The organism is Brevibacterium metallidurans (assembly GCF_037101285.1).
In the GTDB taxonomy this organism is placed as follows: domain Bacteria; phylum Actinomycetota; class Actinomycetes; order Actinomycetales; family Brevibacteriaceae; genus Brevibacterium; species Brevibacterium metallidurans.
This window is the reverse complement of sequence record NZ_BAAAAF010000015.1, coordinates 1-53,897: the sequence shown is the minus strand read 5'-3', so window position 1 is coordinate 53,897 and position 53,897 is coordinate 1. Positions and strand designations below refer to the sequence as shown.

Annotated in this window: 62 protein-coding genes, 2 pseudogenes and 1 riboswitch; of the genes and pseudogenes, 43 read left to right on the top strand and 21 right to left on the bottom strand. The window is 67.2% G+C overall.

From position 1 onward, the window contains the following. The first annotated feature begins 146 nt into the window (after window positions 1–146). The 5 genes and pseudogenes from AACX88_RS15130 to AACX88_RS15110 all read left to right on the top strand — a co-directional run bounded on the left by AACX88_RS15130 (window position 147) and on the right by AACX88_RS15110 (window position 2,669). Window positions 147–401 (top strand): annotated as a pseudogene (locus AACX88_RS15130) (HigA family addiction module antitoxin). A 114-nt stretch (window positions 402–515) separates the two neighbouring features. Then, on the top strand, window positions 516–893 hold the full coding sequence (locus tag AACX88_RS15125; RefSeq protein WP_339393709.1) for a zinc ribbon domain-containing protein YjdM: 378 nt from the start codon (window positions 516–518) through the stop codon (window positions 891–893). Between the two features lie 195 nt (window positions 894–1,088). Then, window positions 1,089–1,370, top strand: a complete 282-nt coding sequence (locus AACX88_RS15120; protein WP_339393708.1) for a type II toxin-antitoxin system RelE/ParE family toxin — start codon at window positions 1,089–1,091, stop codon at window positions 1,368–1,370. Window positions 1,371–1,379: 9 nt separating this feature from the next. After that, entirely contained in the window at window positions 1,380–1,679 is a 300-nt protein-coding gene (locus AACX88_RS15115; protein ID WP_339393707.1) for a HigA family addiction module antitoxin, read from the top strand. A gap of 612 nt (window positions 1,680–2,291) precedes the next feature. After that, complete coding sequence (locus AACX88_RS15110; RefSeq protein ID WP_339393706.1) at window positions 2,292–2,669, top strand: hypothetical protein; 378 nt, start codon at window positions 2,292–2,294, stop codon at window positions 2,667–2,669. Between the two features lie 29 nt (window positions 2,670–2,698). Here AACX88_RS15110 and AACX88_RS15105 read toward each other — a convergent pair whose 3' ends face one another. Together AACX88_RS15105 and AACX88_RS15100 are read right to left on the bottom strand one after the other, a co-directional pair. Beyond that, window positions 2,699–2,968 carry a DUF3263 domain-containing protein gene (locus AACX88_RS15105; protein WP_339393705.1) on the bottom strand — a complete coding sequence of 90 codons (270 nt, stop codon included), beginning with the start codon at window positions 2,966–2,968 and terminating at the stop codon, window positions 2,699–2,701. A gap of 138 nt (window positions 2,969–3,106) precedes the next feature. Beyond that, window positions 3,107–3,334, bottom strand: a complete 228-nt coding sequence (locus tag AACX88_RS15100) for a hypothetical protein (RefSeq protein ID WP_339393704.1) — start codon at window positions 3,332–3,334, stop codon at window positions 3,107–3,109. Here AACX88_RS15100 and AACX88_RS15090 point away from each other — a divergent pair. Then, window positions 3,297–4,354: pseudogene (locus AACX88_RS15090) on the top strand (low temperature requirement protein A). The gene AACX88_RS15100 and the pseudogene AACX88_RS15090 overlap by 38 nt on opposite strands. Window positions 4,355–4,410: 56 nt before the next feature. On the opposite strand, the gene AACX88_RS15085 reads toward AACX88_RS15090, so the two are convergent. Continuing rightward, on the bottom strand, window positions 4,411–5,352 hold the full coding sequence (locus AACX88_RS15085; RefSeq protein WP_339393703.1) for a LysR family transcriptional regulator: 942 nt from the start codon (window positions 5,350–5,352) through the stop codon (window positions 4,411–4,413). A 95-nt stretch (window positions 5,353–5,447) separates the two neighbouring features. On the opposite strand from AACX88_RS15085, the gene AACX88_RS15080 reads away from it, so the two are divergent. Beyond that, window positions 5,448–6,656: an MFS transporter gene (locus AACX88_RS15080; RefSeq protein WP_339393702.1), complete on the top strand. Its 1,209-nt coding sequence runs from the start codon at window positions 5,448–5,450 to the stop codon at window positions 6,654–6,656. 58 nt (window positions 6,657–6,714) lie between these two features. On the opposite strand, the gene hchA is transcribed toward AACX88_RS15080, so the two are convergent. Continuing rightward, complete coding sequence (gene hchA / locus AACX88_RS15075) at window positions 6,715–7,584, bottom strand: glyoxalase III HchA (RefSeq protein ID WP_339393701.1); 870 nt, start codon at window positions 7,582–7,584, stop codon at window positions 6,715–6,717. A gap of 209 nt (window positions 7,585–7,793) precedes the next feature. Here hchA and AACX88_RS15070 point away from each other — a divergent pair, with 209 nt between their 5' ends. From AACX88_RS15070 to AACX88_RS15060, 3 genes are all read left to right on the top strand, one after another. Further along, complete coding sequence (locus AACX88_RS15070) at window positions 7,794–8,342, top strand: GNAT family N-acetyltransferase (RefSeq protein ID WP_339393700.1); 549 nt, start codon at window positions 7,794–7,796, stop codon at window positions 8,340–8,342. 111 nt (window positions 8,343–8,453) lie between these two features. After that, the gene (locus tag AACX88_RS15065) at window positions 8,454–10,427 is read left to right on the top strand and encodes a potassium transporter Kup (RefSeq protein ID WP_339393699.1); all 1,974 of its coding nucleotides are present in this window, start codon (window positions 8,454–8,456) and stop codon (window positions 10,425–10,427) included. A 145-nt stretch (window positions 10,428–10,572) separates the two neighbouring features. Beyond that, a complete protein-coding gene (locus AACX88_RS15060) occupies window positions 10,573–10,971 on the top strand; it encodes a DoxX family protein (protein ID WP_339393698.1) in 399 nt (132 codons plus the stop codon). 49 nt (window positions 10,972–11,020) lie between these two features. Here the strand turns inward: AACX88_RS15060 and AACX88_RS15055 are convergent, their stop codons facing one another. Next, window positions 11,021–11,515 carry a mycothiol transferase gene (locus tag AACX88_RS15055; RefSeq protein WP_339393697.1) on the bottom strand — a complete coding sequence of 165 codons (495 nt, stop codon included), beginning with the start codon at window positions 11,513–11,515 and terminating at the stop codon, window positions 11,021–11,023. A gap of 153 nt (window positions 11,516–11,668) precedes the next feature. On the opposite strand from AACX88_RS15055, the gene AACX88_RS15050 reads away from it, so the two are divergent. Beyond that, window positions 11,669–12,346 (top strand): NAD(P)H-binding protein, encoded by a 678-nt coding sequence (locus tag AACX88_RS15050; RefSeq protein WP_339393696.1) that lies wholly within the window; start codon window positions 11,669–11,671, stop codon window positions 12,344–12,346. Between the two features lie 60 nt (window positions 12,347–12,406). Here AACX88_RS15050 and AACX88_RS15045 read toward each other — a convergent pair whose 3' ends face one another. Then, window positions 12,407–13,048 carry a dihydrofolate reductase family protein gene (locus AACX88_RS15045; protein ID WP_339393695.1) on the bottom strand — a complete coding sequence of 214 codons (642 nt, stop codon included), beginning with the start codon at window positions 13,046–13,048 and terminating at the stop codon, window positions 12,407–12,409. Between the two features lie 84 nt (window positions 13,049–13,132). On the opposite strand from AACX88_RS15045, the gene AACX88_RS15040 reads away from it, so the two are divergent. From AACX88_RS15040 to AACX88_RS15030, 3 genes are all read left to right on the top strand, one after another. Continuing rightward, on the top strand, window positions 13,133–13,624 hold the full coding sequence (locus AACX88_RS15040) for a winged helix-turn-helix transcriptional regulator (protein ID WP_339393694.1): 492 nt from the start codon (window positions 13,133–13,135) through the stop codon (window positions 13,622–13,624). Window positions 13,625–13,788: 164 nt separating this feature from the next. Further along, complete coding sequence (locus AACX88_RS15035) at window positions 13,789–13,923, top strand: hypothetical protein (RefSeq protein WP_339393693.1); 135 nt, start codon at window positions 13,789–13,791, stop codon at window positions 13,921–13,923. Continuing rightward, the gene (locus AACX88_RS15030) at window positions 13,916–14,386 is read left to right on the top strand and encodes an SRPBCC domain-containing protein (protein WP_339393692.1); all 471 of its coding nucleotides are present in this window, start codon (window positions 13,916–13,918) and stop codon (window positions 14,384–14,386) included. The genes AACX88_RS15035 and AACX88_RS15030 overlap by 8 nt, the downstream gene beginning before the upstream one ends. On the opposite strand, the gene AACX88_RS15025 is transcribed toward AACX88_RS15030, so the two are convergent. Beyond that, complete coding sequence (locus tag AACX88_RS15025; RefSeq protein WP_339393691.1) at window positions 14,376–15,263, bottom strand: carbohydrate kinase family protein; 888 nt, start codon at window positions 15,261–15,263, stop codon at window positions 14,376–14,378. The two genes, AACX88_RS15030 and AACX88_RS15025, sit on opposite strands and share 11 nt — an antisense overlap. Before the next feature lie 117 nt (window positions 15,264–15,380). Between AACX88_RS15025 and AACX88_RS15020 the strand changes: the two genes are divergently transcribed. Genes AACX88_RS15020 through AACX88_RS14995 form a run of 6 tightly spaced genes read left to right on the top strand, consistent with a single transcriptional unit; the run spans window position 15,381 to window position 21,079 of the window. Then, window positions 15,381–16,301: a DUF2695 domain-containing protein gene (locus tag AACX88_RS15020; protein WP_339393690.1), complete on the top strand. Its 921-nt coding sequence runs from the start codon at window positions 15,381–15,383 to the stop codon at window positions 16,299–16,301. Window positions 16,302–16,338: 37 nt separating this feature from the next. Continuing rightward, window positions 16,339–17,418: a nucleoside hydrolase gene (locus AACX88_RS15015; RefSeq protein WP_339393689.1), complete on the top strand. Its 1,080-nt coding sequence runs from the start codon at window positions 16,339–16,341 to the stop codon at window positions 17,416–17,418. Then, complete coding sequence (locus AACX88_RS15010) at window positions 17,393–18,244, top strand: histidine kinase (protein WP_339393688.1); 852 nt, start codon at window positions 17,393–17,395, stop codon at window positions 18,242–18,244. Before AACX88_RS15015 ends, AACX88_RS15010 begins: the two co-directional genes overlap by 26 nt. Then, a complete protein-coding gene (locus tag AACX88_RS15005) occupies window positions 18,245–19,057 on the top strand; it encodes an energy-coupling factor transporter transmembrane component T family protein (protein WP_339393687.1) in 813 nt (270 codons plus the stop codon). Further along, window positions 19,054–20,589: an ATP-binding cassette domain-containing protein gene (locus AACX88_RS15000; protein WP_339393686.1), complete on the top strand. Its 1,536-nt coding sequence runs from the start codon at window positions 19,054–19,056 to the stop codon at window positions 20,587–20,589. The genes AACX88_RS15005 and AACX88_RS15000 overlap by 4 nt, the downstream gene beginning before the upstream one ends. A 34-nt stretch (window positions 20,590–20,623) precedes the next feature. Beyond that, on the top strand, window positions 20,624–21,079 hold the full coding sequence (locus tag AACX88_RS14995) for an HXXEE domain-containing protein (protein WP_339393685.1): 456 nt from the start codon (window positions 20,624–20,626) through the stop codon (window positions 21,077–21,079). Window positions 21,080–21,159: 80 nt separating this feature from the next. Here AACX88_RS14995 and AACX88_RS14990 read toward each other — a convergent pair whose 3' ends face one another. Continuing rightward, the gene (locus AACX88_RS14990; RefSeq protein WP_339393684.1) at window positions 21,160–21,450 is read right to left on the bottom strand and encodes a YrhK family protein; all 291 of its coding nucleotides are present in this window, start codon (window positions 21,448–21,450) and stop codon (window positions 21,160–21,162) included. Between the two features lie 182 nt (window positions 21,451–21,632). Here AACX88_RS14990 and AACX88_RS14985 point away from each other — a divergent pair, with 182 nt between their 5' ends. The 4 genes from AACX88_RS14985 (at window position 21,633) to AACX88_RS14970 (ending at window position 24,093) form a co-directional block, all read left to right on the top strand. Next, complete coding sequence (locus tag AACX88_RS14985) at window positions 21,633–22,205, top strand: P-loop NTPase family protein (RefSeq protein WP_339393683.1); 573 nt, start codon at window positions 21,633–21,635, stop codon at window positions 22,203–22,205. A 90-nt stretch (window positions 22,206–22,295) separates the two neighbouring features. After that, window positions 22,296–22,757 (top strand): VOC family protein, encoded by a 462-nt coding sequence (locus tag AACX88_RS14980; RefSeq protein ID WP_339393682.1) that lies wholly within the window; start codon window positions 22,296–22,298, stop codon window positions 22,755–22,757. 89 nt (window positions 22,758–22,846) lie between these two features. After that, window positions 22,847–23,482, top strand: a complete 636-nt coding sequence (locus AACX88_RS14975; protein ID WP_339393681.1) for a PepSY domain-containing protein — start codon at window positions 22,847–22,849, stop codon at window positions 23,480–23,482. A 26-nt stretch (window positions 23,483–23,508) separates the two neighbouring features. Further along, window positions 23,509–24,093 carry a thymidine kinase gene (locus AACX88_RS14970; protein WP_339393680.1) on the top strand — a complete coding sequence of 195 codons (585 nt, stop codon included), beginning with the start codon at window positions 23,509–23,511 and terminating at the stop codon, window positions 24,091–24,093. A 16-nt stretch (window positions 24,094–24,109) separates the two neighbouring features. Here the strand turns inward: AACX88_RS14970 and AACX88_RS14965 are convergent, their stop codons facing one another. Then, window positions 24,110–24,757: a mismatch-specific DNA-glycosylase gene (locus AACX88_RS14965; protein ID WP_339393679.1), complete on the bottom strand. Its 648-nt coding sequence runs from the start codon at window positions 24,755–24,757 to the stop codon at window positions 24,110–24,112. A 47-nt stretch (window positions 24,758–24,804) separates the two neighbouring features. Between AACX88_RS14965 and AACX88_RS14960 the strand changes: the two genes are divergently transcribed. Continuing rightward, on the top strand, window positions 24,805–25,284 hold the full coding sequence (locus AACX88_RS14960; RefSeq protein WP_339393678.1) for an SRPBCC family protein: 480 nt from the start codon (window positions 24,805–24,807) through the stop codon (window positions 25,282–25,284). 104 nt (window positions 25,285–25,388) lie between these two features. On the opposite strand, the gene AACX88_RS14955 is transcribed toward AACX88_RS14960, so the two are convergent. From AACX88_RS14955 to thiO, 5 genes are all read right to left on the bottom strand, one after another. Next, entirely contained in the window at window positions 25,389–25,976 is a 588-nt protein-coding gene (locus AACX88_RS14955; protein WP_339393677.1) for a TetR/AcrR family transcriptional regulator, read from the bottom strand. Window positions 25,977–26,094: 118 nt separating this feature from the next. Then, window positions 26,095–27,255, bottom strand: coding sequence for a molybdopterin-synthase adenylyltransferase MoeB (moeB, locus tag AACX88_RS14950; RefSeq protein WP_339393676.1), 1,161 nt, complete (start codon window positions 27,253–27,255; stop codon window positions 26,095–26,097). 5 nt (window positions 27,256–27,260) lie between these two features. Beyond that, complete coding sequence (locus AACX88_RS14945; protein WP_339393675.1) at window positions 27,261–28,049, bottom strand: thiazole synthase; 789 nt, start codon at window positions 28,047–28,049, stop codon at window positions 27,261–27,263. Window position 28,050: 1 nt separating this feature from the next. Then, entirely contained in the window at window positions 28,051–28,287 is a 237-nt protein-coding gene (gene thiS / locus AACX88_RS14940) for a sulfur carrier protein ThiS (protein ID WP_339393674.1), read from the bottom strand. Between the two features lie 54 nt (window positions 28,288–28,341). Next, window positions 28,342–29,472 carry a glycine oxidase ThiO gene (gene thiO / locus AACX88_RS14935; protein WP_339393673.1) on the bottom strand — a complete coding sequence of 377 codons (1,131 nt, stop codon included), beginning with the start codon at window positions 29,470–29,472 and terminating at the stop codon, window positions 28,342–28,344. Continuing rightward, window positions 29,463–29,566: riboswitch (TPP riboswitch) on the bottom strand. It overlaps the preceding gene by 10 nt. Window positions 29,567–29,589: 23 nt before the next feature. Between thiO and thiE the strand changes: the two genes are divergently transcribed. Further along, window positions 29,590–30,282, top strand: a complete 693-nt coding sequence (gene thiE / locus AACX88_RS14930; RefSeq protein WP_339393672.1) for a thiamine phosphate synthase — start codon at window positions 29,590–29,592, stop codon at window positions 30,280–30,282. Further along, complete coding sequence (locus tag AACX88_RS14925) at window positions 30,279–31,193, top strand: ketopantoate reductase family protein (RefSeq protein WP_339393671.1); 915 nt, start codon at window positions 30,279–30,281, stop codon at window positions 31,191–31,193. The genes thiE and AACX88_RS14925 overlap by 4 nt, the downstream gene beginning before the upstream one ends. On the opposite strand, the gene AACX88_RS14920 is transcribed toward AACX88_RS14925, so the two are convergent. Beyond that, window positions 31,147–31,857, bottom strand: coding sequence for a DedA family protein (locus AACX88_RS14920; RefSeq protein WP_339393670.1), 711 nt, complete (start codon window positions 31,855–31,857; stop codon window positions 31,147–31,149). The two genes, AACX88_RS14925 and AACX88_RS14920, sit on opposite strands and share 47 nt — an antisense overlap. Before the next feature lie 152 nt (window positions 31,858–32,009). On the opposite strand from AACX88_RS14920, the gene AACX88_RS14915 reads away from it, so the two are divergent. Further along, entirely contained in the window at window positions 32,010–33,146 is a 1,137-nt protein-coding gene (locus AACX88_RS14915; RefSeq protein ID WP_339393669.1) for a sensor histidine kinase, read from the top strand. Beyond that, on the top strand, window positions 33,139–33,831 hold the full coding sequence (locus AACX88_RS14910; protein WP_425286490.1) for a response regulator: 693 nt from the start codon (window positions 33,139–33,141) through the stop codon (window positions 33,829–33,831). Before AACX88_RS14915 ends, AACX88_RS14910 begins: the two co-directional genes overlap by 8 nt. Window positions 33,832–33,865: 34 nt before the next feature. Here the strand turns inward: AACX88_RS14910 and AACX88_RS14905 are convergent, their stop codons facing one another. After that, window positions 33,866–34,561, bottom strand: coding sequence for a TetR/AcrR family transcriptional regulator (locus tag AACX88_RS14905; RefSeq protein ID WP_339393668.1), 696 nt, complete (start codon window positions 34,559–34,561; stop codon window positions 33,866–33,868). 123 nt (window positions 34,562–34,684) lie between these two features. Between AACX88_RS14905 and AACX88_RS14900 the strand changes: the two genes are divergently transcribed. From AACX88_RS14900 to AACX88_RS14890, 3 genes are all read left to right on the top strand, one after another. Beyond that, window positions 34,685–35,932, top strand: coding sequence for an FAD-dependent oxidoreductase (locus AACX88_RS14900; RefSeq protein ID WP_339393667.1), 1,248 nt, complete (start codon window positions 34,685–34,687; stop codon window positions 35,930–35,932). 58 nt (window positions 35,933–35,990) lie between these two features. Then, window positions 35,991–37,472, top strand: a complete 1,482-nt coding sequence (locus AACX88_RS14895; protein ID WP_339393666.1) for an amino acid permease — start codon at window positions 35,991–35,993, stop codon at window positions 37,470–37,472. Window positions 37,473–37,597: 125 nt separating this feature from the next. Beyond that, window positions 37,598–38,554, top strand: a complete 957-nt coding sequence (locus AACX88_RS14890) for an iron-siderophore ABC transporter substrate-binding protein (RefSeq protein WP_339393665.1) — start codon at window positions 37,598–37,600, stop codon at window positions 38,552–38,554. Window positions 38,555–38,611: 57 nt separating this feature from the next. Here the strand turns inward: AACX88_RS14890 and AACX88_RS14885 are convergent, their stop codons facing one another. Then, window positions 38,612–39,067: an NUDIX hydrolase gene (locus AACX88_RS14885; protein ID WP_339393664.1), complete on the bottom strand. Its 456-nt coding sequence runs from the start codon at window positions 39,065–39,067 to the stop codon at window positions 38,612–38,614. A 61-nt stretch (window positions 39,068–39,128) separates the two neighbouring features. Here AACX88_RS14885 and AACX88_RS14880 point away from each other — a divergent pair, with 61 nt between their 5' ends. The 7 genes from AACX88_RS14880 to AACX88_RS14850 all read left to right on the top strand — a co-directional run bounded on the left by AACX88_RS14880 (window position 39,129) and on the right by AACX88_RS14850 (window position 45,068). Continuing rightward, window positions 39,129–39,635 carry an SRPBCC family protein gene (locus AACX88_RS14880; protein ID WP_339393663.1) on the top strand — a complete coding sequence of 169 codons (507 nt, stop codon included), beginning with the start codon at window positions 39,129–39,131 and terminating at the stop codon, window positions 39,633–39,635. Between the two features lie 16 nt (window positions 39,636–39,651). Further along, complete coding sequence (locus tag AACX88_RS14875) at window positions 39,652–40,476, top strand: alpha/beta fold hydrolase (protein ID WP_339393662.1); 825 nt, start codon at window positions 39,652–39,654, stop codon at window positions 40,474–40,476. Window positions 40,477–40,526: 50 nt separating this feature from the next. Then, window positions 40,527–41,429, top strand: a complete 903-nt coding sequence (locus AACX88_RS14870; protein WP_339393661.1) for a sulfurtransferase — start codon at window positions 40,527–40,529, stop codon at window positions 41,427–41,429. Continuing rightward, window positions 41,429–41,908: a SufE family protein gene (locus AACX88_RS14865; protein WP_339393660.1), complete on the top strand. Its 480-nt coding sequence runs from the start codon at window positions 41,429–41,431 to the stop codon at window positions 41,906–41,908. The genes AACX88_RS14870 and AACX88_RS14865 overlap by 1 nt, the downstream gene beginning before the upstream one ends. Before the next feature lie 81 nt (window positions 41,909–41,989). After that, a complete protein-coding gene (locus AACX88_RS14860) occupies window positions 41,990–43,048 on the top strand; it encodes an iron chelate uptake ABC transporter family permease subunit (RefSeq protein WP_339393659.1) in 1,059 nt (352 codons plus the stop codon). Next, entirely contained in the window at window positions 43,045–44,193 is a 1,149-nt protein-coding gene (locus AACX88_RS14855) for a FecCD family ABC transporter permease (protein ID WP_339393657.1), read from the top strand. Before AACX88_RS14860 ends, AACX88_RS14855 begins: the two co-directional genes overlap by 4 nt. After that, window positions 44,190–45,068, top strand: a complete 879-nt coding sequence (locus AACX88_RS14850) for an ABC transporter ATP-binding protein (protein WP_339393656.1) — start codon at window positions 44,190–44,192, stop codon at window positions 45,066–45,068. Before AACX88_RS14855 ends, AACX88_RS14850 begins: the two co-directional genes overlap by 4 nt. Here AACX88_RS14850 and AACX88_RS14845 read toward each other — a convergent pair whose 3' ends face one another. Genes AACX88_RS14845 through AACX88_RS14835 form a run of 3 tightly spaced genes read right to left on the bottom strand, consistent with a single transcriptional unit; the run spans window position 45,069 to window position 46,897 of the window. Then, a complete protein-coding gene (locus AACX88_RS14845) occupies window positions 45,069–46,127 on the bottom strand; it encodes a DUF808 domain-containing protein (RefSeq protein ID WP_339393655.1) in 1,059 nt (352 codons plus the stop codon). Beyond that, window positions 46,128–46,430, bottom strand: a complete 303-nt coding sequence (locus tag AACX88_RS14840; RefSeq protein ID WP_339393654.1) for an META domain-containing protein — start codon at window positions 46,428–46,430, stop codon at window positions 46,128–46,130. Then, window positions 46,427–46,897, bottom strand: a complete 471-nt coding sequence (locus tag AACX88_RS14835) for an META domain-containing protein (protein ID WP_339393653.1) — start codon at window positions 46,895–46,897, stop codon at window positions 46,427–46,429. Before AACX88_RS14835 ends, AACX88_RS14840 begins: the two co-directional genes overlap by 4 nt. A 244-nt stretch (window positions 46,898–47,141) precedes the next feature. Between AACX88_RS14835 and AACX88_RS14830 the strand changes: the two genes are divergently transcribed. Both AACX88_RS14830 and AACX88_RS14825 read left to right on the top strand, forming a co-directional pair. Continuing rightward, complete coding sequence (locus AACX88_RS14830; protein WP_339393652.1) at window positions 47,142–49,037, top strand: S1 family peptidase; 1,896 nt, start codon at window positions 47,142–47,144, stop codon at window positions 49,035–49,037. A 299-nt stretch (window positions 49,038–49,336) separates the two neighbouring features. Further along, entirely contained in the window at window positions 49,337–51,700 is a 2,364-nt protein-coding gene (locus AACX88_RS14825) for a S1 family peptidase (RefSeq protein ID WP_339393651.1), read from the top strand. A 172-nt stretch (window positions 51,701–51,872) separates the two neighbouring features. Here the strand turns inward: AACX88_RS14825 and AACX88_RS14820 are convergent, their stop codons facing one another. Further along, window positions 51,873–52,412, bottom strand: coding sequence for a GNAT family N-acetyltransferase (locus tag AACX88_RS14820; protein ID WP_339393650.1), 540 nt, complete (start codon window positions 52,410–52,412; stop codon window positions 51,873–51,875). Between the two features lie 144 nt (window positions 52,413–52,556). Here AACX88_RS14820 and AACX88_RS14815 point away from each other — a divergent pair, with 144 nt between their 5' ends. Together AACX88_RS14815 and AACX88_RS14810 are read left to right on the top strand one after the other, a co-directional pair. Further along, on the top strand, window positions 52,557–52,796 hold the full coding sequence (locus AACX88_RS14815; RefSeq protein WP_339393649.1) for a hypothetical protein: 240 nt from the start codon (window positions 52,557–52,559) through the stop codon (window positions 52,794–52,796). Window positions 52,797–52,916: 120 nt separating this feature from the next. After that, window positions 52,917–53,732 carry a thioesterase family protein gene (locus tag AACX88_RS14810; protein ID WP_339393648.1) on the top strand — a complete coding sequence of 272 codons (816 nt, stop codon included), beginning with the start codon at window positions 52,917–52,919 and terminating at the stop codon, window positions 53,730–53,732. The last annotated feature ends 165 nt before the right edge of the window (window positions 53,733–53,897 follow it).

Here is a 53,897-nt window from a genome sequence, read left to right as displayed (position 1 = left end):
GATTGACTGCCGACGAGTGGGATGTGGCCGATCCGTCGCCGTTCGTCGCGACACTCGGGTCGAGGCCGATTGACGACGTGCTGACGGGCGAGGTCCGTGCTTGAGGCCAGCGACGCATCGGGCCGATCACTCCCGGAGAGTTCCTGATGCAGGACTTCATCGAGAGGTACGGCATTACGCAGAACGAGCGCTCCGTGTCGATCGGAGCTCCGCTTGGCGGATCAACGAGATCGTGCGCGGAAAGCGAGGCATCACCGCCGACACCGCGATCCGTCTGGCGCGATACTTCGGTACGTCCGAGGAGTTCTGGATGAACCTGCAGTCGAGCTTGCGAGCTGCGAATGGAACGCAGTGTGCTGCGCGAAAAGGATGCAACGATCACGCCGTTGAAGGTTGCGTGAGCGAGGGCGCCCGTACCCAGGTACTGTAATCCAGGTGAAGATGGAGGCATCCGTCGAGATCGTCCCCCGCGATGACAATCCTGCTGGTACGAAACAAGGTGGAGTTGAAGTTCAATGACTGATGACAGTGTGATCGACGAGGCGGCTCTGCCTCCGTGCCCGGAATGCTCCGAGGCGTACACCTACGAGCAGGGCGCGCTGCTCGTGTGCCCGATGTGCGGGCACGAATGGTCCCCAGATGAGGGCGACGAATCAGCCTCCGATGACGGAGTCATGCGCGATGCCGTCGGCAATGTGCTCGCCGATGGCGATGCTGTCACCGTCGTCAAGGGACTCAAGGTCGCAGGCAGCGGCGGAAGCACCATCAAGGTCGGCACCAAGGTCAAGAGCATCCGTCTGCTCGACGAACCGGTCAACGGCCACGACATCGATGCCTCGGTGCCCGGTATCGGGCGGATCTACCTGAAGTCCTCGGTCGTCAAGAAGGTCTGACGCCTCGATGCGGAGCTCCCCAGTCGGGGAGCCCGGAATGCCGGCACCACAGTCCGGTTCGTGATCGACATCGCGTATCGACGTACACTCGACTGCCCAGGCCTGGCTCCGCGGTGAGCTGCTTCGTTCCGAATCTCGGCGGAATATTGACATAACGCCTAGCGTTATTGACGCGGTGCGTTATATCATTCTTCTGTGATCAGATCGTTCGCCGACCGTGATACCGAGCGTATCTGGCGTCGCGAGTCGGCGAAGAGATTCGATCCGCGCATACACCGGACGGCGAATCGGAAATTGCATCTTCTCGATGCTGCGCCCTCGCTCGACGCTTTGCGGGTACCTCCCGGCAACCGTTTGGAGGCGCTCAAGGGCGATCGGGTCGGTCAGCACAGCATCAGGGTCAACGATCAGTGGCGAATCTGCTTCCGGTGGACCGATGCAGGACCCGAAGACGTCGAGATCGTCGACTACCACTGAGGAGGGGCCATGTCCGAAAAACTCTATCCGCCGATCCACCCGGGCGAGGTCCTGATGGAGGACTTCATCAAAGGGTTCGGCATCACGCAGAACAAGCTCGCCGTGTCGATCGGTGTGCCACCTCGGCGCATCAACGAGATCGTCCACGGCAAACGGGGGATCACAGCCGATACGGCGTTGAGGCTGGGGCGTTACTTCGGAGTGTCACCGCAGTTCTGGCTCAACCTGCAGACTCAGTATGAACTGGAACTTGCTCGGGATCGGCTGTCTGATCAGGTCGAGTCGATCGTTCCCCTGCGCATTGCCTGACCGAGTAGGGAATCGGCTCGATGACCGGGGTTCGGGCTCGCCTGATGATGAGGAACTCGGCTAGGAATCTCAGCCCATCAACTGCGGAGTATCCCGCGAGCACGGCCCGATCGTCTGATGGCGAACGAATACACGAGCGCCCACACGACTCCGATCGGAGCAGTGACCGCGAGAGCGATCCCAGAGACGACCACGACGGGGAAGGGCCACGTGGGTCCGTTTCCGTCCAGACTCGAAACGTTGAACCCGAGCAGCGTGCCGAAGACGAAGAGATACGCATAGGTTCCGAAGAACACAATCGACGCCAGTCCTGCCGCCATCAGAGGGCCGAACGTGGTGAGGACTTCGCGTCTGCTCAACTGGTGCCTTTCGTCGTCATGGAGTGGGCCGGCAATTCCACCTCGAGCAAAGGAATCCGGCTTGGTATTCATCAAAGCCGGTGCCTTCCCGTGTTGCGCCCATCGACACACGAAAGTTGCCGATTCGAAATCTCAGACCTGTTCGCCCCCTTTCGAAGAGCAGCTCGCCAGACGCAGCACGTCATGTCGAACGCACTGCCGCTGTGTGGAAGACTGATCCCGTCCCCGCTGATCTTCCGCAAGGAGCACCCGCATGACCGACAGTGCCGCTGGCCTCATCCGCACCCTGATCGAGAACCTCAAGGAGGCCCCTGACGAGTGGACATCGCTGTCGATGGTCCTCGGTTTCGACCATGAGAAGGTCAACAGCGTCGGCGGCTTCGTCTACGGCGCCGAGGATGTGGTCACGTCGGTGACCGCCTCCCCGTACGATATTCGGCCCGCAGTGAAGGCCTTCACCGACGAACGGTACCCGGACGGGACGCCATTGCCGGTCAGCATGCTCGTCCAGTTCGATTCCCCCACAGGGAACTACGAAGTGACGTTCGAAGACACCGACAGCTCGCGGTGGCAGGTGACACCGGCGAACTTCAAGACCATTCGCGAGGTCTTGCGTCCGAACTTCGCGTGACGCTGCTCGCCTCCGCGCGAGCCGTCCCGCTACGGCATGAACGAACGCCACCGCCGCTTCCGCCGCTCGAACGCGAACCGCTCCGAACGCAGCCGCCGGATCCGATCGACGACGTCCGGGGCATAGCCGAACGCCGCATCCGTGTCGACGAGCCCGTCGAGCACCGCAGCATACCGTTCGACGGGAAGATCGATGCTCCGGCACAGCATCACACGTGCCACCTCGGTGGAGGCCGACTTCTCGAGATCGAGGATCATCCGATCGTGCGCGGAGAGCTCGGTGACGGTTCCAGGGACCACGCGCCCCAGTCTGGCACGCCGGTGCGAGCACCCGCCAAACCCCGAGGTCAGCACCGTCCTCGCCCCCACCCCGGTCACGCCTGCGCCGAGGTGTTTGCGGTCGACGCCGCAGACCACCGCCGCTCACAGGTGACATTGTCACCGCATTTCGATCCGCGAGTCCGCACTCGGGGTTATGATCGTCGCCATGACAGCGACCCCGACGCCCCTGACCCGCTCTCGGCTCGTCCCCATGCGCCCGCGCGACCCCAACGAACCCGGCCGCTCCGCCTCGACGCTCGAACTCTTCTTCGACCTCGTCTTCGTCGTCGCCGTCTCGATCGCCTCGGTGCGCCTCGCCGAGGCGATGACCGAAGGCCACGTCACCGACGGCGTCATCGACTACCTCATCGTCTTCTTCGGCATCTGGTGGGCGTGGATGAACTTCACGTGGTTCGCCACCTCCTTCGACACCGATGACTGGCTCTACCGCCTGCTGACGATCATCCAGATGGGCGGCGTCCTCGTCCTCGCCGCCGGTATCGGCCTCGTCTTCGAAGAGCACAACTTCACCGTCGTCATCATCGCCTACGTCGTCATGCGCTTCGCACTCGTCGCCCAATGGGTCCGCGCCTCGTGGTCATCGCCGTCGGCCCGCAGCACGTGCCGCCTCTACGCGATCGGGGTGAGCATCGTCCAGCTCCTCTGGCTGCTCACCCTCCTCCTGCCCGGCAGCGGCTTCTTCATCGCCCTGCCGATCCTCATCCTCGCCGAGGTGGCCGTCCCCGTCATCGCCGAACGTGCCGGACTCACCCCTGGCACCCGCACCACATCACCGAACGCTACGGACTCTTCACCCTCATCCTGCTCGGTGAGAGCCTGCTCGCGTCGGCCAACGCCATCATCGAAGCCATCCAGGACTCCGATGCCCTCGGCCCGCTCATCGCCATGGCCGTCCTCACGCTCATCGCCACAGCAGCACTGTGGTGGATCTACTTCTGGCCGCCCCACCACCGGTCGATCCGCGGCCTGCGCAACTCGCTCGCCTACGGTTACGGCCACTACTTCATCTTCGCCGCCGCCGGTGCGTTCTCCGCCGGCATCGAAGCCGAGATCGCCGTCATCACCGACCACAGCAAGCTCGAACCGCCCTTCGCCTCGTTCGCGTACACGATCCCCATCGCCGTGTTCATCCTCGGCGTGTGGGCGATCGCGATCCGCCCGAACGCCGACCGGGTCGTCAACATCGTCGTTCCCCTCGGTGGTCTCCGCGTCCTCATCGACCCGCTCATCCCGGTGCCCTTCGCCCTGACCTCGGTCATCCTCATCGGCATCGTCGTCGTCCTCGTCTGGCGCCCGCCCCTGCCTGACCCCGATGACGAACCCGCCGAGGTGCTCGTCGACTGAACGCTCGACCCTCACCCTTGGGGTCGCCTCAGACACTGAGACTCAACCACCGAGACTCAGTCCGCGGATTCCTCCGGTCGGACGAGACCGGGGTCCTCATCGATGAGGGTGAGCAGCGCAGTGAGCGCCGGAGGCTGCCAGCGGCGGCGCGGCCAGGTCAGGGAGATCCGCCACAGCGGAGCAGGCTCCGGCAGATCGATGACCCGGATGCCGGTGCGCCCGAGCACGGTCGAGCGCGGCAGCAACGCGATGCCGAGCCCGTGCCGGACGAAGGCGATGATGAGCGCTGCCGTCGACGATTCGGTGCTCACCTGCCGCTGCAGCCCCTGAGCACTGAAGGCCTCGTCGGTGACGGTGCGCTGTCCGAAGCCGGTGGGGAAGTCGATGAACTCCTCGTCGGCGATCTCGGGCAGAGTCACCTCGGCGGACCCTGCCAGGCGGTGATTCTCACCGACGATGACGACGACAGGGGAGCGGGAGATCTCCCGGGAGATCAGGGACGGATGGGCGGCGACGTCGGTGGAGAACGTCGCGTCGAGACGGTTGTCCGTCGTCTCCTGCCGCAGACCGGCCGAACCGGCAGGGGAGGAGATGAGCTGGAGTTCGACGGCAGGATGGAGCTGCCGGTAGCGGCCGATGAGCCGCGGCAGGTCGAAGGGCAGCTCCGAGGTGGGCGTGCCCAGCCGCAGCCGTCCGCTGACGACGCCCTCGGCCTGCCTGACCGCGGCCAGCGCCGCCTGCTCATCGGCGAGCAGCGCCCGAGACCGCACGAGCAGCTCCTCCCCGGCAGGGGAGAGCTGGAAGCTGCGGGTGGTGCGGATGATGAGCGGCACCCGGGCCTCGCGCTCGAGCGTTTTCACCGCAGCGGACACCGTCGACTGGGCGACATGCAGAGCCTCGGCGGCACGCGTGAAGCTGCGCGCCTCGGCGACGGCGACGAAGTACTCGAGCTGACGCAGATCCATCGACCAATCATCGCACAGAACGATTTCTGTCATCCGAATCATTCGTTGGACACGATGAGTGCTGCGGGTGGAAGGTGGAAGCATCCCCTGACGAGTCCCGCAGCATCCCCGTGAGAACAGGAGCGAGCATGAAAGCGACGATGAGCAGTCCGGCGACATCGGTCAGCCGCCGGCATGGCCGCGGATTCTGGTTCGTCGCCTTTGCCTTCCTCGTCGGCATGGCCTATTCGACCCTGCCGACCCCGCTCTACGCGATCTACGCCGAACGCGATTCGTTCTCCACCTTCGTCATCACGATCGTCTTCGCGATGTACGCCGTCGGCGTCGCCGTCAGCCTCCTGCTCGCCGGGCACGTCTCCGACTGGGTCGGCCGCAAACGCATCATCATCGCGGCTCTGGGACTCGAGATCGCCTCGGCGCTCATCTTCCTCCTCTGGCCCGACCTCCCCGGTCTCCTCGCCGCCCGGTTCATCTCCGGCTTCGGCATCGGCATGCTCACCGCCACGGCCACCGCCCACCTCCACGAACTCCACGGCAGGCACCGTCCGGAGGCGAGTTCGGCCCGGTCGGAGACCGTGTCGATCGCGGCGAACATCGGCGGCCTCGGGCTCGGCCCGCTCATCGGCGGGTTCCTCGCCCAATACGTCGCCGGGCCGCTCGTCGTGCCCTATCTTGTCTTCCTCGTCCTCCTCGTCCTCGCCGTCGTCGGCGTGGCTGCGACCCCCGAGACCGTCGAGGTGCTGCCCTCGCGGCCGCGGTACCGTCCGCAGCGTCCCGGCGGTGCCGGATCCGGGCGGGGCTTCTGGTTGGCGGGGATGGCCGCGTTCACGGCGTTCTCCGTCTTCGGCGTCTTCACCTCGGTGGCCCCCGGATTCGTCGCCGGCGCCCTCCACCAGCCCAATCGGCTCGCGGCCGGGGCGATCACCTTCGTCGTCTTCGCCGCAGCCGCCCTCGCCCAGACGGCCACCCGAAACCTGGGGGCGCAGGTCAGGCTCTCCCTCGGCTCACTCGCCGAGGCGGTCGGCCTGCTCGTCCTCGTGTGGGCGATGCTTGCCAACAGTGCGCCGCTGTTCCTGCTCGGCGGAGCGCTCGCCGGTGCTGGTGCGGGCTTCCTCTTCAAGGGCGCGATCGGCACGGTCCTCGCCTCGACCCCGGCCCGCAGCCGGGGAACGGCGCTGGCCGGTCTCTTCCTCGTCGCCTACATCGGGCTCATCGTGCCCGTTCTCGGACTGGGTCTCGCGGTGACCGTGGTGTCATCGACGGCGGCGATGATCGGACTGAGCATCATCCTCATCGTCATCCTCGCCGCCCTCCAGGTCAGCGCACGCCGCAAGTGAGCGCGCACGCTGGTGAGAGCGCGCGGCCGGTCAGCGCGCGACGCCGGTGAGCGAAACTTCAGTCTCCGTACTTCTCGAGCAGTGCCGCCACCGAATCCTTGCCGAGCTGATTCGCCGCCAGCGGGCTGTCGCCGGTGAGGAGGTTCCGGTCGCGCATGGTCGCCCCGGTCATCTCCGTGTTCTCGACGACGATGCCCGCCTTCTCCAGGGCTTCCCCGAGCGCCCAGGGCATCTTGCCGGGCAGGTACCCGATGTCGATGTTCGCGCCCTGATCGAGCGCATCGGGGAAGGCGACGATGCGGTATCCGGAGAACGGGTTCTCATCCCTCCCGACTCCGGAGGCGAGCAGCCCGGCCGGTCCGTGGCAGAGAGTGATGACGAGGCGGTCGTTGTCGAGGAAGAAGTCGAGCGCCTCCCTGAGGACGGCGCTGTCGGGGATGCCGTTCATCGCCCCGTGGCCGCCGGGGATGAAGATCGCGGCATATTCGTCAAGCCCCTGCTCGATGACCTCGGCGAGCCTCTTCGGGTCTTTGAACTGCTCCTTCGTCGCCTCCCACGCTGAGCCCACTGCTTCGTCGTCCTTCGGGTAGGCCCACCATTCGAACTTGCCGGGTTCGCCGCTGACGGTGGCGATGTCGATGCCGTATCCTGCCTCGGCGATGTGGTGGAGCGGCAGGAGCGTCTCGACTGGATGGTTGCCGGTGGAGAAGAACGTCTCGTTCTGCATGAGCATGTAACGCTCGTCGGTGGCGATGACGAGGACCTTCCACCGCCCGCCCGTGTACTTCTCATCCGTGCCCAGTCCGTCGAAGTCGGTCTTGTCCGCCGTGTACTGGGACAGCGAGTACGGGGACGGGAAGTAGGCGTTGTTCTCCGCCGGGTCCGGCTTCGGCTGGCGATCCTGGTCGGCGGGGGTGGTTTCGGACATCTCGTTCCTTCCATCGTCGGTGCCGGGCACCGGATCTCTCGCCGAGGTGGCTCCCGGCCTGATCATGCAGGTTCGATTGTCGTGTTGCCGCCCAACCTATGCCAGGTGCTGAGGATGCACAAGGGTGAGGTGTGTCGGTCGCGTCGGGGAGAGACGGCTCGCAGCGTCGGGCGCCGCCAGGCGTACCTGGGCTGTGGGACGATGAGACCATGCCTGTGCCGACACCGACGTTGGTGACCGAACGCCTCCGACTGCGCCCTTTCGCTGCCTCCGATGCCGATGACCTCTTCGCCCTGCAGTCCGATGCGCGGGTGCTCGAGTTCTGGGATTCACCGCCGTGGACCGATCGCACGATGATCGAACGGTTCCTGGGCGGATGCCGGACGATGGCCGATGAGGGCACCGGTGGGCGAGTGGCCGTCGAACGCACCGAGGATCGGGCGTTCATCGGCTGGTGCACGTTCAACAGCTTCAACCCGGACTTCCGCAGCGGGTCGCTCGGGTACTGCTTCACCGCGGAGTCCTGGGGGCACGGATATGCGACCGAAGCCGCCAGGGCGGTGCTGAGCTGGGCCTTCGGAGCCTTCGACCTCAACCGGGTGCAGGCCGAAGCCGACACCCGCAATGCCGCCTCGGCGCGGGTGCTCGAAAAGCTCGGCTTCCAGCGGGAGGGAACCCTGCGCGAGGACTGCATCGTCGACGGTGTCGTCTCCGACTCGTGGGTGTACGGTCTGCTCAGACGGGAGTGGCCGGGGTGAGGGGCCGCCCTCCGCGCAGGGACACCGGGTCTCCGGGCAGGGACGACGGGATCGGCCAACCACCTCGGCGAGGATTGAAAACGACCGGGGAGAGTGCAAGGATCACTCTTCGTGAACACCGATTCGGGTGAGCAGCCCGATACCCCGCCGACGCAGGCAGACCCGGCACCACCTGCGACGAAACAGCCGCGCGATCCCCGGCGACTCGCCACACCGCTGCCGCTGCTCATGCTCGGGGCCCTCGGGATCGTCTTCGGCGACATCGGCACCTCCCCGCTCTACGCCCTGCAGACGGTCTTCAGCATCCACCACAACTCGGTCGCCCCCACCGAACAGGACGTCCTCGGAGTCGTCTCCATGGTCTTCTGGTGCCTCATGCTCATCGTCTCCATCGCCTACCTCGGCTTCATCCTCCGCGCCGACAATGAAGGCGAAGGCGGCATCCTCTCCCTGGCCGCGCTCATCAAACGCAAGCTCGGGGCCGGATCGTCCCGCGTCAAGGTCGTCATGGTGCTCGCGATCATCGGCGCCGCCCTCTTCTACGGCGACTCACTCATCACCCCCGCAGTCTCGGTGCTCAGCGCCGTCGAAGGACTCCACGTCGTCAGCCCCGAGCTCGGCCCGTGGGTGGTGCCGTTGGCCGTCGTCATCCTCGCCACCCTCTTCGCCGTCCAACGGTGGGGGACAGGCTCCATCGGCCGAGCGTTCGGACCGATCATGTTCGTCTGGTTCGCTGTCCTCGCGCTCCTCGGCATTCCCCAGATCATCGCCAATCCGTCGATCCTCCGCGCACTCTCACCGACCTATGCGTTCGACTTCGCCCTCGACCGCCCTCTCGTCGCCTTCATCGCCGCCGGCGCCGTCGTCCTCGCCGTCACCGGAGTCGAAGCGCTCTACGCCGATATGGGCCATTTCGGGCGCCGTCCCATCGTCGTGGCCTGGTTCAGCATCATCTTCCCCGCCCTCGTGCTCAACTACTTCGGGCAGGGTGCGATGATCCTCGTCGACCCGTCGGCGATCGAGAACCCGTTCTTCCGCCTCGCCCCCGGCTGGGCGCAGATGCCGCTCGTCGTCCTCGCCACCGCCGCCACGATCATCGCCTCACAGGCGGTGATCTCCGGGGCCTTCTCCGTCTCCCGCCAGGCCACCCGACTCTCGCTGTTGCCGCGACTCAAGGTCATCCAGACCTCGAAACGCGAAAGCGGACAGATCTATGTGCCGGCGGTCAACGGGATCCTCTTCATCGGCGTCATGGCGCTTGTGCTCTCCTTCCGCTCCTCCCAAGCGCTCGCCTCCGCCTACGGTCTGGCCGTCACCGCGACGCTCCTCCTCGAACTCTCCCTCTTCCTCCTCCTCGCACTCGAGATCTGGAAGTGGAAGCTGCCGTGGGTGCTCCTCACGGGCCTGCCCATCGGCGGCGTCGAATTCGCGCTGTTTGCCGCCAACGTCGTCAAGATCGCCTCCGGCGGGTGGCTGCCGCTGGCCATCGCCGCGGTTCTCGTCACGATCATGCTCACGTGGAAGAAGGGATCGGCGCTGATGTTCGGCAGGCGAGCCGAAATGGAAGGACCCATCGAGGACTTCGTCGAGGAGATCGGCCGCGCACCCGTCCTCCGGGTGCCCGGCGTCGCCGTCTACCCGCACGGCAACCCGGCGACGGCCCCGCTGGCGCTGCGCTCGAACGTCGACTGCAACCACATCCTCCACGAACACGTCGTCATCGTCACGATCAAGAACCTCGGCGTCCCCCACGTGAGCCATGACAAGCGCGTCGTCGTCTCCGATCTCGGCCGTCCCGACGACGGCATCGTCCACGTCCTCTACAGCATCGGATTCAACGACTCACAGGACGTTCCGAGTGCGCTGCGGCAGGCCGTCGGTCGCACCCCGGAGCTCGACTTCGACCCGAAGGAGGCGATGTACATCATCTCCGTCTTCCGGATCGAACCCGGCGGCGACGCCCGGATGGCGCGCTGGCAGAAGAGCCTCTTCCGCACCCTGGAGAAGGCCTCGGCGAACCGCACCCACGTCCTCCACCTGCCCGCCGACCGCACGACGGTCATGGGGGAGACCGCCGAACTCTGAGCAGGTCGGGGCACTCAGGCGCCGAGGCCGGGGCCGGGAGCAGAGGTCGGAGCCGGCATCGAGGCTCAGGTCGACGGCGGGCGCCCGGAGAGTACACTCGGCCACGTCAGCTCAGCGCGTGTCAACCGGCGAAAGGGGCGAAACCGTGCTCGAGGTTCCACCGCTGGTCATCGGCGTCGTCCTGCTCCTCGTAAGGGGAGTGCTCGCCTTCACGTTCTTCCACGAATCGCTGCTCAAGCTCAAGGACGTGCGCGCCTTCGCGAAGAACGACGGACTGCCGCTGCCGCTGGCCTGGTTCGTGCCGATCGCCGAATTCGCCGCAGCCCTGTCCTTCACCACCGGCGTGCTCGCACAGTTCGCGGGCATCGGCGTTGTCGTGCTCATGCTCATCACGATCTCGATGCAGAACTTCCGCTGGCACAGCGCGTACTGGGCGGCCGAAAACGGCTGGGAGTACGACCTCTTCCTGCTCACCATGGCCGCAGTCATCGCGGTCTTCGGTCCCGGCCCGATCAGCATTCCCGGACTGCTCAGCCTCAGCTGACGAGGTTGAGCCGACGAGGTTGGGCGAACGAGGCTGGGCAACAGGACCCTCAGCGCAGCTCGCCGGCGGCGTAGGCCGCCTGACCGGCATGCTGCGTGGCATCGTCGACGATCGAGACGAGACGCACGCCCCGGGTGACCGGCGGTGTCCAGTTCTCGTCGATGACGACGCCGAAGTCCTCAGCAGACAGCGTGTTCGCATAGTCGATGAGGGCGGTCAGGGCGGCCGTGGCGTAGTCGGTGAGCAGTCCCTGATCGTTGACGACGATCTCGGACGCCTGTTCGGGAGTGTGACCGTAGCCGACCGTGTCGCCGATCGCGCCGAGGTCGAACCGCTCACGGTACGTCTCCCACACCTGCGGTTCACCCGAGAGCCCGGAGAGCTGGACGTCGACCTCCCGTCCGATGTGCCACAGCAGCCACGCGATCGAGTTCGGATGCGAACCCGGATGCGCGTTGAGCTGCTCCGGGGTGAGGTCCGGAAGACCCGTGACCGCGTCGATGGGACGGTGGGCGAAGTCGGCGAAGAGCTCGGTGATCGTCATGGCTCCCATTGTGCTCCTCGCATCCGCGGATTTCAGCCCCCGCCGCTGCCCACCTCGGTGTCCACGATCCGGAAGACCGCCTCGTCGCGGGAATAAACCAACGTCCGTTGCGGCTGTTGTGGGCACCATCGAACGTCAACGAAGGAGTCTCACATGAGTCGCGTCGTCATCCTCGGCGGACACGGGAAGGTCGCGCTGCTCGCGGCCCCGAAGCTCGCGGCGGCAGGGTTCGCCGTCGACTCGGTCATCCGCAACCCCGAACAGGCCGCCGACATCGAAGCCGCCGACGCCCATCCGGTGGTCCTCGACATCGAGACCGCGGATACCGACGCCCTCGCCGAGGTGTTCGCCGGAGCCGATGCCATCGTCTTCTCCGCCGGTGCAGGCGGCGGGAGCCCGGAGCGGACCAAGGCCGTCGACCTCGAGGCCGCAAAGCGAGCCGTCGACGCCGCCGAACAGGCCGGCGTCAAGCGCTTCGTCATGGTCTCGTATGCGACCGTGGGCATCGACCTCGACCGCATCGACCCGGCGAACTCGTTCTACCCCTACGTCGAGGCCAAGCACGGCGCGGACGCCTACCTGCGCAACAGTTCCCTCGACTACACGATCCTCGGACCCGGACACCTCACCCTCGATCCCTCGAACGCTCTGGTGACGATCGCCGATGAGCGCGGCGACATCGAAGGCCGCACTCCCGGCGAAGGACAGGGCGTGACCTCGCGCGAACTCGTCGCCGACGTCATCACCTTTGTCATCGTCAACGACGCCGCCGTGCGGGAGACGGTGAACTTCTACGACGGTTCCGTGCCCCTCGCCGAGGCGATCGGCTGAACCTGCGGCCGCCTCGGCGAGGGTGCGGTGGGGTCGGTCGACGGGCGGCGGGTTCGGGGCTCAGTCGAGTCGATTCCACAGATGGTGGGTCAGCCCGCTGGCGGTGCCCACCGTCTCGAGTGAGAAGCGGTCCGTCAGCGTCTCCGGGTTCTCCCACAGCCGCACCCCGGTGCCGAGGACGATGGGCACCGTGACGGTGTGCATGAAGTCGACGAGTCCCGCGGCGAGGAATTCCTTGACCGAGGTCGGGCCGCCGCCGAGGCGGACGTCGAGTCCGTCTGCGGCGGCCTTCGCCTGCGTGAGCGCCTCGAGCGGATCGGCGTCGATGAAGTGGAAGACCGTGCCGTTGGGGAACTCCATTGGCGGACGGGGGTGGTGAGTGAGGATGAAGCACGGGGTCGCGAACGGCGGCTCCTCGCCCCACCAGCCCCGCCAGCCGTCCTCGGGCCACGGCCCGGTCTGCGGACCGAACTTCTTCCGCCCCATGATCTCGGCCCCGATGCCCTGACCCCACATCGCGAAGAGCGCACGGTCGACGGTCACCGGGTCGGCCGGGGCGCCGTGGACACCTGAGATGACGCGACCGTCGAAGTAGGAGAAGAGGGCTCTGGCTCCGCCGATGGGCTCGTCGAAGGTCACATGGTCCCCGGCCGCGTAGCCGTCGAGGGAGACGAAGAGGTTGTGGACTCGCGTGCGTGCCATGGCTGCTCCTGCCGGTTGCCGAGTGCGGGTGGATCCAGAGTAGGATGAAGCACTTGCAGAGTGCAATCACCTGAGGGAGGAAATGTGGCCAGGGAACCGCGTTCGGGCTGTGCGATCAACGCCGCCGTCGAGGTGCTCGGCGATGCGTGGAGCCTCATCGTGCTCCGTGACATCGTCTTCGGCAACCGCCGGCACTTCCGTGAGCTGCTCGTCGGCAACGACGAGGGCATCGCCTCGAACATCCTCGCTGATCGCCTGAAGAAACTGGTGGACGAAGGGCTCCTGACCAAGGCGGAGGCGGTCCGCGGTCAGAAGGCGAAATACTCGCTCACCGAGTCGGGGATCCAGACCCTGCCGGTCATGGTTGCACTCGGAACCTGGGGGATGACCCACCGCGAGACCTCACCGGAGCTGACGATCCGATCCAGACTCATGACCGAAGACCCCCAGCTCGTCTCCGGCCTCATGGAGGAGCTGAGGGAGACTCACCTCGGCGTTCCGCGTCCCGATCCGGATTCACCGCGCGCTTCGGAACGGCTGCAGGCCGCCTTCGACGCGGAGATCGCCGGAAGCTGAGCCGGTCGTCGAACTTGGTTGCGGCCGGCGCCGATGATCGGGGATTGCCGCGCGGAGGTCGCTGGGACGATTCTGTTGTCTGATCCTTCGAGGTGTGATTCCATGGAATAAGCAGTTGCAATATGCAATCGCTTAATCCCAGTACTGATCCCGAAGGAACGATCATGTTCAGCGGACTCATGGCCGGCATCACCGTCGGCAGCGAGGAGGAAGCGACAGAATGGCATTCCAGTCTCTTCGCGCCCATTCTCCCGATCACCGTTCCGGACGGGAACCAGGTGGTGTTTTTCAGTGAGTGAGTTCGCAGACGATCAGGGCGCACCTGTGACCGCGACGATCAGCCTCGGTGCTGATATCGAGCACCCGGTCTCGACAGTGTGGACTGCCTTCGCCGAAGCAGATCAGCGTGTGCAGTGGGGAGTCCCCGAAGGGGAGGAGATGGTCTGTGACATCGACGAATTCCGCCCCGGTGGATCGATCCGCGCCCGTTGCGGGGCGCCTGGAGCATTGGAGTTCGCATCGACTGGGCAGTACTGCGCTGTCATGCCGGAGCGTCACATCGTGACCACTGAGACTCTCACAAGAGACGATGAGATCCTCTCGACCGCCATCATCACCTGGACCCTGACGGCCACCTCGACAGGCACCAGAGTCGAACTCGTCGACCAGGTCGTTTCCTTCGTCGGTCAGGGGATGATCGACGGCCACCGGAACGGCCACGACATCTGCCTGCGACAGCTCGGCGAATTCCTCAGTTCGTGAGATCCGCAGCCCACGGAATATCGGCGCCGGTACGGCCGACGGTGATCCCGGCCAACGTCGACGCCCTGTCGCCCAATGACGTCAGTTCCGCAGTGCCGAGGTCGGACAACGCTGACGTCGCGGCATGCACATCGTGGATGAGGGAGACCATGAACGTGTCCCCGGCCCCGATCGTATCCACGACGTCGACCCGAGCCGAAGCCACCGTCGCCCGCGCCGAGGCGGTCGCCAGGACTGCGCCCTCACCTCCGCGAGTCATCGCCACCAGGTCCGGACCAAGGCCGAGCAGACGATCGACCTGCGCTTCTTCAGCGAGGTCGGGGTAGAGCCACTCGGCATCGACATCGCTGAGCTTGACGACGTCGACGCGTGCGGCGAGGTCCTCGAATCGGGCCAGTGCCGCCGTCTGCTCGCCGATGATCGTCGGGCGGATGTTCGGGTCGAACGTCACCAGTCGCGTCGACGGGTGACGGTTGTCGAGCAGGGCGTCGATCGTCGCGGCGCCCGGCTGGAGGAAGGCTGCGATCGATCCGATGTGGATCGCCTCCCACGGTTCGCCTGTGACCGGTGCCGGATCAGGAGCCCACCGCAGGTGGAAGTCGTATTCAGCCGAGCCGTCGGCAGAGAGGACCGCGCGCGCCGTCGACGTGGCTCCTCGCGGCGTCGCATGGACGGTGACGTTCGAGGCGCGCAGGTGGGCCAGCAGGAAGCCGCCGTGGAAGTCATCGCCGACATCGGTGAGCAGAGCGACATCATCGCCGAGGCGGCCGAGCCCGAGCGCGACATTCGCCGGCGCTCCGCCGGGAGCGTATCTGTCCGAGGTGCCAGGAAGAGTGACGATGTCGATGAGCGCTTCGCCGATGACGAGGATGGTCATCCGTCCATTGTATTCACCCAGGTGAACGCTGGTCTCTGCGGCATGAATCGGAGATCGTTCGAAGATCGGAGTGATCTGCGTCTCACTCGTGTCAGTGCCCCGTGGCACCGTATGTTCATGGACAACGACACTGTGACAACAGACATCAGAGAGATCAACTACAAGACCGCTGAGACCGAGTTCAGGCCCCGAGCGGGCGAATGCCTCGTCTGCTATGTTCACCGGCAGCTCGGAGTGCACGGCTGCGATGATACACACCGTTTCGCTGAGAGCTTCCGCGACCAGACGGCACCGCGGGCGACCGCGCTCATCCCACGACTGAGAGGATTCGGCGCGCGCCGGTGCGACTGTGAGCTGCTGCGTGAGGTCTATACCTTCGCGCCGAGACCACTCCTGGCTCGCGGCACCGTCGCCGGGACGATTGGGGCTCGGTTGGGCACTGATGACCTCTTCGACATCGGGGTGCTGAGGAAGGTGAGGGAGTACGAACCCGGCGGCGAATACTGGCGCGAACGGGTCTATGAGGACATCACCCGGTTCGGAAACGCTCGGTCGTACAGATACGGAGGCGAGTACGGCTACAGCGACGGGAGCGGGTACGCCAGTGAGCATAATCTGGTCGCCGGAGAGGGAGCCTACACCGAGCACCAATGGGAGAGTGTCCGCCGGTACGCCGACGCACACTCAGTTGATGTCCCACGCGTGGGTGAATACTCAGCGCCGCACTGGGACGACGGTGGCTTCGGTGGGACCGAATCGGCGGAGTACCCGTATCACTCGAACGGGTATCGAGGACACGAGCTCGAGGACCCTGCGGACCCGTTTGGCCCAGGGTTCCGGATTCGGCGTGTCGAGCAGGCGGAGGAGATCTATCTCTGCTGTCAGTATGTTCGTCGAGGCTCCACCCAGCCATGCGGCAACTGGCAGCGCGGCAGACGGCGTCCTCGATGGACCCCGCCGGTTCCACCGTGGGGAATGGAAGAACCGGGGTGGGGAATTGAAACGCAGGACGACCCGGGACTGCGTGCTCCGTTCTGAGAGTTCTCAGCGCTGAGCAGTCCGGCAGAATGGAAGTATGACACTGCGCCTCTTCCTCGACTGCGACCCCGGTATCGACGATGCGATCGCTCTGACCTACCTGCTGTGCCAGGACGATGTCGATGTCGTCGGAATCGCCGCCTCGGGAGGCAATGTCGCCACCGCGCAGGTTGTCGCGAACACCCTCGGATGGCTCGAACTCGCCGGACGTTCCGACATTCCCGTCCATCCCGGTCACCCCCTGCCGCTGGCCCGGCACGGCGATGACCCACGTGTGACGGCGACAGACATGGCGGACATCGAATACGCGGACCTCACCCATGGGCAGACCGGCACCGGCTACGCCACCCTGCCGACGCCGACCGTGGCAGCGAGCTCCACCTCGGCGGCACAGGCCTGGGTCGATGCCGCCCGCGCCCACCCGGGCGAACTCATCGGCGTCGTCATCGGACCCTCGACGAATCTCGCGCTCGCCCTCGACATCGAACCGAGACTCCCGCACCTCCTGCGCCGGCTCTTCATCATGGGCGGGGCGTTCAACTACCGCGGCAACACACATCCGACGACCGAATGGAACGTCACATTCGACCCGGAGTCGACCGCCCAAGTCCTCACCGCCTGGGACCGGGCACGCCACGAGCAGCCCGACCTCGAACTTCCCGTCATCGCCCCGATCGAAGCCACCGAGGCGGTGGCGATGACCCCGGAGCGCCTCAGTGTCATCCGCGATTCCGCAACCGGGGAAGCCTGGACCCCGGTGCTCGATCAGCTCGCCGAAGCGCTGCGGTTCTACTTCGAATTCCACGACTGGGACGGCCTGGGCTACCTCGCCCACATCCACGACCCGTTCGTCCTCGCGTGCGCCCTCGCCTGGGCACGCAACCCCGACCAGCCGGCGGGAGAACTGCCGTGGGCGCAGACGGCGACGGCGCCGGTCGACGTCGAACTCACCGGTACACTCACACGAGGCGAAACCGTCGCCGACTGGCTGGGACGGTGGGGGAAGGAACCCAACGCCGAGATCATCCGTACGATCGACGCCGACCCCTTCCTCGACCACCTCGGCGCCACCCTGACGAAAGGACCACACCATGAGCAAAGACCTGAGAACACGTAGCCTCTCTGGGCAGGGGCCAGCCGCACCGACTGGTCCCGGACAAACCCGCATCCCCGCCCTCGCGCTCATCCTCACCCTCCTCGGCACGCTCGTCATCATCACGACCTACCTCGCCGTCCTCCTCACTCAACCGGCCAACCTCGGCATCGATCTCGGCCACACCACGCTGTGGGTCATGGTCGGCTACCTCGTCGGCGGCGGTCTCCTCGCGGCAGGAACCCTGCCGCTCATTCCCCGCAGCGTCCTCGCGCTCATCCCTGTCGCGATCGCCCTCAACATCGTCATCGGCCAGATCGTCGGCACGATGACCACGATCCCGCTCTACCTCGACTCCATCGGCACCGTGATGATCGGCGTCCTCGCCGGTCCTGCCGCAGGAGCCTTCACCGGGATCCTCTCGAACCTCATCTGGGGTGTCACGCTCAACCCCAGCGTCATCGCCTTCACGACCGGAGCCGCCTTCATCGGTGCGGCCGCCGGGTGGGCCGCCCGCCTCGGCGCCTTCCGCACCCCGTGGTTCGCCGTCCTCGCCGGCGCGATTGCCGGTGTGCCCACCGCTGCTCTCGCCGCCCCGGTCGCCGCGTATGTCTTCGGCGGCGGGCTCGGCACGGGCACCGGGAGCGTCGTCGCGATCCTCCAGGCCACCGGCCAGAAGATGCTCGCCGCGACCCTCACCCAGAGCCTCATCTCCGATGTCCTCGACAAGGCGATCATCTTCGCCCTCGCCTACGTCATCGTCCGCTCCCTGCCCAGGCGGATCCTCGACCGCTATCCCTTCACCGGGCACAGCCTCGCAAAGCGTGCCCGCACCGCTGACCGGCGCTGAATGAGTCCGTCGGTTCTGACCGAGACGGAATCCCGGCGCTGGCACCCGGCCACCGAGATCATCGTCCTCGGATGCGCGCTCGTGCTCGTGTTCGGGATTCCGTCCCCGGTCGTCCCTCTCCTGGTCCTCGCAGGGTCCACCATCGCGGCCGTGGCGTCCCCGAGCGTGAAGGTCGCCACGTGGGCCGCGACCGTCGCCGTCCTCTGCGTGCCGATGCTCATCGTCGTCGGCCTCGTGCAAGGCCTGTTCTACCCGGGGGACGAGGTCCGTGTGCTCTGGCGGGCAGGACCCGTGCGGTTGAGCATCGAAGGGCTCGCGATCGCCGTCCAGCAGTGGCTGCGGGTGACGGCGCTCGTCGCCCTGTGCGCCGTCATCGGCCTCGGCAGCGATGCGGCCAGGTTCTTCGACGGTCTCATCACCCTGCGCCTTCCTGCCTCGATCGCCTACGTGTGCGCGTCCTCGCTCAGCCTCATCCCCCTCGTCCGCGCTCGGGTCCGTGAAGTCCTCGAGGCCCGTGCCGCCCGCGGCTGGGCGACCGACCGCTGGTCGGTGCGCCTGCGCCTGCTGCCCGGCATCGTCACCGGAGTCTTCACCTCCCTTCTCGTCACCGTCGACCAGCGACACGAGGTCCTCGAGCAACGCGGCTTCGCCGCCTCCGACCATTCCGTGTCCCTCCAGGATCATCCCGACAGTCGGTGGCAGCGCCTCCTTCGCCGAGGCGGGCCCGCCCTCACGCTCATCCTCGTCGTCCTCTCGGTGCTCGGACTGCTGCCTCTGCCCGGTGCCGCAGACATGCTCGGAGGGCTGCGATGAGAGTGCTCGATCTCAGAGGAGTCGACGTCACCTACCGCGGAACTGAGCAACCCGCGCTCACCGGTCTCGACCTCCGCCTCGACTCCGGGCAGCTGCATGCGGTGCTCGGCCCACAGAACTCCGGAACCTCGACACTGTGCCGACTGGCCGTCGGGCTGCTCGCCGGCCGGGGCACGGTCCACGGCGAGGCGCGCGCTGTCGAGGACGCCGTCATGCTCGGTGACGACCCCGAGGCACAGCTGAGCGGAATGGCCAGCCGAGTCAGTGACGAGGTCCAGCTGCCGAGCCGCCTGCGCGGACGTGACCCGGCGACAGCACGGGACGCCGCGATGCAGGCGCTGGAGTCGCTCGGTGCGGCCGCGCTGTGGGAGCGTCGACTCGAGACGCTCTCGGGAGGGCAGAGGCACCTCGTGGCTCTCGCCGGACTGCTCGCGCTCGACCCGGCACTCCTCGTCCTCGACCAGCCGGGACTCTCCCTCGACCCTGTGATGCGGGTCGGTCTCGTCGCCGCTCTGCAGGACTACGCCGCCCATGGGGGTACCGTGCTTCTCACCGGCCACCAGTTCGACGAGGTGGCCGCTGCCTGCGAAGCGATCAGCGTCCTCGGCAACGGCCGCATCGTGAGGACGCTCGACATGGCAGAACTGACCCCACAGGCGCTGGCCTCCCACGGCGTCTGGAGCGCTCTGCCCACAATCGCACCGGCCGGTGAGTCGACGGATCCGGAGCGGGTCGAGCCGGAGCCGGCTGGGTCCGCGCAGGCGAAGCCAGAGCCGGACGAGACAGATACGACAGTGGCTGCACCGGCGGGACCGGAGACGGCCAGCCGGCCCGCGCTGTCGATCCGCGGACTCCGAGTCGAGCGCGGCGGCAGGGCGGTGCTCGCGGGTCTCGACTTCGACATCCGTCCGGGCGAGTTTGTCGCCCTCATGGGTGCCAACGGCGCAGGCAAGTCGACGCTGCTCAAGGCCCTGCTCGGCCTCCTCGAACCGGGAGCCGCGGTCACAGGCGCGATGACGGTGCACCGCCTCGGCGAGGACATCGCGCTCACGGGTCTGCCGACGCACCGGAGGGCCGCCCATCTCGGCTGGGTCGGTCAGGACCCGGGAACCCAGCTCTCGACTGCCACCGTGCGCGATGAGCTCCTGCGGGCGGCACCGCTGCCGCGGCATCGCCGCCGCGACCGGGCGGCGGTTCGCGCGCAGCGGGAGTCGGCGGTCGCCTCGGCGCTGGAGGCCACCGGACTCACTTCCGTTGCCGGCACCCATCCCTTCGACCTGGGCACCACCCGTCGGAAGGACGTCGTCATCGCGTCCTCGCTTGTGACTTCTCCACCGATTCTGCTCCTCGACGAGCCCACTCAGGGCAGGGATGATGGGGACATGAGCAGGCTCACCGGTTTCATCACCGACTTCCTCCGAGGGGGCGGCGCTGTACTCGCAGCGACCCACGACGAACGGTGGGCGGGAACAGCCCACTCGGTCGTTCGCCTTGATGCGGGCAGACTCACCGAGCGACGGATCGGGGCATGAGCATGGTGGTGCCGCTGTGAGAGCCCGTGGTCCTGTGACGCTCTTCGGAGCGTGGGCGCTCCACGATCTCGAAGAGATCGTCGCCTTTCCCGCGACGACGCACCGCTTGGCCGAGGAGACGGGAGCGGACTGGCTGCGCACCTCCGGACGGCGGTCGGCGGTGGCGATCGGGCTCATGGGGGTCGTCGTCGGGGTTGCCTGCGTGCGGGGAGCGGTGACCAACGGCCGCTCGCGCTTCTATCGCCGAACGCTCGCCGGGCTCGACCTGCACGTGTGGACGCATGTGGCTGCCTCGGTGGTGCTGAGGCGGTACACGGCAGGAGTCCTCACCGCGGTCCCCGTCATGCTTCCCGGCGCATCGGTGGCCAAGCGCGAACTGGCGGCTTCCGGTCACGCGCTGACGCGAGCCGACCGGGCGGTGGGGGCGCCGACGATGGTGATCGCGGCGCTCGCCTGCCATGGTGTGGCGAGAGCTCTGGTGCGGGAGTGAGCGGTGCTGAAATGACCGGGGAGGCGGGCGGGAAAGTCCTGAGTTTCTGAGACAGGAGCCGTCGTCAGCAGTCGATGTGCTCAGTAATCGAAGGACGAGTCGGTGTCGAGCGAGCCGGGGCCGCGGAACTTCTGCAGGTGGATGTGGCGGGCGAAGCGGATGACCGGGCGGATGAGCATCTCGATGCTGCCGAGGACGAAGAGGCAGGTGCCGGCGAACATGAGTTCGTCGGAGAAGAACATGAAGCTGCCGATGAGGAACCACAGGCCGATGAGGACATCGTTGACGATGCTGATCATCTGATAGCGCTGACGGATGACGATCTCGTCGTGTCCGATGTGCATGACGAGATCATGTTCCTGCGTGGTCACGCATTCCTCCGGGGGTGAGGCGAAAAAAAAGGCCAGGACGATCCTATTCGGCCTCGACCCGCCGATGCCAACGAGATCCGCCTGACTCACGGAGCTCGCACCTGATTCTCGGCGGTCACGCGGGTGTTTGAGACCGGACCAGCGATCGGGTGGGCGGCAGCCGTTCACGCTACGGTGGCATCATGACGACTCAGCCACGGCGAATCGCTGTGATCGGAGGGTCGGGATCAGGTAAGACGAGTTTCGCCCGCCGGCTCTCAACGATCCTCGGAGCACCGCACATCGAGCTCGACTCCCTTCACTGGGACCCTGACTGGACTCCGGTGCCCACCGCGGAATTCCGAAGCCGTGTCGCAGCCGCACTGTCCGGGCATACGTGGATCGCCGACGGGAACTATCAGGGCAAACTCGGTGATCGGGTGCTCCGCCTTGCCGACGCCGTGGTGTGGCTGGATCCGGGACGGCCGACGATCATGTGGCGAGTCATCACCCGCACAATTCGACGCGCTCGCTCCCACGAAGTCCTGTGGAACGGCAACCGCGAGTCGTGGGGTGCTTTCCGGCTGTGGAGAGGCGATGACTCGATCATCTGGTGGGCGTGGACATCGGCGGGAGGCATTCGCGAGAAGTTCGGTCCGTTGCCGCGAGATCCTGCGCTCGCCCACGTGAGCTTTCACCGACTGCGCTCCCGCCGCGACGTCGACGAGTTTCTGGAGACGATGAGTCGTCGTGGCTGCGTCAGGGCCGTCGACTAGTCTCGGCGGAAAGGCACACAGCCTGGGGCGTCCGATCGATGGGCGCACCGTCTGCAGGCCCACCCGAGCCGATCTCGATGAGGAGACACCATGAGCCGTTCCGTGCAGATCACCTTCGACAGTCACGACCCGATCCTGCTCGCCAGATTCTGGGCTGAGACGCTGGGTTACGTCGTCCCCGGTCCGCCGGGAGTGACCCTCGGCGAGGACGATGACCCCTTCGTTGCGTGGCGGGACTTCCTCTCCTCCCTCGGCGTCGAGATGCGACCCGAGGACATGCGGGCAGCCATCGAGGACCCTGCGGGTCGCGGTCCGCGAGTGTTCTTCCAGACGGTGCCGGAAGGCAAGACCGTGAAGAACCGCGTCCATCTCGACGTCCGTGCAGCCCCCGGACTCCAAGGCGAGGAGCGGATGAACGCCCTCGAAGCCGAATGCACCCGCCTCGTCGCGTTGGGCGCGACCCGGCTCGAACGCTTCGAACCCGCCCCACCGATGGAGACCGGCTTCATCGTCATGGCCGACCCCGAAGGCAACGAATTCTGCCTCGACTGACACCGGGAGGACGCGGCCGCCGACCGCAGATACCGACGCATTCTGAGAGACCCTGTCCCCGGATCAGCTGCGTTGCTACGGTGGCAGGTATGAACACCGCCTCGCCCGCACCGTTCGCCGCCGTCGTCGCCCTCACCTTCAGCCTCACCCTGGCAGGCTGCGCCGGAGGAAGTGAGGACGCCCCACCGTCGCAGACATCCGGCGACCCGGTTCCCACGCAGTCCGACGACGCCTCCTCAGGTCAGCCGTCGCCCGCACCCTCAGCGAGCACCACCGGCCTGCCCGAAGACGCCGACCTCAGCAGGAAATCGCCCCGGGTCACGCCCGATGAGGCGATCGCCACCGCGCAGAAGGCGGCCGGTGACGGCACCCTCCACGCGATCGAACTCGACTACGACCGACGCGACGGCGCGTGGCAGTACGAAGTGAAGATCCTCAAGGACCGAACCGACTTCGACATCGACGTCGATGCGGAGACCGGGAAGATCGTCAAGAACGAGAAGGACACCACGAACGACTCCGAGAAGGCCATCGACCTCAAGTCGCCGATGATCTACGGCGAGGCGTTCGACCTCGCCTCCGATCAGGGCAAGGGACGCCTCACCGGTTGGAAGCTCGAATCCGACGACGATCGCACCGAGTACCAGTTCGACTTCGACGACAACGGCACCGAGACCGAAGTGAGCGTCGACGTCGACTCCAAGCGCGTCACCGTGGACGGCTGAACCGTCATCCGTCGTAGTCTGGTGCCATGCGCGCACCCACCGGTCGACTCGAAGTGATCACCGGCCCGATGTTTTCGGGCAAGTCCGAAGAGCTCATGCGCCGCGTCCGGCGCGCCCGCATCGCCGGGATCAATGCGCTCGTCATCAGCCACGCCCTCGACACCCGGGCCGAACTGTTCGCCGTGACCTCCCATATCGGCGTCACCGTCCCCGCCGTTCCCGTCCCGGACGTCACCGCCCTCGCCGAGGCGGCCCGCACCGAGGACTTCGACCTCATCGCCATCGACGAGGCCCAGTTCTTCGGCCCCGACCTCGTCCCCGTCGTCGACGACCTCCTCAGCCGCGGCATCGACGTCATCGTCGAAGGACTGTGCGTGACGTTCGACGGCACGCCCTTCGAACCGCTGCCGAGCTTCATGGCCGTCGCCGAAGACGTCACGAAACTCACCGCCGTCTGCACGATCTGCGGTCGCGACGCCGTCTTCCACGAACGCCTCTCCGCCGATGCGGTCGGCGCAGCCACCGACATCGATGCCAGCCACATCGGCGGCCTCGACTCGTATGTCGCCCGCTGCCGAGAGCACTTCGGAACCGGCGCTGAGGGGAACTGACGCCGGCGGGGATGACTCAGTCGGTCGAGACGATGTCCGCCCACACCTCACGCCAGATCTCCGCGAGCGCGGGAATGTTGTAGTGCGCGTTGAGTCCGCTCGGCTGCGGCACGACCCGCAGGGAGACGTCCTCGGGCCAGCCCGGAATGAGCGAGGCGTCCTGCACGCCGAGCGTTGCCTTCGGCTGCGAGAACGCGATCCGGAACGACGTGATCCCGGCGATCGCCACCGTCTTCGGACGGATCTCCGACAGCCGCTCGACGAGCCGCGCCCCACCGGCACGCAGCTCCCCGGCGTGGAGTTCGTCCGCGCGTGCGGTCGCCCGCCCGACGAGATTGGTGATCCCGATGCCCCGGGAGAGCAGATGCTCCTCATCGGCGGCAGTGAGCCCGAGAGAGGCATCGACGAGATGATCGGTCAGCCCGGCCTGGTGCAGCGAGGGCCAGAACCTGTTGCCCGGCCGGGCGAACGGGGCATTGACCGCCGCCGTCCACAGTCCCGGATTGATGCCGACGATGAGCAGGGAGAGCTCCCCGGGTCGGGCGGGCAGCACGTCGTCGATCGCGTCGGGATCGTCTGTGGCGAACCGGGCGAGATCGTCTTTCGTCGGTTTCCTCCCCGCCAAGGGCGACGGTCTGCGGGACCTGCGATTTTCCTCGGACACGTCGACCAGACTACCGTCGAAGCACGACGAATCGAACGGACCAGACCATGAGCCACGTGCACACCCGACCGGGTGCCGGCGAATCCCCGCCCTTCCACTTCGAGACGACCTGGCGCGTCGCCGAGGCGGTCGAACCGGTCTGGGAGGTCCTCTCCGCAATCGACGAATGGCCCCGGTGGTGGCCGGGGATCGCCCAGACTCATGCCCTTGACGGTTCGGTCGAGGAGGGATCCCGCGCGGACATCGTCGTGCGCAGCCCGGTGGGCCTCACCTTGACCTTGCGACTGCGCATCGAGCGCATCGACCCGCCTCGGCAGGTCGTGCTCGACTGCGACGGCGATCTGCGGGGCCGCGGTGTGTGGACACTCGACAGTTCGGGTCCGCTCACCGTCATCGACGCCGTGTGGTGCGTGACGACGAAACGCCTCCTGCCACGGCTGGTCCGCCCCCTCTCCGCAGGACTGCACTCCGCAGTCATGCGCTCAGGAGAACGCGGTCTCCGCAGCCGACTGAGCGCACTCACCTGAGCTCGAACGGCGAGCACTCGACCCCGAACCGCGGCAACGCGAAACTGCACCGCAGGCGCTCGTTCCCGCACCGCACCTGACTTCGCACCGCGCGTGCCGCACGGTCACCGCCGGTCGGCAGGCGGCAGCGCGTGCGTGATGAGGCCAGTGAGGAAGTCTTCGACGGTGTCGAGTGCCCGAGTGCTGCCCTCGGCCCGGCACACCCCGACCGCGCCTTCGAATGAGCACACGGTGAGCGCGGCGATCCCCTCGGCGTCGTCGTTGTCGACACCCGCCTCGACGAGGCTTACCCGCAGCGCCCTCTCCCAGCGGGAGAAGGACTCCTTCGCAGCATCCACGGCACCTCGTGTCGTCCCCGTGCGCGACTCCGTCACCGCGACCGAGAACACCGGGCATCCCGCTTCGAATTCGCTGTCGATGAGCATCGTGCGCGTGACCGCCAGCAGACTGCGCAAGCCGTGGTCGGGGCCGTCCTGCAGTGCCGTCTGCAGCAGCGTCGAGATCGACTCGCCCGCGTACTCGACGGCTTCACGGGCGAGCTGCGGCTTGCCCTCGGGGAAGTAGTGGTACGTCGACCCCAACGGAGTGTCGGCATGACGGGCGAGTTCGCGCACACTCGTGCGCGCCAGTCCGCCCCGAGCGAGCATGTCTGCGGCTCCGGCGACGATCCGCTCGCGGGGGTTGTTCGGCATGGCGCCTCCTCGATCTGAGTTGCCATCGATCATAGTCCGCACTATGTCGACTGTCATAGAAGGTGATCGTGATTCCAAGGACGATGAAGTCATCGGGGGCCGTTGGGGTCGTCTCTGGTCAGGGCCGCTGGTCGTCAGCCACGGCCGCAGTCCACGCCTCGATCCCGCCCGCCAAGGACCGCAGGCGCACCCCAGCCGGGGCACCGGGTGCCGCCGCCTCGAGAGCCGTGGCCGAACGGACCCCTGACCGGCAGTGAAGGACAATGTCCGCGGCACCGCCGACCGCCTCGGCGAGGGCAGGCCATCCGGAGGCGACGATCGCGGCCAGCGGCACGTGCACAGAGCCGGGAATGCTCACGATCTGCCGCTCCCACGACTCGCGGACGTCGACGATGACGGCCCCACCGCTGCCGTCCCGCAGCTCGGCGACAGTCGCCTCGGCCACCGGGGAAGCAGCGGTTACGGCGGGTGCCGCGCAGGCCGCAGTCACCTCGGCGAGGTCCGTGACGGGCCTTCGGTCCGGGTCGGGGAGGAAGCGCAGGGTCGTGAACGCCGTGGTCAGCGCATCACAGCGGAGGAGGCGGCCGATGAGCGGCTCGCCGATGCCGCAGATGAGCTTGATCGCCTCGGCGGCCATCGTCGACCCGACGAGGCCGCAGAGGACTCCGAGCACCCCGCCCTCGGCGCAGCTCGGCACCGAATCGGCGTCGGGGATGTCGGGGAAGAGGTCGCGCAGCATCGGTCCGTGCCCGGGCACGAACGTGCTCACCTGACCCTCGAAGCGGAAGATCGTGCCCCAGACGAGCGGTGTGCCGGTGAGTTCGGCGGCATCGTTCGACAGGTACCGGGTCGCGAAGTTGTCCGCACCGTCGATGACGAGGTCGTGGGCGGCGAAGAGACTCAGCGCATTGTCCGGGGTGAGCCGGTCGTCGATCGCCTCCACCGACAGGTGCGGGTCGAGACGGACGAGGGCATCTCTGGCCGATTCGACCTTGGGCCGGCCGACGTCGGCATCCCGGTGGAGGATCTGGCGCTGGAGATTCGAGGTCTCCACCCGGTCGTCGTCGATGACGCTGATGTGCCCGATGCCCGCCGCCCCGAGGTACTGGAGCACCGGAGCTCCGAGCCCGCCGGCCCCGATGACGAGCACGCGGGCCCCGCGCAGGCGCCGCTGCCCGATCTCCCCGACCTGAGGCAGGCTGAGGTGCCGGGCATACCGGGTGATCTCCTCCCGCGACAGCTGCGCGACGGGCTCGACGAGAGGGGCGAGGGCCGGCATGCCGCTCACGGTCCCATCACCAGGTTCTCCACCGAGTCGATCAGGCCCGTCTCCGGCGACGAGGCCAGGGCGAGGGGACGCTTTGGGATGCGGCCGGCCGAATAGGCCAGACGTCCTGCATCGACGGCCAGAGCCATCGCCCGGGCCATCGCCGGTGCGTCATGGGCGCGGGTGACCGCGGAGGCGAGCAGCACCGCCGTGCACCCGAGCTCCATCGCCAGCGCCGCGTCCGAGGCCGTGCCGATGCCCGCGTCGAGGATGACGGGCACCTGCGCGCGGGAGACGATCGTTTCGATGTTGTGAGGGTTGAGGATGCCCAGCCCCGAACCGATCGGGGCACCCGCGGGCATGACTGCTGCGACCCCGGCATCCTCGAGCCGCTTCGCCAGCGCCGGGTCGTCGTTCGTGTACGCGAAGACCTCGAAGCCGTCGAGGACGAGCTCCTCGGCGGCGCGGAAGAGCTCGACCGGATCCGGCAGCAGCGTGTCCTCGTCGGCGATGACCTCGAGTTTGACCCACGAGGTCTTGAGCGCCTCCCTGGCCAGCTGTGCGGTGAGTACGGCGTCGCGGGCCGTGTAGCATCCGGCGGTGTTGGGCAGGGCCCGGATGTGCAGCCGCTGAAGCAGGGCGAAGACCGAGTCCCGGGCTTCGGCGTCGAAGCGGCGGATCGCGACCGTCGTCAGCTCTGTCGCCGAGGCGGTGAGTGCGTCTTCGAGGATGGTCAGGGTGCTCGCCCCACCAGTGCCCATGACGAGGTGGGAGTCGAAGGTCGTGCCGTCGATCGTCCAGCTCATCTCAGCCTCCCTGCACTGCGGTGACGAGGTCGACGGTGTGCCCGCCTTCGATCGTGAAGTCGGCCCAGAGTCCGCGGCGGACGACTTCGCCGTCGATGGCCAGTGCCACACCGAGGCGGCCGCCGTCGGCCGGGGTGCCGTCGGGTGTCAGCTGTCGACCGGTGACGTCTTCGACGAGCGCGCGGGCGGTGGTGCCCGCTTCGAGTTCCCGGCTCTCGCCGTTGAGGGTGATGATCATGGTGTCTTCCTTGCAGTGGTGGGTCGGTGGAGCAGTCCGCAGTGGTGGTCGATGTCAGTGTGCAGGCGCCGGCTCGCGCTCGAACCGTTCGGGGGAAAGACTCTCGAGAGCACCCGGTGGCAGCCATTCGGAGTCGGTGTCGAGGACGAGGTCGGCGCCGAGTCTCGCGCCCAGCGGTGCGAGGAGGACTCCGTGTCGGAAGTATCCGGTGGAGACGACGCAGCCGGGATCGGTGCGCCCGATGATCGGCAGGTCATCGGGGGACCCGGGACGGGCGCGGGCGGTGATCTCCGTGATCTCTGCGCGCAGCAGTCCGGGCACAAGGCGTTCGGCGTCGTGGAGGAGCCGGTGGACGCCTTCGGCGAGGACACCGGGGCGACCGTCCTCGCGTGAGGTGGCCCCGAGGACGAGTTCCCCGTCGGGTCGGGGCACGATGTAGACGGGTCGGCCGGCGACGAGTCCGCGGATCGTGCGGGTGAGCAGCGGCGGCGACTGGGGGTCGCTGCGGAGGCGGATGATGTCGCCGTGGACGGCGCGCAGCGGCAGCAGGGGCGCCTCGGCGATCGCGTTGCCCGCCTCCCCGGCGGCGATGACGACCTGGTCGCCGGTGAGCAGGCTCCCGTCGGACAGGCCCACCCCGGTGGTCCGACCCGCGGTGCGCACGATCTCTATGGCCTCCATGCGCACGACGCGCTCGGCGAGCAGACCGAGCAGGGCAGCGGTCACCCTGCGGGGGTCGATCGCATGGTCGCCGGGGATCCGCACGGCACCGCACACACCCGGCGCCAGCGCCGGTTCGAGAGCACGGGCCTGGGACCCGGTGAGAAGTTCGACCGCGGAACCCGCCCGGATCTGCAGGCTGCGGAGCTCGCGCAGAGTGGTGAGGTCGGCACGGTCGCCGGCGCACACGAGGGTCTCCGCCGCAGTCTCGCCGAGGTCGTCGCCGGAGGCGGCGGCCAACCGGGCTGAGAAGTCGGGGTAGAGCGCGGCCGAGGCGCGCATGAGCGGGAAGAGCGGGGACTGGCCCCAGGCGATCTCTGCAGCTGGGGCGATCATTCCCGCCGCCGCGTACGTCGCTCCCTCACCCGGCTGCGGGTCGACGACCGTGACCGCGGCTCCCCGGGACTCGAGCTCCCACGCCGTGGCCAGGCCGATGATCCCGGCCCCGATGACGATGACGTGCATGCGATTCTCCCTCCGGCGGCATGACCCGCATCAGGTGTGACGGTCGGCACGAAGCCCTCTCAGCCTCCCATGCGAGGCTCCCGCGAACTCCTCTACTCTAGGAGCATGGTTCCCGCGATGACAACGTCCACCGCAGAGCGAGACATCACCCCCGCACAGCGGCAGCGAGCGCTCGCCGACTCCCGCCTCTACCTGTGCACCGACGCCCGCAGGAGACAGGGGGATCTGCCGGAGTTCCTCGACGCCGCCTACGCGGGAGGCGTCGACATCATCCAGCTGCGGGACAAAGCCCTCGAAGCCCGCGAGGAGATCGCCGCCCTCGAGGTCCTCAGGGACGCGGCCCGGCGTCACGGAAGGCTCTTCTCCGTCAACGACCGCGCCGATGTCGCCCTCCTCGTCGGCGCCGACGTCTTCCACGTCGGGCAGGATGACCTCACGAGCGCCCAGGCCCGCCGTGTCCTCGGACCCGACGTCCTCCTCGGCCGCTCCACGCACTCGGTCGACCAGGCGCTCGCCGCCGAGGCGGACCCGGAGATCGACTACTTCTGCCTCGGCCCCGTGTGGGAGACCCCGACGAAACCGGGCCGGCCTGCCGTCGGCCTCGAACCGCTGACGACCATCGCCGGCACCGTGACCACCCCGTGGTTCGCGATCGGCGGGATCGCCTCCGGGCAGCGCCTCGACGCCGTCCGGCAGGCGGGAGCCGAGCGCATCGTCGTCGTCCGTGCCCTCACCGAGGCGGCCGACCCTGCCGCAGCCGCCGCGCAGCTGCGCGGCGAACTCACCCGCAGTCAGGCAGGTGCACTGTGAGGATCCTCATCGCCGGCGCCGGCGCCACCGGCGGAGCTTTCGGCACCCGTCTGGTCGAAGCCGGTCGCGACGTCACCTTCCTCGTCCGCGGCGAACGTGCCGAGGCGCTGCGCGCCTCCGGTCTGCGCTTCATCGGCCCTGACGAGGACCGGACGAACCCGGTGGTCGTGGTCACCGCCGAGGAGCTCGCCGCGACTTCCGAGCTTGCCGACCTCATCCTGCTGGCCGTCAAAGCCGGGGGACTCGAGTCGATCATCGACGACCTGCGGCCCGCGGTGGGTCCGAACACGCTCATCATCCCGTTCCTCAACGGGATGGCCCATATCGACCGGCTGCGCGAGGAGTTCCCGGACCAGGTGCTCGGCGGGCTCGTCAAGATCGTCGGCACGATGCGCGGATACGACGTCGTGCAGATGACGGATCTGGCGACGATGACGATCGGTCGCCTCGGCGGGGGAGAGGTGCCGGCCGCCATCGTCGAGGCCCTCGACGTTCCCGGCTTCCGCCTCCAGGTCATCGACTCCGTCGACGATGCGCTGTGGGAGAAATGGGTGTTCATCGCCGCGGCCGGAGTCGTCACCTGCCTCTTCCGCGCCCCTGTCGGAGCGATCATGGCCGCCGGAGGCGAACCCCACGTCGTGGCGATCATCGACGAACTCGAAGCCGTGGCGATGCGGGCAGGACACCCCGTCTCCGCCCGCGCCCGCGCGGCCACCCTGTCGATGCTCACCGCGGAGGGCTCGTCGTTCACCTCGTCCCTCTACCGTGACGTCACGGCGGGACTGCCGAACGAGACCGAGCACATCCTCGGCCACCTCGCGGCCACGGCGGCCGGACTCGGGGTGGCGACGCCGCTGCTCGACCTCACTCTCGTACAGCTGCGAGCAGGCGAGATCGACCGATCGGACTGACCGGCTCGGCGGCACCGTGGTCGTCCGCGGAACCCGCCGCGGACCGGTCGGGCTGCGTCCCAGCCGACCGGCCTGCCCGCCTTCCGCGCAGACGGCGGACGGCCTCGGCGAGGCCCGTGAGGACGAAGGCGATGCCGACGCCGAGGACGACGCCCCACAGCGGCTGGTCGCGGAACATCGCCCCGCCGAGGAGGCCGATCCCGGCCGCGTAGACCGACCAGGCGAGGCAGCCGATGAAGTCCACGGCGAGGAACCGGCCGAGCGGATAGCGGAGCATGCCCGAGGCGATGGTCGTGGCGGTGCGCCCGCCGGGGATGAACCGTCCGGCGACGAGCATCGCCCCACCGCGCTCACCGAACATCGCCTGCGTCGCGTCGAGGAGACGGCGCAGGCGGGCCGAGCGCACCCACCGATCGGTGACCCGGCTGCCCCCGCGGCCCACACAGTGGGCGGCGAGGTCGCCGAGGAGCGCTCCGAGAGCGGCCGCTGCGATGATGCCCGCCGCATGCGGACTGCCCGTGACCGCATACGCGGCCGCGGTGATGACGACGGTCTCCGAGGGAACGATCGGCACGAGCGAATCGAGACTCGCGACGAGTGCGATGAGGAGGTAGAGCCACGGGGATTCGAGCGTCTGGCGGATGAGGTCGAGAGCGAAGTCCATGTCTCACCACCGTACGCACGCTCGGGCCGCAGCGATACGAGGACGCACCCACGACCGGAGGCGGATCTCCCGACGATGCACTGAGGGAAACCGGAACGAGCGCTGCGGTCAGGCCCCTGCTCGGCCCGGTGCCGCGTTGCTACGATCGAGCCATGCCCTGGCCTGCGACGATTCCCCGCGAACCGCGCATGTTCGCGCGCCGGTGGGTGCTTTCCGTGCTCGGCGTGCTGTGGGGCGGACTGCTGTGCCTGCCGCTCCTCCTCGTCTCCTGCCTTCCGCTCTCGACGCGGTTCTCCCGCCGGATCCTGGGCTGGGAGCGGAGCCGGCAGCAGCGGTGCTTCGGAATCGTCCTCACCGGGTGCGCACCCCGGCGGGGGCCGGTGGCGCTCACCGGGCTTCTCGCGCTGGCTGCCGTCATCCCCGTCCTCAACCTCCTCACCGGCTTCGTCTTCGTCACCGTGGGTTCGCTCCTGCAGGGGCTGTTCGCCGGCGGGGGAGTGACGATCAGCTTCTCCCTGTGGACGATGAGCCAGCCGACGATCCTCGTCGGCGTCCTCTACGGGGCCGCGAACCTCATCGGGGCGGTCGTCCTCGCCGAGCTCGCGAACTGGCTCCACGGTCGCATCGACGCCTCCGTCGCCGTCGTCTCCCGCCCGAACGCCCGACACAGCCGGATCTCCGAACTCCTCACGACCAGGCGCGGCGTCGTCGTCGCCATCGACGACGAGCGCAGACGCATCGAACGCGACCTCCACGACGGGGTGCAGCAGAACGTCGTCTCCCTCTCCGTCCTCATCGCCCGCGCCCAGCGCGCCACCGACCCGGACAAGGTCTCAGCCCTCCTGAACTCCGCGCTCGTCCAGTCCCAGGACCTCATCGACGAGATGCGCGAGGTCGCATGGCGGGTCTATCCGACCGCCCTCGACGACCAGGGGCTCGGCTCCGTCCTCAACCGCATCGCCGATCACTGCCCCGTCCCGGTGAGGATCCTCGAGCTCCCGGACCGGCGCCTGCCGCAGGCCGTGGAGTCCGCAGCGTACTTCTTCGTCCGTGAAGCCGTGACGAACGTCGTCAAGCACGCGGGCGCCCAGTCCATCACCATCCGCGTCCATGATGGTACGGATGGTCTCCTCGCCGAGGTGGTCGACGACGGTCGCGGAGGTGCCGATCCTACTGGGTCGGGTCTTCAGGGGCTGGCCCGCCGGGTCAACGCCCTCGACGGGCAGCTGAGCATCGAGACTGCGACGATGAAGGGAACGACAGTGAGAGCGGAGATCCCCTATGAGTGAGCCGACCACGGGCGATTCGGTAGTGGAGACCGGGAGACTGCGCGTCGTCCTCGCCGATGACGCGGTGCTGCTGCGCGAAGGCGTGCGCAGCCTGCTCGAGGATGAGGGCATCGAGGTCGTGGCCTCGGTCGACGACGGCGTCCAGCTGCTCGCCGCCGTCGACGCGCTCACCCCGCAGCTGGCGATCGTCGACGTCCGCATGCCGCCGACCCATACGACCGAAGGGCTCGAAGCGGCACTGGAGATCAAACGCCGGCACCCCGACATCGGCGTCCTCGTGCTCAGCCAGTACGTGCTGCGCGAATACGCCACCGAACTCCTCAGCTCCGAGATCGTCGGGGTGGGCTACCTGCTGAAGAACCGGGTGACCGACATCGACCGGTTCCTCGACTCCGTGATGCGCATCGCGGTCGGCGGCACCGTCATCGACCCCGAGGTCGTCCGCCAGCTGCTGCGCTCCTCGGAGCAGGCCTCGTCGCTCTCGGCGCTCACCCCGCGGGAGAACGACGTCCTCGAAGCGATGGCCGAAGGACTGTCGAACAGGGGGATCGCCGAACGCCTCTTCGTGTCCGTCAGCTCCGTCGAGAAGGCGATCAGCGCGATCTTCGACAAGCTCGGACTCGAGGCGGGGGAGACGACGAGCCGCCGGGTCGCGGCGGTCCTGCGCTACCTCGACCGCGGCTGAGACTCGCGCATGCGCCTAGCGCGAGCAGGGAGATTCACGCCTCGAGGAGGCGGCGCACGAGCCGGAACTGCTGGTTCGCCAGCGCAGCGACCTCGGCACTGCTCGGCAGAGAGCCGGTGCCCGCGGATGGGTTGCCGCGCTCTTCGGCAAAGCCGCTGTTCTCTGCTGCAGAGTCATCGCTCTGAGCAGCCGAGTCGGCGTCGATGAGGGCGAGCGACCATCGGTCGAACCCACGCAGCAGGGACATGAGCGCGACAGCCTGCAGCTCTGCCGGCGCACCGGCGTCGACGGCTTCGGTGCGCCGGCCCACGTCGAGCACGGCGGAGAGCCATGCGTCGACAGCGGCGTGGAACCCCTCCACGCTCGGATGACGGGGTTCTGCCCACACGATGCGCCAGAGCAGACCCAGTGCTTCGCTCTCCGGCCAGCTGCGCATGGCACCATCCCACATCGACTCCGCGACCGACCAGAAGTCGACGGCGAAGTCCTCGGGGCGAGGCGGTCGCCAGTCCTCGAGCGCCCGCTCGGTCAGAGTGGTCACGACGATGCCGAGGAGCTCATCCTTGGAGTCGATGACGTGGTAGAAGGAGCTCTTGCTCATCCCGCACGCCGCGATGATGCGATTGAGCGAGGCCTCCGCGGCCGGGTGCGCGGCGAACTCGCGGGCGGCGGCGGTGACGAGGGCGTCCCTCTTCTCGGGGGCCATGCGGGCGAACGGGGTCTCGGTCACGGGCCCATCGTAGCAAGCGACGACACCTTCTGGACCATCTGGTCCACAGCGTGCTATCGTGAATGGACCAGGTGGTCCACAACCGTTTGGAGCCGCCGCGGAACAGAAGCGAGGGGAACCATCATGATCAGTCGACGCAGCGTCGCCGGACAGTGGACGGACATCGAGGACGGTGAGCTGCGCATCCTCATCGTCGGGGCCGGCATCGCCGGGGTGACGCTGGCCCGGCTCCTGCGCACCCAGGGGCGCCATCCCGTGCTCATCGAACGCTCGGCGACCCCCGACCGGATGATCGGCCACGACGCTGCGGGCTACATGCTCGCCCTTCTTCCGCTCATCGACCCCGTCATCGACGAACTCGGCATCCGCGTTGCCTATCGCGAACGCAGCGTCGTCATCGACGACTACGCCTTCCACTCCCACCGCGGTGACGTGCTCAGCGGCGGGGACATCGGTTCGCTGCTCTCCGAGTACGGGGAATATCGGGGGATCGCGCGCGGCGACCTCATCGAGGTGCTCACCACAGCCGAGACTCCCGTCGCGTTCGGGACCACAGCGACGGCGATCCGCGAGGATGGGGACGTGCGCGTCGACCTCGTCACCGACGGTGCCGAGCCGGCTGTGTGGACCTTCGACCTCGTCGTCATCGCCGACGGTCTGCAGTCCCACACCCGCGACCTCATCGATGCCGGTGACGTCGAGAGATTTGAGACCGGTTGGGGCGGCTGGGTCGTGTGGGCCGACGCCGATGACCTGCCGGGGACGGGCACGGAGGTGTGGGGCGACGGCTTCTTCCTCGGCGCCTATCCCGTCAAGGACAGACTCGGGATCTTCCTCGGCGGTCCCGAGGAGGTTCGGGCAGGCGGGGCGACTCGATTCTCGCAGGAGGTGCGGGAGAGACTGAGGTCCGTGAGCCCGCGGCTCGACGCGTCTCTGCGTGCCGTCGAGGATGCCGCGGATCCTTACTGGTGGCCGCTGCACGACGTCCGCAGCTCCCGATGGACGACCGGTGCGACCGTCCTCCTCGGCGATGCCGCAGCAGGATTCCTCCCCACCGCCGGGGTAGGGGCGGGAATGGCCATGGAATCGGCATGGGTGCTCAGCGAGACCCTGCGCACCGCCGACCGGACGAGCCTGCCAACTGACCTCGCCCGGTTCGAGGAGATCGCCCGCCTTCGGGTCGAGCAGGCACAGGGCAATTCGCGCTCACTCGCACGCCTGATGTTCCGGTCCTCGACGCTGTTTGCGGCTCTGCGCAGTCAGATCGTGCGCCGCCTCAGCCTGCGCGTCGCACTCCGTCCGATCATCGGACTGCTCGAACACCGCCTCGAGCGTCCGCAGTCGCCGACGTCGACCTCGTCGTCGCACTGATGTGATAGGAATGGCCGTGGCCCGCAATCGGGTCCGACCGGAACGAGCAAGGGGCAGGATGACTCAGGCGGACACCTCGGCGAAGAAGACCCGCGAACTCAAGCGGGGCCTGCACTCGCGGCACCTGCAGATGATCGCGATCGGCGGCGCCATCGGCACCGGGCTCTTCCTCGGCTCGGGCGGAACGATCTCTCAGGCGGGACCCGGCGGGGCGCTGCTCGCCTACGCCGCGATCGGCATCATGGTGCTCTTCGTCATGCAGTCCCTCGGCGAACTCTCGACGCACCTGCCCGTGGCCGGGTCGTTCCACACGTACGGATCGCGGTACGTCAGCCCCGCCTTCGGCTTCGCGATGGGCTGGAACTACTGGTTCAACTGGGCGATCACCCTGGCCGCCGAACTCGTCGCCGCCGGCGTCATCATGTCCTTCTGGCTGCCCGACGTCCCCTCATGGATCTGGGCAGCCGTGTTCCTCGCCCTGCTCACCGGACTCAACTTCCTCTCCGCCCGCGCCTTCGGCGAAGGGGAGTTCTGGTTCTCCGCGATCAAGGTCACCGCCGTCCTCCTCTTCCTCATCCTCGGCGTGCTCATGATCGCCGGCATCATCGGCGGCCGCTCGCCCGGATTCTCGAATTGGACGACCGGGGAGGCGCCGTTCGTCGGCGGCTGGATGTCGATCATCAGCGTGTTCATGATCGCCGGCTTCTCCTTCCAGGGCACGGAACTCGTCGGTGTCGCCGCAGGGGAGTCGAAGGACCCGCGCCGCGACATGCCGCGCGCCATCCGCACCGTGTTCTGGCGCATCATGCTCTTCTACATCGGCGCGATCGTCGTCATCGGCTTCCTCCTGCCCTACACCGATCCCTCCCTGCTCGCCTCGGCCGACAACAGCGACATCACCGCCTCGCCCTTCACCCTCGTCTTCGAACGCGCCGGCATCGCCGTGGCCGCAAGCGTGATGAACGCCGTCATCCTCACCGCGATCCTCTCCGCCGGCAACTCCGGCCTCTACGCCTCGACCCGCATGCTCTACTCGATGGCCAAGGACGGCACCGCGCCGAAGCTCTTCGCCCGCCTCAACGAACGCGGCGTCCCCGTCATGGCGCTCATCGCCACCGCGCTCATCGGCCTCTTCGGCTTCCTCACCGAGGTGATGGGCGACGGGGCGGCCTACACGTGGCTGATCAACGTCTCCGGACTCTCCGGCTTCATCGTGTGGATCGGCATCGCGTGGTGCCACTTCCGGTTCCGGCGGGCCTACGTCAGGCAGGGCCACGATGTGGCGAACCTGCCGTACCGGGCACCGCTGTTCCCGGTCGGTCCGATCATCGCCCTCATCATGCTCATCGTCGTCGTCGCCGGGCAGAACATCGAAGCCGTCGCCGACGGCCGCGTCATGGAGGTCGCCTCCGCCTACATCGGGCTGCCCGTCTTCCTCCTCGTATGGGGCATCTACCGCCTCGTCAAGGGACCGGCCTCCGGGATCGTGCCGCTCGAGTCGGTCGATGTCGACGGACTCGAGATCGCACCGAAGGACTGAGTCGTCAGAGCGGCAACAGGGCTTGCCGGGGGAGGATTCTGCACACCCGCGCGTGTGGATTAAGCTAGGCTCACCTAAGGCCGCGGGCGCATCCGTGCCTGCGCGACGAACCGAGAAAGAGATCCATGCGCAGAATCCTCGCCCCCATCCTCGCCTCGGCGCTGCTGCTCACCGCCTGCTCCGGCGGCGGCAGCGACCAGGAGGCCGCCCCCGGCGCGACCGTCGACACGAAGTTCGGGGCCGTCGAGGTCCCCGCCGACCCGCAGCGCGTCGTCGCCCTCGGCTGGGGCGACGCGGAGACGGCGCTGGCACTCGGCGTCCAGCCCGTCGGCGCCTCCGACTGGGTCGAGTTCGGCGGTTCGGGCGTCGGCCCGTGGGCGGAGAAGCTCTACGACACGGCGCCGGAGATCATCGCGACGCTCGAACCCGACTACGAGGCGATCGCCGCCCTCGACCCCGACCTCATCCTCGACGTCAAGAGTTCGGGCGAGCAGCAGCGCTACGACCGGCTCAGCGAGATCGCCCCGACCGTCGGCCCGCCCAAGGGCGGCGACAACTACCTCACGTCAATGGACGACCAGGTGACGATGATCTCCGAGGCTCTCGGCAAGGAGGACGAGGGGAAGAAGCAGCTGAGCGACCTCGACGCGCAGTTCGCGGCCGCGCGTGAGGCCAACCCCGAATTCCAGGGCAAGACGGTCACCGTCGCAGCGAAGACCTCGGAAGGGTGGGGCGCCTACGTCAAGGGCACCGAGAGGGTGCAGTTCATGGAGAACCTCGGCTTCACCCAGTCGCCGAAGATCGACGCCCTCAAGGCCGAGGGGTTCAGCGCACCGGTGTCCGAGGAGAAGCTGGGCGACCTCGACGCCGACCTCCTCGTCGCATTCCCGATCTACGTCCCCGACTCCGAGGTGACCGAGGATCCGGGCTTCAAGCGGATCCCCGCCGTCGCCGACGGACGCTCGATCGTGCTCACGGAGAAGGACGACGAACTGCGCAAGGCGTTCTCCCTCAACTCCGTGCTCTCGGCCCGCTACGCGGTCGAGAAGATGCCCGACCTCATCAAGTCGGCCGTCAAGTAGCCGACCCGCAGGGCCGCTCAGCGCAGCCGAGCGAGGCTCACCGCTAGCGCAGCGCTGCTACCGCTGCTGCGCGCGTTCGGCACGCCAGGCATCGAGACCGACGTCGATGATGCGGGCGTGCCGGATGCGCGACAGCGCGGCGACCGAGATCCACTCGGCCCGATCGGTCGTGCCGTCGACCTCGAGCGTGCCCAGCGTCCCGCCGACGATCTCGGCGAGATAGACGACCTGCACCCCTTTGAACGGTCGGCCGCCTCGGCGCTTCTCGGTGAAGCTGTGGGTCGTCAGGGGACGGAGGAGTTCGGCGTCGAATCCGGTCTCCTCCCGGATCTCCCTCACCGTGCCGTCCTCGATGCTCTCGTCGTAGTCGATGCCGCCGCCGGGCAGCGTCCACAGGGCCCGTGACGGTTCGCCTCCTCCGTTGAACCAGCTGAGCAGGATCTCATTGCTGTCATTGACGATCACCGCATAGCCGGCCAGGCGGGTGTCGTACTCGGAGAAGTGCAAGTCCATGCCCACACCCTACCCATGTGGCCGGCTTCACAACCGCTCGCCCCGTGCCTAGGCTGAGACCATGGCCGAAACCTCTGCGCGCACCGGCGCCTATCCCGACGACAAGATGTCCGCGACCCGAGTCATCCCCGCCGAGGCGGGCGAGATCTTCGCACTCCTCTCCGACCCCGGCCGCCACCAGGACACCGAACCGGGGGACTGGGTGCGGTCATCGATCACCTCCGAACCGATCACCCGCACCGGTCAGGTGTTCTCGATGAACATGTTCCTCGAGCAGGCGGGCGGGGCCTACCGGATGGACAACGTCGTCACGACCTTCGAACCCGAGACGGCGATCGCCTGGGATCCCGGGCAGGCCGACGCCGCCGGCGAGGTGGCCACGGGCGGCTGGCGCTGGCGCTACGACCTGCGTCCGGTCGACGCCGGCACCGAGGTGACGCTGACCTACGACTGGTCGGAGACGACGCAGGACGTGCGCGACCAGTTCGGCGGCTTCCCCGTCTTCCCGCCCGCGTTCCTCGCAGCCTCCCTGGCCTCGTTGGAGAAGACGATGACCCGCCGCAGGTGACGGGTAGTCTGGAGGCGTGAGTACGATCGCCAGCAGACGCATCGGGGAGAGCGGGAAGCTCATCGTCTTCCTCCACGGGCTCTTCGGCCGGGGCAAGAACTTCGCCACCGTCGCGAAGGCGCTGACCCCGGAGTTCTCGAGCCTCCTCGTCGACCTTCCCAACCACGGCGACTCCGCGTGGACCGAGGACTTCAGCTACGTCGACATCGCCGATGCCGTGGCCGCCCACATCGCCGAGGTGACCGCCCCCGAGGAGAGGCCGGTCCACCTCGTCGGGCACTCCCTCGGCGGCAAGGTCGCCATGGTCCTGGCCCTGCGCCACCCCGAGCTCGTCGACCGCCTCGTCGTCGTCGACATCGCCCCGAGCGGGGGAGGGGACGTCGGGACCTTCAACCATCTCCTCTCCAGCCTTGCCGAGCTCGACCTCGGCGCCGTCGCCTCGCGCACCGAGGCGGATCAGGCGCTGCAGGCGTCGATCCCCGACCCGGTCGTGCGCGGATTCCTGCTGCAGAACCTCCGCCCCTCACCGGACGGCTATGCGTGGCAGCCGAACCTCACGCTGCTGCGTGCGAGTCTGCCGACGATCGGCGGATTCCCGGACGCGACGGAACTGACCTCTCGCGCCGGCGGGTCCGCAACCTTCGATCGCCCTGTGCTGTGGATGGCCGGGGCGGAGTCGGACTACATCGACCGCGCACAGCTGCCGCTCATGCGCTCCTTCTTCCCCCGCACCACACTGCTCACCGTCAAGGGCTCGGGCCACTGGGTCCACTCGGAGAAGCCCGAAGCCTTCGTGACGGCCGTGCGGACGTTCCTCGAGCGACCGGAATATGCTGGTTGAGCACACTGTTGAGCAGTATGACCACGAACATCGCTTCCCAGGAGGACCGAGTGAGCACACCGAGTGACCCGACGCCCAAGTTCGCCGACTACGCCGACGGATCCCGACTCGTGAGCACCGACTGGGTGGCCGAGCACGGCAACGATCCCGGCGTCGTCGTCATCGAAAGCGACGAGGACGTCCTCCTCTACGAGACCGGCCACATTCCCGGTGCCGTCAAGATCGACTGGCACACCGAACTCAACGACCCGGTCTCCCGCGACTACGTCGACGGGGATGGCTTCGCGAAGCTGCTCTCGGCCAAGGGGATCTCCCGTGAGGACACCGTCGTCTTCTACGGCGACAAGTCCAACTGGTGGGCCGCGTACGCCCTGTGGGTGTTCTCGCTCTTCGGCCATCCCGACGTCCGCCTCATGGACGGCGGCCGGGCGAAGTGGGAGGCCGAAGGACGCGAGTTGACCACGGCCCGACCCGAGCGCACGCCGAGCGACTACCCCGTCATCGACCGCGACGACTCGACCCTGCGGGCCTTCCTGCCCGAGGTCAGAGACGGCCTCGGCACCCGGCCGCTCATCGACGTCCGCAGCCCCGAGGAGTACACCGGGGAGCGCACCCACATGCCGGCCTACCCCGAAGAGGGCGCCCTGCGCGGCGGCCACATCCCCGGTGCCCAGTCGGTGCCGTGGGCGAAGGCTGCGAACGAGGACGGCACCTTCAAGACCGCCGAGGAGCTGCGCGCGATCTACACCGATGGCGCGGGCCTCGGCACCTCCGAGGACATCATCGCCTACTGCCGCATCGGTGAGCGCTCGAGCCACACATGGTTCGTCCTCCAGCACCTCCTCGGCTACGACCACGTCCGCAACTACGACGGCTCGTGGACCGAATGGGGCAACGCCGTGCGCGTGCCCATCGCCGTGGGCACCGAACCCGGCGAGGTGCAAAGCCGCTGATGAGCGAGGACATCGTCACCTCCGACCTGCCGGAGTCCTTGGCCGAGATCGTCACCGACTTCGCCGAGACCGACCCGGCCGACCGGCTGCAGCTCCTCCTCGAGTTCTCCTCCGAGCTGCCCGAGCTCCCGGCGCGCTTCGCCGACCATCCCGAGCTGCTCGAACCGGTGCCCGAATGCCAGTCGCCGATCTTCCTCGTCACCGAGGTCGACGATCCGGAGCAGGGTGAGCAGGCGATCGTGCGCCTGCACTTCTCGGCTCCGCCGGAGGCCCCGACGACGCGCGGCTTCGCGGGGATCCTCTCCGAAGGGCTCGACGGCCAGTCCGCCGCGGCGGTCCTCTCCATCCCCGCGGACCTGCCCCTGCGTCTGTCGCTGACCGAGGCGGTCAGCCCGTTGCGCCTGCGCGGAATGAGCGGCATGCTCTCGCGCATCCAGCGGCAGGTGTCTGAGAGAATCGGCACAATCACCTCCGCGTGACGACGACCTCGGTTGGCTGAGCGGTCGAAGTGGGCTAGATTATGGTTAGCCTGCCCTAATCAGCCACCCGAAGGACCTTCGATGACCGGTCTCGCCACCACCGCCTCGGCGACATCCACCGGACAGGCGTCGTCGCGGACGCTGCGGGTCAAGCGCTCCGTCGGACTCATCGTCTCCCTCGCGCTCCTCGTCATCGTCGTCCTCGCCTCGCTCGCGATCGGGACGAGGGACATGCCCCTGTCGGAGGTCATCGGCGCCTTCGTCGCCCCCTCGGGCAGCGACGACCAGCTCGTCGTCCTCGAACTGCGGTACCCGCGCACGGTGCTCGGCATCCTCGTCGGCATGGGCCTGGGACTGGCCGGGGGACTCATCCAGGCGCTCACCCGCAATCCGCTCGCCGATCCCGGCATCCTCGGCGTCAACGCCGGAGCCTCGTTCGCCGTCACCGTCGGCATCGCCTTCTTCGGGATCACCTCGATCGGCGGCTACATCTGGTTCGCCTTCGCCGGGGCGCTGCTGGCGACGACCGGGGTCTACATCATCGGCTCTTCGGGACGCAATCGCACGGTCGACCCGATCCGGCTCACCCTCGCCGGAGTGGCCGTGGCCGCAGTGCTCGCGGGCCTGACGAAGGGCATCCTGCTGACCAACGAGCGGGCCTTCGACGCGTTCCGCTCGTGGGACGTCGGCGCGATCGCGGGTCGCGGATTCGACACCGTGACCGCCGTGGCCCCATTCATCGTCATCGGCGTCGTCCTCGCCCTCGCGCTGTCCCATTCGCTCAACGCCGTCGCCCTCGGTGACGATCTCGCCGCCAGCCTCGGCACCTCGGTCAACCGCACCCGCATCCTCTCGATCATCGCCGTCACCCTGCTGGCGGGAGCGGCCACGGCCGCGGCCGGTCCGATCGGATTCATCGGGCTGATGATCCCGCACATCGCGCGCTGGATCGTCGGACCCGACCAGCGGTGGATACTCGGCTATTCGGTCGTCCTCGCCCCGATCCTGCTGCTCGCCTCCGACATCATCGGCCGCGTCGTCATGAAGCCGGGGGAGCTGCAGGTCGGCGTCGTCACCGCGTTCGTCGGTGCGCCCGTGCTCATCGCCCTCGTCCGCCGGAAGAAAGCGAGCGGTCTGTGAAGTCGTCGGAGAGTCCCGTCGCGCTCGTCCCCGGCGGCGAGGTCGCCCCGGGGGAGAGGATCGACTTCGGTCGCCCGATGGTGGTCGCCTTCGGTCGCCGCATCGACGTGCGGGTCGTCGTCATCGCCGGCATCGTCACGCTGCTCGCGTTGGTCTGCGGGTTCCTCGGGCTGCTGCTTGGCAAGTTCGCCCTCACCCCCACCGAGGTGTTCCAAGGGCTCTTCGGCGTCGCCGACAAGCGCATCGTCAACACGGTCGTCGGCGAATGGCGGGCTCCGCGGATCCTCGCCGGAATCGTCCTCGGTGCCGGGCTCGGCGTCTCGGGGGCCGTGTTCCAGTCGCTGACCCGCAATCCGCTCGGCAGCCCCGACATCATCGGCTTCTCGACCGGTGCCTACACCGGCGGCATCGTCACGATCATCCTCTTCGGCACGAGCTTCGTGTCCACGGCCTTCGGAGCCATCCTCGGCGGCATCCTCACCGCTCTGCTCGTCTACGTCCTCACGTGGAAGGGCGGGGTCCAGGGATTCCGCCTCATCATCGTCGGCATTGCGCTCACGGCGATGCTCAACGCGTTCAATACGTGGCTGATCATGCGCTCCGACCTCGACCTCGCGATGGCCGCGGCGACCTGGGGCGCCGGCACGCTCAACGGCATGGGCTGGTCGACGATCCTGCCGGCGACCGTCGCCGTCATCGTCCTCGGCCTCGGCTGCGGTGTCTTCGCCCGCGACCTCGGGACCTTGGAGTTCGGCGACGACACCGCGAAGGCCCTGGGCGTGCGCAACGAACCCGTGCGTGCGGCCCTCATCCTCATCGCCGTCGCCCTCGTCGCCGTCGTCACCGCGGCTGCCGGGCCGATCGCGTTCGTGGCGCTGGCCGCCCCGCAGATCGGGCGACGGATCGCGAAGTCGCAGGGCACGAGCCTGCTCATGGCTGCGGCCGTGGGCGGTCTGCTGCTCGTCGCCGCCGATCTCATCGCCCAGCACGGGATGGCGCTGACGAACCAGCTGCTCGTGTGGCTGGGTGTCATCGGTGTCGACGCAGCGGACGACATCCAGTTCCCCGTCGGCGTCGTCACCGTGTGCATCGGCGGCGTCTACCTGATCTGGCTCCTCATCCACGAAGCACGGAAGGCACCATGAGCGCTCACATCATCTCCGGCGATTCGTCCGACCTGGGCAGCGGCACGGGCACGGCACCTGCTCCGCTGGCCGCGGAAGGCCTCGATCTGGCCTACGACCAGCGGCAGATCGTCACCGACCTCGATGTGCGGATCCCGGCAGGGAAGTTCACCGTCATCGTCGGCCCCAATGCGTGCGGGAAGTCGACGCTGCTGCGGGCGCTCGCACGGCTGCTGCCCCCGGCGAAGGGCACCGTGCTCCTCGACGGCGCCGACATCTCGAGGATGAAGACGAAGCAGATCGCGAAGCGACTCGGTCTGCTGCCGCAGTCGTCGATCGCCCCGGAGGGCATCACCGTCGGCGAACTCGTCGCCCGTGGACGGCACCCGCACCAGTCGTTCCTGCGGCAGTGGACGGACGAGGATGAGGCTGCCGTGCTCTCGGCCCTGCGGGCGACGAACACGGAGGTGCTGTCCTCGCGTCTCGTCGACGAACTCTCGGGCGGACAGCGGCAGAGGGTGTGGGTGGCGATGGTGCTTGCGCAGGAGACGCCGCTGCTCCTCCTTGACGAACCGACGACGTTCCTCGACGTCGCCTTCCAGATCGAACTGCTCGATCTCTTCGCCCAGCTCAACCACGAGCACGGGCACACCCTCGTCGCCGTCCTCCACGACCTCAACCAGGCGTGCCGCTACGCCGATGAGATCATCGCGATGAAGGACGGTGAGATCGTTGCGCAGGGTGCGCCCGGCGACATCGTCACCGCCGATCTCGTCCACGACGTCTTCGGCATCGACTGCAGCGTCATCGACGATCCGGTCACCGGGGCGCCGATGATCGTGCCCGGTCCGCCGAAGAAGACCTTCGCCCAGCTTCAGGCCGCCGAGGCGGTCTGATCAGTCGGTCGGAGGCTGCTTCCGCGTCGAGTCCGCTGATCCCGTCGCGTCGTCCTTCGCTTCCTTCGCTGCGATATCCGTTCCGGCCGCAGCGGGTGCGTCATGCGCCGTCTCCGCTTCGGGCTTCTTCACGAGCTTCTGGATGCCGATCGCGATTCCCGCGACGATGCTGCCCCAAATCGTGCCGAGGATGAGCGAGAAGAACGTGTTGACCAGCCAGCCGAGGATGCCCGCGACCTCGGCAGCGGGAGCCTCGAGGCTGTGGACGAAGTCGTAGATCGCGGTGAAGCCGAGCTCGTCGGTGCCGACGAGGATGATGTGCCCGCCGACCCAGAGCATCGCGAGGGTGCCGATCGTCGAGAGGCCGGCGAGGAGCTTCGGCATCGCTTTGACGAGGAAGCGACCGAACTTCTGTGAGCCCGGGTTCTCGTGCTTGGTCATGTGGAGGCCGATGTCGTCCATCTTGACGATGAGGCCGACGACGCCGTAGACGCCCACGGTGATGGCGAGGGCGACGATGACGAGGATGATCGCCCGGGACAGCAGCGGTTCGGTCGCGACCTCGTTGAGCGCGATGACCATGATCTCGCAGCTGAGCACGAAGTCGGTCGTGATCGCCGACCGGACGATCTTCTTCTCCCGACCCGCTTCGTCTTCGTCACTGGGCTGGGCGGCGGTGGGTTCCTCCTCGTGGTGTTCGATCCAGCCGAGCTTCTCGAAGATCTTCTCCGCGCCTTCGAAGCACAGGTAGGTGCCGCCGATCATGAGCAGGGGAGTGAGCAGCCACGGGAGGAACTGGCTGAGCAGGAGGATGATCGGCAGGATGATGACGATCTTGTTGAACAGCGAGCCGATGGCGATGCGTTTGATGATCGGCAGTTCGCGCTTCGGATCGACGCCCTCGACGAACTTCGGCGTCACCGCCGCGTCGTCGACGACGACACCGACGGTCTTCGCTCCGGCTCGGGACGCACCGGCGGCGACATCGTCGAGGCTGGCCGCAGAGAGCTTGACGAGCGCTGCGACATCGTCGAGGAGGGCGAAGAGACCGCCGGCCATCTACTTCTCCCCACCGGTGTCGCGAATCATCTCGCCGAGGCGGTTCCCGGCATGATCGAGGACGATGAGGGTGTCGCCGTCGACCGTGACGCGGTGGATTCGGCCGACCCAGGGAGTCATTCCGGGGGCAGCCATCTGCGTGGTGAGGAAGGCATCGACGACGGCCTCATCGCCGTCTGCCTGCCAGCTCGTCGAGATGCGGTTGGCGCCGTCGCTGCCGGAGAGCGCGCCGCCGTCGGCGAAGTCGAGAAAGGCCTTCGATCCGGGTTCGGTCACCCACCGGCCGGTGATGTTCTGCGTCATTTCTCCTTCTCCAATCCGCCGATGACCGAGCCCTGGCCGTCCTTGACGGTCATGACGTCGCCGTCGATCGTGGCGCTGGCGGCTTTCGCCAGCCAGGAATCGACTCCCGCACACGCCTTCTGAGTCGAGGCGAAGGGTTCGAATGCGACCGAGGTGCCGTCGAGTTTCCAGGTGGTCGAGATGCGATTGCAGCCGTCGGAGCCGGTGACATTCCCGTCGTCAGTGAGCTCAAGGAACGGATTACCTGCCTCAGGCGAGGTCCACTTGCCGACAGGGTCGATCGTCGCGCTCGCTGAATCGCTCGGAGTGCTCGTCTCGGCGCTCGTCCCGCTCGCCGAGGAGCTCGATGGCTCGGTCGGTTCCGTCCCCGGTCCGCAGGCGGCAAGCGGCAGGGCAGTCGCGAGCGCGACTGCGCCGAGCGCGAATCTGAGGCGGCCCGAAGGGCGGAGCTGCATGAGGGTATCCATGTCCCGATCATAACGGGCGGGCTTGTCCTCTCGATGGGTTCGGCGCATGCGGTCGGAGAATCCAGGTTTAGTTCGTTTTGTTCACCCGCAACACGCAGACTTGTTGCCCGGCGTCGTTGCCGAACCGTAATCTGGCATGTGGTTGAGAGGCTGTTCCCGTGACCTGGGTGTGATCTTCGGGTGACATCGAGGTGAGGGCATCAGCCGATCGTCACCATGTATCCGACCAAGGGAATCCAAGAGTATGCAGAAGAAAATCGTGCAGAGTTCGCTCGCCCTGACCGCCGCAGCGGCGCTCAGCCTGGGCAGCGCGTTCTTCGCGTCGCCGGCGATGGCTGCCGGACCGCAGAAGCTCGACGTGCAGAGCGACAAGCAGATCCAGAAGGCACTGTCAGAGGTCGAAGGCGTCAACGCCTACGGTGAGCGCAACGGCAAGCTCAGCCTCGGCGTTGAGAAGATCACGCCCGAGATCGAAGAGCTGACGAAGAAGTTCTCGAACGTCAAGGTCACCGAGGGCATCAAGGAACTGCAGCCCTACGCGAAGAACGACCTCGTCGGCGGTGCCGGCTACCTCGTCGACTCGCCCTCCGGCGGCGGCGTGTGCTCGACAGGCTTCTCCGGTTGGGATGACGCGGGCAATCCCGTCGTCCTCACCGCTGGTCACTGCTCGAAGCAATACAACCCGAGCACCGGTGCGATCAAGGGCGCCACGGTGGTCGACGAGACCGAACGTCCGAGCACGGCTCAGGCCGCCGGCGGAGACGGCTTCGAGAAGTCCGGACTCGGCGTCATCGGCAAGTGGGGCTTCACCAGCTACGGCAGTGGAGATCTCCTCAGCGGCGACCCGGAGACGTGGCCGCTGCCCAAGGAGAGCGATATCGACTTCGCCGTGATCAACGTCGACAAGTCGAAGTACAACGTCAAGAACGGCGTCACCGACTGGACGACCGCGAAGACCGACGATCTGTCGACGAAGCTGGCCACCGACATCGCCAAGGTCGGTCCGCACACCGAAGGCAAGATCCAGAAGTCGGGCCGTACGACCGGTCTGACCGAAGGCCAGGTCATTCCGCGCTCGGAGTACGACTTCGACTTCCAGAACGTCGGCGGATACTGGGTGCACGGCTTCGGCGTGACCTCCCCGGCCTCCAAGCCGTTCTCGCAGCCGGGTGACTCCGGTGGCGCGGTCTTCCAGGGTGACACCGCTGTCGGTGTCATCTCGGGCGGCGGACCGCAGGGTGACGGAACCGAGTTCGGCTGGGTCGCCGACCTCGACTACTCGCTCGAGCAGTCCGGACAGTCGTTCAACCTTCAGAAGCCCGGCACCGAGACTCCTGAGGCACCCGCTGCCCCGGTGGTCAAGGACCAGACGATCAAGCCCAACGGCGACGTCAAGGGCAAGGCCGCGGCGAACGCTGAGGTCAAGGTCGATTGGAAGCCCGCCGCGGACGCCGGCACGAACAGTGCGCAGGCAGCCAAGGACGGTTCGAAGACGGTCAAGGCCGATGCCGACGGCAACTTCGTGCTCGAAGGCCCTGCGGCTGCAGGCGACTACGACTACACCGCGACCGCGATCGTCGGTGGCCAGGAGTCGAAGCCGTCCGAATTCACCGTGACGGTCGAGGAGGAGAAGACGGAGACGCCGACCCCGGTCGAGCGGGCCATCACCGTCGATCCGAAGGAGATTGCCGCATCGGACTTCGTCAAGCAGGACAAGGCCGTGAATATCACGGTCAAGGGCTTCGACGAGGGTGAGAAGGTCTCCCTCAAGGTCGTCGCCGGTCCGAAGAACGTCAAGGGCATCGAGCTCGATGAGACGGCGAACGCCGACGGTGTCGCAAAGTTCTCGATCTACGGCACGAGCGCCTCGGACCACTCGGTCTACGTCGGCAAGTACGACGTGAGCGTCACGGGTGCCAATGACACCGAGGATGAGTCGGCTCTGACCGGTTCGTTCAAGGTCGTCGCCGATGATCAGGGCAATGGCGGCGGAAGTGATGACGGCAAGGGCGGCGGTGACGGCGGTGGAGATCTGCCCCGTACCGGTGCTGAGCTGACCGGTCTGGCTGCCGGTGCAGGTCTGCTGCTCGTCGGTGGTGCCGCTGTGGTGCTGACGATGCGTCGGGTCAAGAAGAACTGAGGTCTCTGACGGTCACCCTGTGACCGAATGAATGATCCGAGAAGGGCGTTTCCGGTGGTCTCACCGGGAGCGCCCTTCCTCGTGTCTGCGGTCGATTGCGCGACAGTACGGCATCTGTTGTCAAGTGCACTTGTCGGTCGGTTCAGGCAGTCGAGCAAGGACAGTGACGTTTCGTTCATTTAGTTCACAGCCAGAAGGCCTGATTCTTGGTGGATGCTGGGCGCGGACCGTAATCTGTTTGTGACTAAGGTCATCGGTTTGTGACATTAGCAACTCCCCTGAGAAGAGAGACGGAAAGTATGCAGAAGAAGCTCGTGCAGAGTTCGCTTGCTCTGACCGCCGCTGCGGCGCTGGGTCTGGGCAGTGCGTTCTTCGCGTCGCCTGCGATGGCCACCGGCCCGCAGAAGCTCGACGTGCAGAGCGACAAGCAGGTCGAGAAGGCTCTGGCCGACATCGATGCCGGCAATGTCAACGCCTATGGCATCAAGAACGGCAAGCTCAACCTCGGTGTTGAGAAGAAGACCGACGAGATCAAGGACCTCGAGAAGAAGTTCGACAACGTCGAGGTCATCACCGGAATCGGCGAACTCAAGCCCTACGCTGCCAACGACATCGTCGGAGGCGCCGGTTACCTCGTGAAGACTCCTTCCGGTGGCGGTGCGTGCTCAACAGGCTTCTCCGGCTGGGATGACGCCGGCAATCCGGTTGTCCTCACCGCAGGTCACTGCGCGAAGGACTACAACGCCGACACCGGTGTGATCTCCGGGCCCTCGACTGTCGATCAAACCGAGCAGCCGTCCACCGCTCCCGCAGCCGGTGGCAAGGGATTCAATGCGTCGGGACTCGGCGTCATCGGCAAATGGGGCTTCTCCAGCTACGGCAGCGGAGACCTCCTGGTCGGCGAAGATTCGAGCACCTGGCCCGAGCCGAAGGCGACGGACATCGACTTCGCGGTCATGAACGTCGACAAGTCGAAGTACGGCGTCAAGAACGGTGTGACGAATTGGACGAGCGCCGAATCGAACGATCTTTCGGCTAAGCTCGCCACGAACATCAAGCAGGTCGGTTCCGAGCAGCCGGGCAAGATTCAGAAGTCAGGGCGTACGACCGGTCTGACCGAAGGCGATGTCTGGACCGAGTACAACGCGAAATTCCAGTACGCCAACATCGGTGGCTACTGGGTGCACGGATTCGGAGTGCAGTCGTCGGTCGAGAAGCCGTTCTCTCAGCCCGGTGACTCCGGGGGCGGCGTCTTCCAGGGTGACACTGCTCTCGGCGTCATCTCGGGCGGTGGACCTGCAAAGGACGCGAGCGGTAAGCCGTTCGAGTTCAGCTGGGTCGCTGACCTTGACTACTCGCTCCAGCAGTGGGGCAAGAACTTCAACCTGACCCCGCCGGACAATGGTGGCGGATCTGACGCGAACGCTGACGACTCGGCTGCTGCCAACGCCGATGCCGGTGCCGGTGCCGATGCGAAGGACGCGAACGCTGACGCAGGTGCGGACACGAAGGACGCGAACGCCGACGCGGGCGCCGATGGTGCCGCGGCGAACGCCGATGCCGGTGCCGATACCAAGGACGCAAACGCCGACGCTGGTGCCGACACCAAGGACGCGAATGCCGATGCCGGTGCCGATGGCGCCGCTGCGAACGCCGATGGCGGCGCGGACTCCGCTGACTCGAATGCCGGCGCCGACGGTGCCGAAGCCAATGCATCGGACGACGGCAACCCGGAGAAGCCGGAAGCGCCGAAGGCCGGCAACCAGACCATCGAGCCGGGCGGACAGGTGACCGGTAAGGCCACCCCGAACGCTCAGGTCGAGGTTTCGTGGGCACCTGCCCAGTCCGGTCCGCAGATCGCGGCCCAGGCCGCACCCGCTGAAGGCTCCAAGACCGTCACGGCTGATGCCGACGGCAACTTCACCCTCGAGGGTCCTGAGGCCGAAGGCGCCTACGCCTACAAGGCTACGACCGTCGTCGACGGACAGAAGTCCGATGCCACCACGTTCACCGTGACCGTTCAGGCCACGGACGATTCGGGTGCCGCTGCCGATGGCAACGACGCGAACGCCGATGCCGGTGCCGAAGGCGGCGACAACGCCGACGCCGGTGCCGCAGCTGACACCAAGGATGCAGGTTCCGACTCTGACGGTTCGAAGGACGGCGAGGCTCCTGCCGAGCGCGCCATCACGATCGATCCGAAGGAGATCGCCGCATCCGAGTTCGTCAAGAAGGACAAGGGCGTGAAGATCCAGGTCAAGGGCTTCGATGAGGGCGAGACCGTCACGCTGAAGATCATGGCCGGCCCGAAGAACGTCAAGGGCATCGAGCTCACCGAGACCGCGAATGCCGACGGCATGGCCGGGTTCTCGATCTACGGCATCTCTGCCTCCGATCCCTCGGTCTACCTGGGCAAGTACGACGTCTCCGTCACCGGTGCCAACGACACCGACGACGAGTCGCCTCTGACCGGTTCGTTCAAGGTCGTTGCCGATGACCAGGGCAACGGCGGCGGAAGCGACGACGGCAAGGGCGGCGGTGACGGCGGTGGAGATCTGCCCCGTACCGGTGCTGAGATGACCGGTCTTGCTGCCGGTGCAGGTCTGCTGCTCGTCGGTGGTGCCGCAGTGGTGCTGACGATGCGTCGGGTCAAGAAGAACTGAGGTCTCTGACGGTCACCCTGTGACCGGCTGAGGTTTCCAAGGAAGGGCGCTTCCGGTGATTTCACCGGGAGCGCCCTTCCGCATCCCCGAGCTCGCTGTGGCTGCATCTCGGGCATCATCGCTGCTTTGTTCCACCGCGTAGTTCCCGCCTCGAGCCGATGGAGTCGCGCAGTCAGTCGTCCCAGCGAACGGGCACGGTCACTCCGGTCTCCCATTCCTCACGCAGGATCGCGTACCCGATAGCGTCGAGCAGGGTTCCGTCCGGCGTGGGCCATGCCCGACGATGGTGCGCCTCCTTCGACCAGCCCGCCCGGTCGAAGACCGTCCGCATTGCCGTGTTGTCCTCGCGCGTCTGGCCTTCGAACCGGGTCGCCGAGGTGGTCGTGAAGACATGATCCGTGGCCGCCAGAAGCGTCGGCACTCCCAGACCGCGGCCCCGGAACCGCTCTGCCAAGCGCAGATCGATCATCGGCGTCGGATCGCCGAGGTCGCCGAACCGGACGAGGCCCACCCTCCCGAGCTCGGAGTCCACCGCCCATAGAGCCGCACCATCCTCACCGACGAAGCCTGCGGAATCGACGAACTCGGCAGCCTCCTCGGCGGACCGGGCAGCCGCATGGCCATGGAACGGGAACGCATTGGTCGAGAAGAACTCGATGAGGACATCACGATCGGCTCCGCGATGATCGATCGGTTCGAGGACTATGCTCATGGTGACCACCGTACTGCGACGGGGCGGACGTGGCAGCTGACGCAGGGACGGGGCTCGCCGGGGGCGAACAGCTCGTCGGTCGAAAGGGTCGTGAAGGAGCGCGAGTCTGTGCTCGGACGAGTAGAACACTGTGGAAGAGCGACGATGAGCATCGAGGACGATCCATTCGACTACCGCATCACGAAGTCCGGTATGGTCATCATCGGTCGGGGCGGTCGCACTGTCATGGAACTCGGCGGCAAGCAGGCGGCCGCAATCATCCCCAAGCTAGGCATCGACTCCCTCTCCGACCAGCAGCTGCTCGCACGTGTCACCGGGAATTATCGTCGGGGCAATGAGCGCAGGGGCAAGAAGACCGATGGGCGCAAGCACAGCAGCCACTGAAGCGGCGGCAGTTTGCGCAGAGGATACTGGAACAGCGGACACTGGAACAGCGGACAGCGCTGACAGTGATGCGTAGCCGAATGACTTGTCGAACGTTCAGTAATTGGTAATCTGGGTCACATGACGACTGAGACCCAGAGCGACTTCGCACGAGCGACCGCAGTGACCGGACGACCGGACTCGACCTTCGCGACCGACCTCGACGGCGCCTGGACGGTCGCCGGCGCGGTCAACGGCGGCTACCTCCTCAGCGTGATCGGCCGTGCGCTGTCGGCGACTGTCCCGGAGTTCCCCGACCCTCTCGTCATCTCCGCCTACTACCTCGGCCGCAGCGACCCCGGCTCCGCTGAGGTAGCGACCAGGATCATCCGGGCCGGCCGCTCGAGTGCGACGCTTGGTGCTGATCTCAGCCAGGCCGGTGCCCCGACGATCACGGCCCTGGCCACCTTCGGCAGCCTCGGCGCGCTCCCTGACGATGTCGCCACCTCGGCGAGGCATCCGGACCTTCCCGCCCCCGAGGACTGTATGTCGATTGCCGACGGTCCCCGGGAGTACCTCGATCTTGCCCCGATCGCCAGCCGATTCGATATGCGTTTCGACCCTGCCACGGCCGGATTCGCCACGGGAGCGCCGAGCGGGCGTGGACTGCTGCGGGGATGGATCCGGCACAGCGACGGGGCCGACGCCGATCCGCTGGCACTGCTCACCTTCCTCGATGCCTTCCCTCCCGCGATGTTCGACCTCGGTCGGTTCGGGTGGGCGCCGACGATGGAGCTCACCGCGCACGTGCGGGCGATCCCGGCGTCGGGATGGATCGCCGTGAAGGTGGAGACCCGCAACATCGCCGGTGGGATGTTCGAAGAGGACTGCGAACTCTGGGATTCGACCGGGCGGCTCGTCGCCCAGTCCCGCCAGCTCGCGAGACAGCCGCGTTGACGGCATGTGACGTCGGACCACGCTTCGTGACCTCAGGACGCGGCCGTGATGCTCCTATGCTCAGTCAAGCGGCATTGAGGAGAAATTTGCGATACCTGCTTGCGAACTCATCATCGCGTGATTTGCCTCGTTCGATCGTCGAGACCTTCATCGGCCACACACCGA

Excerpts from the sequence above, each read along its gene's own strand:
- AACX88_RS15125 (WP_339393709.1), top strand. The coding sequence starts at position 516 with ATGACTGATGACAGTGTGATCGACGAGGCGGCTCTGCCTCCGTGCCCG.
- AACX88_RS15115 (WP_339393707.1), top strand. The coding sequence starts at position 1,380 with ATGTCCGAAAAACTCTATCCGCCGATCCACCCGGGCGAGGTCCTGATG.
- AACX88_RS15110 (WP_339393706.1), top strand. The coding sequence starts at position 2,292 with ATGACCGACAGTGCCGCTGGCCTCATCCGCACCCTGATCGAGAACCTC.
- AACX88_RS15085 (WP_339393703.1), bottom strand. The coding sequence starts at position 5,352 with ATGACAGAAATCGTTCTGTGCGATGATTGGTCGATGGATCTGCGTCAG.
- AACX88_RS15080 (WP_339393702.1), top strand. The coding sequence starts at position 5,448 with ATGAAAGCGACGATGAGCAGTCCGGCGACATCGGTCAGCCGCCGGCAT.
- hchA (WP_339393701.1), bottom strand. The coding sequence starts at position 7,584 with ATGTCCGAAACCACCCCCGCCGACCAGGATCGCCAGCCGAAGCCGGAC.
- AACX88_RS15070 (WP_339393700.1), top strand. The coding sequence starts at position 7,794 with ATGCCTGTGCCGACACCGACGTTGGTGACCGAACGCCTCCGACTGCGC.
- AACX88_RS15055 (WP_339393697.1), bottom strand. The coding sequence starts at position 11,515 with ATGACGATCACCGAGCTCTTCGCCGACTTCGCCCACCGTCCCATCGAC.
- AACX88_RS15050 (WP_339393696.1), top strand. The coding sequence starts at position 11,669 with ATGAGTCGCGTCGTCATCCTCGGCGGACACGGGAAGGTCGCGCTGCTC.
- AACX88_RS15045 (WP_339393695.1), bottom strand. The coding sequence starts at position 13,048 with ATGGCACGCACGCGAGTCCACAACCTCTTCGTCTCCCTCGACGGCTAC.
- AACX88_RS15035 (WP_339393693.1), top strand. The coding sequence starts at position 13,789 with ATGTTCAGCGGACTCATGGCCGGCATCACCGTCGGCAGCGAGGAGGAA.
- AACX88_RS15025 (WP_339393691.1), bottom strand. The coding sequence starts at position 15,263 with ATGACCATCCTCGTCATCGGCGAAGCGCTCATCGACATCGTCACTCTT.
- AACX88_RS15020 (WP_339393690.1), top strand. The coding sequence starts at position 15,381 with ATGGACAACGACACTGTGACAACAGACATCAGAGAGATCAACTACAAG.
- AACX88_RS15015 (WP_339393689.1), top strand. The coding sequence starts at position 16,339 with ATGACACTGCGCCTCTTCCTCGACTGCGACCCCGGTATCGACGATGCG.
- AACX88_RS15010 (WP_339393688.1), top strand. The coding sequence starts at position 17,393 with ATGAGCAAAGACCTGAGAACACGTAGCCTCTCTGGGCAGGGGCCAGCC.
- AACX88_RS15005 (WP_339393687.1), top strand. The coding sequence starts at position 18,245 with ATGAGTCCGTCGGTTCTGACCGAGACGGAATCCCGGCGCTGGCACCCG.
- AACX88_RS15000 (WP_339393686.1), top strand. The coding sequence starts at position 19,054 with ATGAGAGTGCTCGATCTCAGAGGAGTCGACGTCACCTACCGCGGAACT.
- AACX88_RS14985 (WP_339393683.1), top strand. The coding sequence starts at position 21,633 with ATGACGACTCAGCCACGGCGAATCGCTGTGATCGGAGGGTCGGGATCA.
- AACX88_RS14980 (WP_339393682.1), top strand. The coding sequence starts at position 22,296 with ATGAGCCGTTCCGTGCAGATCACCTTCGACAGTCACGACCCGATCCTG.
- AACX88_RS14975 (WP_339393681.1), top strand. The coding sequence starts at position 22,847 with ATGAACACCGCCTCGCCCGCACCGTTCGCCGCCGTCGTCGCCCTCACC.
- AACX88_RS14970 (WP_339393680.1), top strand. The coding sequence starts at position 23,509 with ATGCGCGCACCCACCGGTCGACTCGAAGTGATCACCGGCCCGATGTTT.
- AACX88_RS14960 (WP_339393678.1), top strand. The coding sequence starts at position 24,805 with ATGAGCCACGTGCACACCCGACCGGGTGCCGGCGAATCCCCGCCCTTC.
- AACX88_RS14955 (WP_339393677.1), bottom strand. The coding sequence starts at position 25,976 with ATGCCGAACAACCCCCGCGAGCGGATCGTCGCCGGAGCCGCAGACATG.
- moeB (WP_339393676.1), bottom strand. The coding sequence starts at position 27,255 with ATGCCGGCCCTCGCCCCTCTCGTCGAGCCCGTCGCGCAGCTGTCGCGG.
- AACX88_RS14945 (WP_339393675.1), bottom strand. The coding sequence starts at position 28,049 with ATGAGCTGGACGATCGACGGCACGACCTTCGACTCCCACCTCGTCATG.
- thiS (WP_339393674.1), bottom strand. The coding sequence starts at position 28,287 with ATGATCATCACCCTCAACGGCGAGAGCCGGGAACTCGAAGCGGGCACC.
- thiO (WP_339393673.1), bottom strand. The coding sequence starts at position 29,472 with ATGCACGTCATCGTCATCGGGGCCGGGATCATCGGCCTGGCCACGGCG.
- thiE (WP_339393672.1), top strand. The coding sequence starts at position 29,590 with ATGACAACGTCCACCGCAGAGCGAGACATCACCCCCGCACAGCGGCAG.
- AACX88_RS14920 (WP_339393670.1), bottom strand. The coding sequence starts at position 31,857 with ATGGACTTCGCTCTCGACCTCATCCGCCAGACGCTCGAATCCCCGTGG.
- AACX88_RS14915 (WP_339393669.1), top strand. The coding sequence starts at position 32,010 with ATGCCCTGGCCTGCGACGATTCCCCGCGAACCGCGCATGTTCGCGCGC.
- AACX88_RS14910 (WP_425286490.1), top strand. The coding sequence starts at position 33,139 with ATGAGTGAGCCGACCACGGGCGATTCGGTAGTGGAGACCGGGAGACTG.
- AACX88_RS14900 (WP_339393667.1), top strand. The coding sequence starts at position 34,685 with ATGATCAGTCGACGCAGCGTCGCCGGACAGTGGACGGACATCGAGGAC.
- AACX88_RS14895 (WP_339393666.1), top strand. The coding sequence starts at position 35,991 with ATGACTCAGGCGGACACCTCGGCGAAGAAGACCCGCGAACTCAAGCGG.
- AACX88_RS14890 (WP_339393665.1), top strand. The coding sequence starts at position 37,598 with ATGCGCAGAATCCTCGCCCCCATCCTCGCCTCGGCGCTGCTGCTCACC.
- AACX88_RS14885 (WP_339393664.1), bottom strand. The coding sequence starts at position 39,067 with ATGGACTTGCACTTCTCCGAGTACGACACCCGCCTGGCCGGCTATGCG.
- AACX88_RS14880 (WP_339393663.1), top strand. The coding sequence starts at position 39,129 with ATGGCCGAAACCTCTGCGCGCACCGGCGCCTATCCCGACGACAAGATG.
- AACX88_RS14865 (WP_339393660.1), top strand. The coding sequence starts at position 41,429 with ATGAGCGAGGACATCGTCACCTCCGACCTGCCGGAGTCCTTGGCCGAG.
- AACX88_RS14860 (WP_339393659.1), top strand. The coding sequence starts at position 41,990 with ATGACCGGTCTCGCCACCACCGCCTCGGCGACATCCACCGGACAGGCG.
- AACX88_RS14850 (WP_339393656.1), top strand. The coding sequence starts at position 44,190 with ATGAGCGCTCACATCATCTCCGGCGATTCGTCCGACCTGGGCAGCGGC.
- AACX88_RS14845 (WP_339393655.1), bottom strand. The coding sequence starts at position 46,127 with ATGGCCGGCGGTCTCTTCGCCCTCCTCGACGATGTCGCAGCGCTCGTC.
- AACX88_RS14840 (WP_339393654.1), bottom strand. The coding sequence starts at position 46,430 with ATGACGCAGAACATCACCGGCCGGTGGGTGACCGAACCCGGATCGAAG.
- AACX88_RS14835 (WP_339393653.1), bottom strand. The coding sequence starts at position 46,897 with ATGGATACCCTCATGCAGCTCCGCCCTTCGGGCCGCCTCAGATTCGCG.
- AACX88_RS14830 (WP_339393652.1), top strand. The coding sequence starts at position 47,142 with ATGCAGAAGAAAATCGTGCAGAGTTCGCTCGCCCTGACCGCCGCAGCG.
- AACX88_RS14825 (WP_339393651.1), top strand. The coding sequence starts at position 49,337 with ATGCAGAAGAAGCTCGTGCAGAGTTCGCTTGCTCTGACCGCCGCTGCG.
- AACX88_RS14820 (WP_339393650.1), bottom strand. The coding sequence starts at position 52,412 with ATGAGCATAGTCCTCGAACCGATCGATCATCGCGGAGCCGATCGTGAT.
- AACX88_RS14815 (WP_339393649.1), top strand. The coding sequence starts at position 52,557 with ATGAGCATCGAGGACGATCCATTCGACTACCGCATCACGAAGTCCGGT.
- AACX88_RS14810 (WP_339393648.1), top strand. The coding sequence starts at position 52,917 with ATGACGACTGAGACCCAGAGCGACTTCGCACGAGCGACCGCAGTGACC.